This is a genomic window from Citrobacter sp. HN-141 (assembly GCF_033341895.1).
Lineage (GTDB): Bacteria > Pseudomonadota > Gammaproteobacteria > Enterobacterales > Enterobacteriaceae > Citrobacter.
On sequence record NZ_JAWPBF010000001.1, the window covers coordinates 1 to 57,022 of the forward strand.

At 51.9% G+C, this 57,022-nt stretch carries 57 protein-coding genes, 3 tRNA genes and 2 pseudogenes (1 of these 62 cut by a window edge); 33 read left to right on the forward strand and 29 right to left on the reverse strand.

Going from position 1 to position 57,022, the window contains the following annotated elements:
* A pseudogene (locus tag RYZ59_RS00005) lies at positions 1–380 on the reverse strand (flagellin FliC); the annotation flags it as partial.
* 254 nt (positions 381–634) lie between these two features.
* On the opposite strand from RYZ59_RS00005, the gene fliD reads away from it, so the two are divergent.
* The 4 genes from fliD to amyA all read left to right on the forward strand — a co-directional run bounded on the left by fliD (position 635) and on the right by amyA (position 4,388).
* Entirely contained in the window at positions 635–2,038 is a 1,404-nt protein-coding gene (gene fliD, locus RYZ59_RS00010; RefSeq protein ID WP_202038348.1) for a flagellar filament capping protein FliD, read from the forward strand.
* Positions 2,039–2,053: 15 nt separating this feature from the next.
* Positions 2,054–2,461: a flagellar export chaperone FliS gene (gene fliS / locus RYZ59_RS00015; protein WP_061068105.1), complete on the forward strand. Its 408-nt coding sequence runs from the start codon at positions 2,054–2,056 to the stop codon at positions 2,459–2,461.
* Positions 2,461–2,832, forward strand: coding sequence for a flagella biosynthesis regulatory protein FliT (gene fliT / locus RYZ59_RS00020; RefSeq protein WP_005127745.1), 372 nt, complete (start codon positions 2,461–2,463; stop codon positions 2,830–2,832). The genes fliS and fliT overlap by 1 nt, the downstream gene beginning before the upstream one ends.
* A 68-nt stretch (positions 2,833–2,900) precedes the next feature.
* Positions 2,901–4,388: an alpha-amylase gene (gene amyA / locus RYZ59_RS00025; protein ID WP_318048692.1), complete on the forward strand. Its 1,488-nt coding sequence runs from the start codon at positions 2,901–2,903 to the stop codon at positions 4,386–4,388.
* A gap of 40 nt (positions 4,389–4,428) precedes the next feature.
* On the opposite strand, the gene yedD is transcribed toward amyA, so the two are convergent.
* Positions 4,429–4,842 carry a lipoprotein YedD gene (gene yedD / locus RYZ59_RS00030; RefSeq protein ID WP_121584786.1) on the reverse strand — a complete coding sequence of 138 codons (414 nt, stop codon included), beginning with the start codon at positions 4,840–4,842 and terminating at the stop codon, positions 4,429–4,431.
* A 164-nt stretch (positions 4,843–5,006) separates the two neighbouring features.
* Between yedD and yedE the strand changes: the two genes are divergently transcribed.
* The 3 genes from yedE (at position 5,007) to RYZ59_RS00045 (ending at position 8,039) form a co-directional block, all read left to right on the forward strand.
* On the forward strand, positions 5,007–6,233 hold the full coding sequence (yedE, locus tag RYZ59_RS00035) for a selenium metabolism membrane protein YedE/FdhT (RefSeq protein WP_411961635.1): 1,227 nt from the start codon (positions 5,007–5,009) through the stop codon (positions 6,231–6,233).
* Positions 6,230–6,463 (forward strand): sulfurtransferase-like selenium metabolism protein YedF, encoded by a 234-nt coding sequence (gene yedF, locus RYZ59_RS00040; RefSeq protein ID WP_000790504.1) that lies wholly within the window; start codon positions 6,230–6,232, stop codon positions 6,461–6,463. The genes yedE and yedF overlap by 4 nt, the downstream gene beginning before the upstream one ends.
* A gap of 289 nt (positions 6,464–6,752) precedes the next feature.
* The gene (locus tag RYZ59_RS00045) at positions 6,753–8,039 is read left to right on the forward strand and encodes a hypothetical protein (RefSeq protein ID WP_318048696.1); all 1,287 of its coding nucleotides are present in this window, start codon (positions 6,753–6,755) and stop codon (positions 8,037–8,039) included.
* Between the two features lie 89 nt (positions 8,040–8,128).
* On the opposite strand, the gene fliE is transcribed toward RYZ59_RS00045, so the two are convergent.
* On the reverse strand, positions 8,129–8,443 hold the full coding sequence (fliE, locus tag RYZ59_RS00050; protein ID WP_005127749.1) for a flagellar hook-basal body complex protein FliE: 315 nt from the start codon (positions 8,441–8,443) through the stop codon (positions 8,129–8,131).
* A 216-nt stretch (positions 8,444–8,659) separates the two neighbouring features.
* Here fliE and fliF point away from each other — a divergent pair, with 216 nt between their 5' ends.
* The 14 genes and pseudogenes from fliF (at position 8,660) to rcsA (ending at position 20,165) form a co-directional block, all read left to right on the forward strand.
* On the forward strand, positions 8,660–10,339 hold the full coding sequence (fliF, locus tag RYZ59_RS00055) for a flagellar basal-body MS-ring/collar protein FliF (RefSeq protein WP_318048698.1): 1,680 nt from the start codon (positions 8,660–8,662) through the stop codon (positions 10,337–10,339).
* Positions 10,332–11,327, forward strand: a complete 996-nt coding sequence (fliG, locus tag RYZ59_RS00060) for a flagellar motor switch protein FliG (protein WP_048211311.1) — start codon at positions 10,332–10,334, stop codon at positions 11,325–11,327. Before fliF ends, fliG begins: the two co-directional genes overlap by 8 nt.
* Positions 11,320–12,027 (forward strand): flagellar assembly protein FliH, encoded by a 708-nt coding sequence (gene fliH / locus RYZ59_RS00065; RefSeq protein ID WP_202038343.1) that lies wholly within the window; start codon positions 11,320–11,322, stop codon positions 12,025–12,027. The genes fliG and fliH overlap by 8 nt, the downstream gene beginning before the upstream one ends.
* The gene (gene fliI, locus RYZ59_RS00070) at positions 12,027–13,397 is read left to right on the forward strand and encodes a flagellar protein export ATPase FliI (protein WP_005127755.1); all 1,371 of its coding nucleotides are present in this window, start codon (positions 12,027–12,029) and stop codon (positions 13,395–13,397) included. The genes fliH and fliI overlap by 1 nt, the downstream gene beginning before the upstream one ends.
* Before the next feature lie 21 nt (positions 13,398–13,418).
* On the forward strand, positions 13,419–13,862 hold the full coding sequence (fliJ, locus tag RYZ59_RS00075; protein WP_005127756.1) for a flagellar export protein FliJ: 444 nt from the start codon (positions 13,419–13,421) through the stop codon (positions 13,860–13,862).
* Positions 13,859–15,076, forward strand: a complete 1,218-nt coding sequence (gene fliK / locus RYZ59_RS00080) for a flagellar hook length control protein FliK (RefSeq protein ID WP_318048700.1) — start codon at positions 13,859–13,861, stop codon at positions 15,074–15,076. The genes fliJ and fliK overlap by 4 nt, the downstream gene beginning before the upstream one ends.
* A gap of 104 nt (positions 15,077–15,180) precedes the next feature.
* Positions 15,181–15,648 carry a flagellar basal body-associated protein FliL gene (gene fliL, locus RYZ59_RS00085; protein ID WP_048211308.1) on the forward strand — a complete coding sequence of 156 codons (468 nt, stop codon included), beginning with the start codon at positions 15,181–15,183 and terminating at the stop codon, positions 15,646–15,648.
* A gap of 4 nt (positions 15,649–15,652) precedes the next feature.
* Entirely contained in the window at positions 15,653–16,657 is a 1,005-nt protein-coding gene (fliM, locus tag RYZ59_RS00090; protein WP_003030434.1) for a flagellar motor switch protein FliM, read from the forward strand.
* Positions 16,654–17,067 carry a flagellar motor switch protein FliN gene (gene fliN, locus RYZ59_RS00095; RefSeq protein ID WP_005127761.1) on the forward strand — a complete coding sequence of 138 codons (414 nt, stop codon included), beginning with the start codon at positions 16,654–16,656 and terminating at the stop codon, positions 17,065–17,067. The genes fliM and fliN overlap by 4 nt, the downstream gene beginning before the upstream one ends.
* 2 nt (positions 17,068–17,069) lie before the next feature.
* A complete protein-coding gene (gene fliO / locus RYZ59_RS00100; RefSeq protein ID WP_318048704.1) occupies positions 17,070–17,444 on the forward strand; it encodes a flagellar biosynthetic protein FliO in 375 nt (124 codons plus the stop codon).
* Positions 17,444–18,181 carry a flagellar type III secretion system pore protein FliP gene (gene fliP / locus RYZ59_RS00105; RefSeq protein WP_005127763.1) on the forward strand — a complete coding sequence of 246 codons (738 nt, stop codon included), beginning with the start codon at positions 17,444–17,446 and terminating at the stop codon, positions 18,179–18,181. Before fliO ends, fliP begins: the two co-directional genes overlap by 1 nt.
* A gap of 9 nt (positions 18,182–18,190) precedes the next feature.
* Positions 18,191–18,460, forward strand: a complete 270-nt coding sequence (fliQ, locus tag RYZ59_RS00110) for a flagellar biosynthesis protein FliQ (RefSeq protein WP_003030425.1) — start codon at positions 18,191–18,193, stop codon at positions 18,458–18,460.
* An 8-nt stretch (positions 18,461–18,468) separates the two neighbouring features.
* Positions 18,469–19,261 (forward strand): annotated as a pseudogene (gene fliR, locus RYZ59_RS00115) (flagellar biosynthetic protein FliR); the annotation flags it as partial.
* A 280-nt stretch (positions 19,262–19,541) separates the two neighbouring features.
* The gene (rcsA, locus tag RYZ59_RS00120; RefSeq protein WP_048211304.1) at positions 19,542–20,165 is read left to right on the forward strand and encodes a transcriptional regulator RcsA; all 624 of its coding nucleotides are present in this window, start codon (positions 19,542–19,544) and stop codon (positions 20,163–20,165) included.
* Positions 20,166–20,213: 48 nt separating this feature from the next.
* On the opposite strand, the gene dsrB is transcribed toward rcsA, so the two are convergent.
* On the reverse strand, positions 20,214–20,402 hold the full coding sequence (dsrB, locus tag RYZ59_RS00125; RefSeq protein WP_005127768.1) for a protein DsrB: 189 nt from the start codon (positions 20,400–20,402) through the stop codon (positions 20,214–20,216).
* A gap of 162 nt (positions 20,403–20,564) precedes the next feature.
* Here dsrB and yodD point away from each other — a divergent pair, with 162 nt between their 5' ends.
* The gene (gene yodD / locus RYZ59_RS00130) at positions 20,565–20,792 is read left to right on the forward strand and encodes a YodD family peroxide/acid resistance protein (protein WP_137381521.1); all 228 of its coding nucleotides are present in this window, start codon (positions 20,565–20,567) and stop codon (positions 20,790–20,792) included.
* Between the two features lie 206 nt (positions 20,793–20,998).
* Here yodD and RYZ59_RS00135 read toward each other — a convergent pair whose 3' ends face one another.
* Both RYZ59_RS00135 and RYZ59_RS00140 read right to left on the reverse strand, forming a co-directional pair.
* The gene (locus tag RYZ59_RS00135) at positions 20,999–21,181 is read right to left on the reverse strand and encodes a YodC family protein (protein WP_061068109.1); all 183 of its coding nucleotides are present in this window, start codon (positions 21,179–21,181) and stop codon (positions 20,999–21,001) included.
* Between the two features lie 77 nt (positions 21,182–21,258).
* Complete coding sequence (locus RYZ59_RS00140; protein WP_170974345.1) at positions 21,259–22,173, reverse strand: DUF808 domain-containing protein; 915 nt, start codon at positions 22,171–22,173, stop codon at positions 21,259–21,261.
* 175 nt (positions 22,174–22,348) lie between these two features.
* On the opposite strand from RYZ59_RS00140, the gene yedA reads away from it, so the two are divergent.
* The gene (gene yedA, locus RYZ59_RS00145) at positions 22,349–23,269 is read left to right on the forward strand and encodes a drug/metabolite exporter YedA (RefSeq protein ID WP_318048710.1); all 921 of its coding nucleotides are present in this window, start codon (positions 22,349–22,351) and stop codon (positions 23,267–23,269) included.
* Here the strand turns inward: yedA and RYZ59_RS00150 are convergent.
* The 3 genes from RYZ59_RS00150 to RYZ59_RS00160 form a co-directional block, all read right to left on the reverse strand.
* Positions 23,261–23,728: a very short patch repair endonuclease gene (locus tag RYZ59_RS00150; protein ID WP_318048711.1), complete on the reverse strand. Its 468-nt coding sequence runs from the start codon at positions 23,726–23,728 to the stop codon at positions 23,261–23,263. The two genes, yedA and RYZ59_RS00150, sit on opposite strands and share 9 nt — an antisense overlap.
* Positions 23,709–25,139, reverse strand: a complete 1,431-nt coding sequence (locus RYZ59_RS00155) for a DNA cytosine methyltransferase (RefSeq protein ID WP_411961628.1) — start codon at positions 25,137–25,139, stop codon at positions 23,709–23,711. Before RYZ59_RS00155 ends, RYZ59_RS00150 begins: the two co-directional genes overlap by 20 nt.
* A gap of 73 nt (positions 25,140–25,212) precedes the next feature.
* Positions 25,213–25,908, reverse strand: coding sequence for a phosphohydrolase (locus RYZ59_RS00160; protein WP_318048714.1), 696 nt, complete (start codon positions 25,906–25,908; stop codon positions 25,213–25,215).
* 438 nt (positions 25,909–26,346) lie between these two features.
* On the opposite strand from RYZ59_RS00160, the gene ompC reads away from it, so the two are divergent.
* Positions 26,347–27,525: a porin OmpC gene (ompC, locus tag RYZ59_RS00165; RefSeq protein ID WP_318048716.1), complete on the forward strand. Its 1,179-nt coding sequence runs from the start codon at positions 26,347–26,349 to the stop codon at positions 27,523–27,525.
* A 170-nt stretch (positions 27,526–27,695) separates the two neighbouring features.
* On the opposite strand, the gene RYZ59_RS00170 is transcribed toward ompC, so the two are convergent.
* A tRNA-Ser gene (locus RYZ59_RS00170) sits at positions 27,696–27,785 on the reverse strand.
* A 93-nt stretch (positions 27,786–27,878) separates the two neighbouring features.
* On the opposite strand from RYZ59_RS00170, the gene mtfA reads away from it, so the two are divergent.
* Complete coding sequence (gene mtfA / locus RYZ59_RS00175; protein ID WP_137381513.1) at positions 27,879–28,676, forward strand: DgsA anti-repressor MtfA; 798 nt, start codon at positions 27,879–27,881, stop codon at positions 28,674–28,676.
* Between the two features lie 99 nt (positions 28,677–28,775).
* Positions 28,776–28,851, forward strand: a tRNA-Asn gene (locus RYZ59_RS00180).
* Between the two features lie 42 nt (positions 28,852–28,893).
* Here RYZ59_RS00180 and cbl read toward each other — a convergent pair.
* Together cbl and nac are read right to left on the reverse strand one after the other, a co-directional pair.
* A complete protein-coding gene (gene cbl / locus RYZ59_RS00185; protein ID WP_005127780.1) occupies positions 28,894–29,844 on the reverse strand; it encodes an HTH-type transcriptional regulator Cbl in 951 nt (316 codons plus the stop codon).
* A gap of 101 nt (positions 29,845–29,945) precedes the next feature.
* Entirely contained in the window at positions 29,946–30,863 is a 918-nt protein-coding gene (gene nac, locus RYZ59_RS00190; RefSeq protein WP_005127781.1) for a nitrogen assimilation transcriptional regulator NAC, read from the reverse strand.
* Positions 30,864–31,189: 326 nt separating this feature from the next.
* On the opposite strand from nac, the gene RYZ59_RS00195 reads away from it, so the two are divergent.
* From RYZ59_RS00195 to RYZ59_RS00210, 4 genes are all read left to right on the forward strand, one after another.
* A tRNA-Asn gene (locus tag RYZ59_RS00195) sits at positions 31,190–31,265 on the forward strand.
* Between the two features lie 214 nt (positions 31,266–31,479).
* Positions 31,480–32,796 carry a shikimate transporter gene (shiA, locus tag RYZ59_RS00200; RefSeq protein WP_318048720.1) on the forward strand — a complete coding sequence of 439 codons (1,317 nt, stop codon included), beginning with the start codon at positions 31,480–31,482 and terminating at the stop codon, positions 32,794–32,796.
* A 118-nt stretch (positions 32,797–32,914) separates the two neighbouring features.
* Positions 32,915–34,369 (forward strand): AMP nucleosidase, encoded by a 1,455-nt coding sequence (locus RYZ59_RS00205; RefSeq protein ID WP_005128994.1) that lies wholly within the window; start codon positions 32,915–32,917, stop codon positions 34,367–34,369.
* A gap of 15 nt (positions 34,370–34,384) precedes the next feature.
* Complete coding sequence (locus tag RYZ59_RS00210) at positions 34,385–36,163, forward strand: aminopeptidase P family protein (RefSeq protein WP_318048722.1); 1,779 nt, start codon at positions 34,385–34,387, stop codon at positions 36,161–36,163.
* Positions 36,164–36,217: 54 nt separating this feature from the next.
* Here the strand turns inward: RYZ59_RS00210 and ptsG are convergent, their stop codons facing one another.
* From ptsG to yceD, 14 genes are all read right to left on the reverse strand, one after another.
* Positions 36,218–37,651, reverse strand: coding sequence for a PTS glucose transporter subunit IIBC (gene ptsG, locus RYZ59_RS00215; RefSeq protein WP_137383018.1), 1,434 nt, complete (start codon positions 37,649–37,651; stop codon positions 36,218–36,220).
* A gap of 418 nt (positions 37,652–38,069) precedes the next feature.
* Entirely contained in the window at positions 38,070–38,858 is a 789-nt protein-coding gene (locus RYZ59_RS00220; RefSeq protein WP_318048724.1) for a metal-dependent hydrolase, read from the reverse strand.
* Positions 38,859–38,868: 10 nt separating this feature from the next.
* On the reverse strand, positions 38,869–39,873 hold the full coding sequence (gene holB / locus RYZ59_RS00225; RefSeq protein ID WP_318048726.1) for a DNA polymerase III subunit delta': 1,005 nt from the start codon (positions 39,871–39,873) through the stop codon (positions 38,869–38,871).
* Positions 39,870–40,511, reverse strand: a complete 642-nt coding sequence (tmk, locus tag RYZ59_RS00230) for a dTMP kinase (RefSeq protein ID WP_318048728.1) — start codon at positions 40,509–40,511, stop codon at positions 39,870–39,872. Before tmk ends, holB begins: the two co-directional genes overlap by 4 nt.
* Positions 40,501–41,523, reverse strand: a complete 1,023-nt coding sequence (yceG, locus tag RYZ59_RS00235) for a cell division protein YceG (RefSeq protein WP_271456772.1) — start codon at positions 41,521–41,523, stop codon at positions 40,501–40,503. Before yceG ends, tmk begins: the two co-directional genes overlap by 11 nt.
* A gap of 2 nt (positions 41,524–41,525) precedes the next feature.
* Complete coding sequence (pabC, locus tag RYZ59_RS00240) at positions 41,526–42,335, reverse strand: aminodeoxychorismate lyase (RefSeq protein WP_318048730.1); 810 nt, start codon at positions 42,333–42,335, stop codon at positions 41,526–41,528.
* 130 nt (positions 42,336–42,465) lie between these two features.
* The gene (gene fabF / locus RYZ59_RS00245; protein WP_005129014.1) at positions 42,466–43,707 is read right to left on the reverse strand and encodes a beta-ketoacyl-ACP synthase II; all 1,242 of its coding nucleotides are present in this window, start codon (positions 43,705–43,707) and stop codon (positions 42,466–42,468) included.
* Positions 43,708–43,792: 85 nt separating this feature from the next.
* Positions 43,793–44,029 (reverse strand): acyl carrier protein, encoded by a 237-nt coding sequence (gene acpP, locus RYZ59_RS00250; RefSeq protein ID WP_000103754.1) that lies wholly within the window; start codon positions 44,027–44,029, stop codon positions 43,793–43,795.
* A 155-nt stretch (positions 44,030–44,184) separates the two neighbouring features.
* The gene (fabG, locus tag RYZ59_RS00255; protein ID WP_003036255.1) at positions 44,185–44,919 is read right to left on the reverse strand and encodes a 3-oxoacyl-ACP reductase FabG; all 735 of its coding nucleotides are present in this window, start codon (positions 44,917–44,919) and stop codon (positions 44,185–44,187) included.
* Between the two features lie 12 nt (positions 44,920–44,931).
* On the reverse strand, positions 44,932–45,861 hold the full coding sequence (gene fabD, locus RYZ59_RS00260; protein ID WP_137383024.1) for an ACP S-malonyltransferase: 930 nt from the start codon (positions 45,859–45,861) through the stop codon (positions 44,932–44,934).
* Positions 45,862–45,876: 15 nt separating this feature from the next.
* Positions 45,877–46,830, reverse strand: coding sequence for a beta-ketoacyl-ACP synthase III (gene fabH, locus RYZ59_RS00265; RefSeq protein WP_318048731.1), 954 nt, complete (start codon positions 46,828–46,830; stop codon positions 45,877–45,879).
* A 77-nt stretch (positions 46,831–46,907) separates the two neighbouring features.
* Positions 46,908–47,987 (reverse strand): phosphate acyltransferase PlsX, encoded by a 1,080-nt coding sequence (plsX, locus tag RYZ59_RS00270; RefSeq protein WP_202038325.1) that lies wholly within the window; start codon positions 47,985–47,987, stop codon positions 46,908–46,910.
* Between the two features lie 122 nt (positions 47,988–48,109).
* Positions 48,110–48,283 carry a 50S ribosomal protein L32 gene (gene rpmF / locus RYZ59_RS00275; protein WP_003036242.1) on the reverse strand — a complete coding sequence of 58 codons (174 nt, stop codon included), beginning with the start codon at positions 48,281–48,283 and terminating at the stop codon, positions 48,110–48,112.
* Between the two features lie 16 nt (positions 48,284–48,299).
* Positions 48,300–48,821, reverse strand: coding sequence for a 23S rRNA accumulation protein YceD (gene yceD / locus RYZ59_RS00280; protein ID WP_137383026.1), 522 nt, complete (start codon positions 48,819–48,821; stop codon positions 48,300–48,302).
* Positions 48,822–49,018: 197 nt separating this feature from the next.
* Between yceD and RYZ59_RS00285 the strand changes: the two genes are divergently transcribed.
* Entirely contained in the window at positions 49,019–49,603 is a 585-nt protein-coding gene (locus RYZ59_RS00285; protein ID WP_202038323.1) for a Maf family protein, read from the forward strand.
* An 82-nt stretch (positions 49,604–49,685) separates the two neighbouring features.
* Here the strand turns inward: RYZ59_RS00285 and rluC are convergent, their stop codons facing one another.
* Complete coding sequence (rluC, locus tag RYZ59_RS00290) at positions 49,686–50,639, reverse strand: 23S rRNA pseudouridine(955/2504/2580) synthase RluC (protein WP_170974373.1); 954 nt, start codon at positions 50,637–50,639, stop codon at positions 49,686–49,688.
* Positions 50,640–51,338: 699 nt separating this feature from the next.
* Here rluC and rne point away from each other — a divergent pair.
* Positions 51,339–54,581: a ribonuclease E gene (gene rne, locus RYZ59_RS00295; RefSeq protein ID WP_318048735.1), complete on the forward strand. Its 3,243-nt coding sequence runs from the start codon at positions 51,339–51,341 to the stop codon at positions 54,579–54,581.
* Between the two features lie 41 nt (positions 54,582–54,622).
* Here rne and RYZ59_RS00300 read toward each other — a convergent pair whose 3' ends face one another.
* Complete coding sequence (locus tag RYZ59_RS00300; protein ID WP_318048737.1) at positions 54,623–55,558, reverse strand: LysR family transcriptional regulator; 936 nt, start codon at positions 55,556–55,558, stop codon at positions 54,623–54,625.
* Positions 55,559–55,669: 111 nt separating this feature from the next.
* Between RYZ59_RS00300 and RYZ59_RS00305 the strand changes: the two genes are divergently transcribed.
* Entirely contained in the window at positions 55,670–56,869 is a 1,200-nt protein-coding gene (locus RYZ59_RS00305) for an MFS transporter (RefSeq protein WP_318048738.1), read from the forward strand.
* Between the two features lie 78 nt (positions 56,870–56,947).
* Here the strand turns inward: RYZ59_RS00305 and flgL are convergent, their stop codons facing one another.
* Positions 56,948–57,022, reverse strand: the 3' portion of a protein-coding gene (gene flgL / locus RYZ59_RS00310) for a flagellar hook-associated protein FlgL (protein WP_137383032.1). The gene runs 879 nt beyond the window's last position; the window shows 75 of its 954 coding nt (coding positions 880–954); its start codon lies beyond the right edge, outside the window; it ends in the stop codon at positions 56,948–56,950.

The following is a 57,022-nucleotide window of genomic DNA, read 5'->3' on the forward strand; positions in this document are numbered from 1 at the left end:
GATACGCGGTCGATTTCGTTCAGACGCTGAGTGATTTCAGCCTGGATGGAGTCGAGGTCAGACTGGGAGTTGGTACCAGTAGAAGACTGAACCGCCAGCTCACGAACACGCTGCAGGTTGTTGTTGATTTCAGACAGAGAACCTTCAGTGGTCTGCGCGATGGAGATACCATCGTTGGCGTTACGGGACGCCTGAGTCAGACCTTTGATGTTAGAGGTGAAACGGTTTGCAATCGCCTGACCAGCAGCATCGTCTTTCGCGCTGTTGATACGCAGACCGGAAGACAGACGCTCAATAGCGGAGCTCAGAGAAGACTGAGATTTGTTCAGGTTATTCTGGGTCAACAGCGACAGGCTGTTTGTATTGATGACTTGTGCCATGATCTTTTCCTTATCAATTACAACTTGATGTTATTGGGCTGTTGCCCACGGTTTCTGACCGTAACCCATGTATCGGCACCTTAAATTCGAACTTTAGAAAATTTTCACTTTCCGCCCATTTTTTTTTAGCCCCGGAAATACCCGCTTTAATTACCACTATTCCGCGCTTTATTTTTGCAAAACTATTATTAAACTTTGCGCGCAGATTGCCGATATAGCGGTTAACTACTGTTTGCAATCACAAGGAATTAGGCATGCCTTCATTTACATCACTGGGCGTTGGCTCGAACTTACCACTGGACACATTGCTGACAAACTTAACCACTGCTGAGAAAAAGCGTTTAACGCCCATTACCCAGCAGCAAAGTGCTAACACCTCGCGTCTGACCGCGTACGGTACGCTGAAAAGTGCATTAGAAAAATTTCAAACGGCGAATACCGCACTGAACAATGCCGATCTGTTTAAAAGCACCACGGCAAGCAGCAGCACAGAAGACTTAAAGGTCAGTACGACCGCCGGTGCTGCTCCCGGTAAATATACCGTCAGCGTGTCCAAACTGGCGCAAGCACAGTCGCTATCAACCACGACCAAAATTGCCTCTACCAAAGAACAGTTGGGCGATACCAGTGTTGATGAACGCACCATAACGATTTCACAACCGGGTCGTAAAGAACCCCTGGAAATCAAGTTAGGCAAAGGCGAAACCTCTCTGGAGGATATTCGTGATGCCATTAACGATGCGGACAGCGGTATTTCGGCAAGTCTGGTGAAGGTTAAGGAAGACGATTATCAGTTGGTGTTAACCGCGGAAAGCGGCACTGAAAGCGAAATGACCATCTCCGTCTCGAATGATTCGAAACTGAGCGATTTACTGTCCTATGACAGCAAAGCGGGCAGCGGGAAAATGAAGCAACTGGTCGGTGCGCAAAATGCGCAGCTGACCGTTAACGGCATTGATATTGTACGTCAAAGCAATACCGTAACTGACGCACCGCAGGGCATCACGCTCGAACTGACCAAAGAAGTAAAAGATGCCTCTATCACGGTAACAAAAAGTGATGAAAAGGCCACAACGGCAATTAAAGCCTGGGTGGAAGCCTATAACTCACTGGTCGATACCTTTGGTACGCTGACTAAATATAAAGAAGTTGAACCGGGTGAAGCGGCAAGTACAGATAACGGCGCGTTACTGGGCGACAGTGTTCTCCGTACCATTCAAAACGGTATTCGTGCGCCATTTGCTAACAGCGGCAGCGAGTCCCCGTTTAAAACCATGTCTGAGATTGGCATTACTCAGGATGGCGGCACTGGCAAGTTAAAAATTGATGAAGAAAAACTGGCTAAGGCACTGAAAGATAACACGGCAGCGACCCGTGAACTGTTGGTGGGTGACGGCAAAGAAACCGGTATTACCACCAAGATTGCCACCGAAGTAAAAAGCTATCTGGCCGATGACGGTATTATCGACAATGCGCAAGACAATATTAACGCCAACCTGAAACTGCTGACTAAGCAGTATCTGACCGTGAGTAATAGCATTGATGAAGTCGTGGCTCGCTATAAAGCACAGTTTACCCAACTCGATTCCATGATGAGTAAGCTGAACAGCACCAGTACCTATCTGGGCCAACAATTTTCAGCGATGAATAATTCCTGATAACACGAGGTAAGCATGTATACCGCGAGCGGTACCAAAGCCTATGCACAGGTCAGCGTGGAAAGCGCCGTGATGAGCGCCAACCCGCATCAGTTGATCGAAATGTTGTTTGATGGCGCACATAGCGCCCTGGTGCGCGCTCGTCTGTTTATGCAGCAAGGCGATATCGTTGCCAAAGGTGAAGCATTAAGCAAGGCAATCAATATCATCGATAATGGTCTGAAGGCGGGCCTGGACCACGAAAAAGGAGGAGAGATCGCCACCCATCTTTCTTCGTTGTACGACTATATGGTTCGCCGTTTATTGCACGCCAATCTGAATAATGATTGTCAGGCGATTGAAGAAGTCGAAGGGTTGCTCGGAAACATCGCGGATGCCTGGAAACAGATCTCACCAACCGCGTCGTCCCAGGAGTCCCGTTAATGACCTCAGCCGTGGAGTTTATCAACCGTTGGCAGCGCATTGCGCTGCTCAGTCACTCGCTGCTGGAACTGGCGCAGCGAGGTGAATGGGACCTTTTACTGGAACAGGAAGTTACCTATCTGCAAAGTATTGAAGTGGTCATGGAAGAACAAACTCCATCTGGCATTACGCGAAGCGTTCAGGATTTGATTGCCGGGTATATTAAACAGACGCTGGATAACGAACAGTTGCTCAAAGCATTATTGCAGCAGCGTCTGGATGAACTCAGCACGCTGATCGGTCAGTCAACCCGCCAGAAGACGCTAAATAACGCCTACGGTCGGCTTTCCGGTATGTTGCTGGTTCCCGACGCCCCAACTGCCCCACAATAATTTCCCGTTACGTCTGAATAATCTTCCATACTCCAGAGGTCGGCCAAACGGCTTCTGGAGCACGGAAGATGAAAAATCCCACCTTATTGCAGTACTTCCACTGGTATTACCCTGATGGCGGCCAGCTCTGGCCGGAGCTCGCCGCACGCGCGGACGGACTTAACGATATCGGCATCAATATGGTATGGCTGCCTCCCGCCTATAAAGGTGCGTCCGGCGGGTACTCCGTTGGCTATGACTCCTACGATCTGTTTGATTTAGGCGAATTCGACCAGAAAGGCACTATTGCCACCAAATACGGCGATAAAAATCAGTTACTGGCAGCAATCGACGCGTTAAAGCACAACGATATCGCGGTACTGCTGGATGTGGTGGTCAACCATAAAATGGGCGCCGATGAGAAAGAACACATTCAGGTTCAGCGCGTCAACGCCGATGACCGCACGCAGATTGACGATGAGATCGTCGAATGCGAGGCCTGGACCCGCTACACCTTCCCCGCCCGTGCGGGTCAGTACTCTCAATTCATTTGGGACTACAAATGCTTCAGCGGCATCGATCATATTGAAAATCCCACCGAGGACGGCATTTTTAAAATCGTTAATGATTATACCGGCGAAGGCTGGAACGATCAGGTCGATGACGAACTGGGCAACTTTGACTACCTGATGGGCGAAAATATCGATTTTCGCAATCATGCCGTGACCGAAGAGCTCAAATACTGGGCGCGCTGGGTGATGGATCAAACCCATTGCGATGGTTTTCGCCTGGATGCCGTCAAACATATCCCGGCATGGTTCTATAAAGAGTGGATCGAGCACGTCCAGGAAGTCGCCCCGAAGCCGCTGTTTATCGTGGCGGAATACTGGTCCCATGAGGTCGATAAACTGCAAACCTATATTAACCAGGTCGAGGGGAAAACCATGCTGTTTGATGCCCCTTTGCAAATGAAGTTTCACGAAGCGTCCCGCCAGGGGCGCGATTATGACATGAGCCAGATTTTCACCGATACGCTGGTGGAGGCCGATCCCTTTCATGCGGTGACGCTGGTTGCGAACCATGATACCCAGCCGTTACAGGCGCTGGAAGCCCCGGTCGAGGCATGGTTTAAGCCGCTGGCCTACGCGCTGATCCTGCTGCGCGAAAACGGCGTGCCGTCAGTGTTCTACCCCGATCTCTACGGCGCACATTATGAAGATACTGGCGGTGATGGCGAAACCTACACCATCGACATGCCGATTATTGAACAACTTGATGAATTGATCCTGGCCCGCCAGCGCTTCGCCCACGGCGTACAAACGCTCTATTTTGATCATCCAAACTGTATCGCCTTCAGTCGCAGCGGTACGGATGATGATCCCGGGTGCGTCGTCGTGCTGTCCAATGGCGATGACGGTGAAAAGAGCATCGCGCTTGGCGCAAATTACGGCAATAAAACCTGGCGTGATTATCTGGGGAATCGCGCAGAAAGCGTAGTGACCGATGAAAACGGCGTGGCGACGTTTTTCTGTGATGGCGGCAGCGTCAGCGTGTGGGTGATTGAAGACGTGTTGTAGCACTTAACCCCGGTGGCGACAGGCTACCGGGGCGCAATACTTATGGCAGCGGTGTAGCTAACGGCGTTTTCTTTAACACCTCGGCACACTCCAGCGTCGGGCGTTCTACCCGTTGCAGCGTCATACCGTCATAATCCAGCGTATTGCCATCGCGATCGATTTCATACAGCTCGCGTTTCACCGTCACGTTGGTGAGGTCACCGGAGAGCATGGTCAATTTCCCGGGGACGGCAATCACTCGCTGCCACTGACGGCAATCCAGCGTATCCCCCTCTTTGGTGACAATCAGACTGGCGATAGCTTCCGGGCTCACCAGCGCGCGCTGCGGACCTTTCGACTGCCAGTAACCTGCCAGACCGGCAGGGGCTGGTGTTTTCACCACGTCATTATAATTTTGTACCTCGGCGCAGCCGGCAAGTACCAACAATGCACCAACGATTGCTAATTTTTTCATCATTCATCCTGCATGCGAAGAAAAGGGGATTGTGGCATTAAAGCCCTGATGTCGCCAGCCTTTCGGCAGCCCGGAGAAAGATTGATCCAGACGGTGTTACCTCTTATTACTCATAGTCAAAAATTCTGACAGGTGTAATATCCACGCTTCTTGTTACATACCTTCTGAGTTCAGAGGCACAACGCATGTCATGGCAACACTTCAAACAGGCCTGGTTAATTAAATTTTGGGCCCCTGCCCCTGCGGTTATCGCAGCGGGTATTCTCTCCACCTACTATTTCGGCATTACGGGAACCTTCTGGGCCGTTACCGGCGAATTTACCCGCTGGGGTGGGCAAATCCTGCAACTGTTTGGCGTGCACGCCGAAGAGTGGGGATACTATAAACTGATCCACCTCGAAGGCTCGCCCCTGACCCGTATCGACGGGATGATGATCCTCGGTATGTTCGGCGGCTGTTTCGCTGCCGCGCTGTGGGCCAACAACGTCAAATTACGCATGCCGCGCAGTCGGGTGCGCATTATGCAGGCGATAGTCGGCGGGGCGATCGCCGGATTCGGTGCCCGGCTGGCAATGGGCTGTAACCTGGCCGCATTCTTCACCGGCATTCCGCAGTTCTCACTACACGCCTGGTTTTTTGCGCTGGCCACAGCTATTGGCTCATGGTTTGGCGCCCGCTTTACCCTGCTGCCGATGTTCCGTATTCCGGTCAAAATGCAGAAAGTCTCCGCCGCTTCGCCGTTAACGCAAAAGCCGGATCAGGCCCGTCGCCGTTTCCGCCTGGGTATGCTGGTGTTTATCGGCATGATCGGCTGGGCGCTACTCACCGCGATGGATAAACCCAAACTCGGTCTGGCCATGTTGTTTGGCGTTGGGTTCGGCCTGCTGATTGAACGGGCGCAAATCTGCTTTACCTCGGCCTTCCGCGATTTGTGGATTTCCGGGCGCACCCATATGGCAAAAGCCATCATCTTCGGCATGGCGGTGAGCGCCATTGGTATCTTTAGCTATGTGCAACTGGGCGTTGAGCCGAAGATTATGTGGGCCGGTCCCAATGCGGTGATCGGCGGCTTACTGTTTGGTTTCGGGATCGTGCTGGCAGGCGGGTGTGAGACAGGCTGGATGTACCGTGCGGTTGAGGGCCAGGTACATTACTGGTGGGTGGGACTGGGTAACGTTATCGGTTCGACCATTCTGGCTTACTACTGGGATGACTTTGCCCCTGCCCTGGCCACTCGCTGGGATAAAGTGAATCTGCTCGACACCTTTGGGCCGCTCGGCGGGCTACTGGTGACTTATCTGCTGTTGTTTATCGCGTTGATGCTCATCATCGGTTGGGAAAAGCGTTTCTTCCGCCGTGCCGGGCTGACGCCTGCTAAGGAATCCGCATGAAAAATATCGTCCCTGATTATCGCCTCGACATGGTCGGTGAACCGTGTCCTTACCCGGCTGTTGCCACGCTGGAAGCCATGCCGCAGTTGAAGAAAGGTGAAATTCTGGAAGTGGTCAGCGATTGCCCGCAGTCAATCAACAATATTCCGCTGGATGCGCGTAACCATGGGTATACGGTGCTGGATATTCAGCAGGATGGGCCAACTATTCGCTATCTGATTCAAAAATAACCCAGCGCTCCCACAGCGATACGCTGCGGGAGCGTCAATATGAGTCGTTGTTGCCGCAACGCTTTTTCTCTCGCCTTTTATACAACAACAATGCACTGGCAGCCTAAAATCAATGACACTATAGTTACCATAATCTGTATAATGCCAGCCTCTACCCAATGTGCACCTTTGTTTACTCCAGCCCACACCATTCATGAATCATCCTGTAGACATATGGACACAACATTGACCTGCATTAATTTATAAATTTTTGTTAAATCACAAAGGTTCACTAAAATAAGGAAGCCTGATGCGTAAGTCTACCCTCATAGGGGCCGTAATCATTACTGCTCTATGGTTGGTCACAGCGATAAGCCTGTATAGTTATAATCATGGTTCACCGTCTGACAAAAGTCACTGGAATCAAAGATGGGAAAACGCCGAGGCATCAGCTCATTTTTTCAACACATTAAAACGCTATGATACCCTTCCATTCAACCAACATTATTTTGCTATATCCCGCCCATGTGTTGATTTAGTTAACCCATGCACAGTTACAGATAACCCATCAATACCAGGCTCAGCAGTTCTGCCCTCTCCGAGAATAAATAACGAAGCCATATATATATCCTTCCCACCCGGTTCAATGGTAGTTGCCTATGGTGTAATAAAAATGGCCTCACTGATATCGGGGATACCGATATCCTGGGAGATGTTGCAATGGGTCAATATGTTATTTTGGATTATTTCGATTATTCTTATTTACTTTGCCATCTCAACAATAACCAGAACATCAAAACATAGTGAGATAATTTCCTTCCTGTCCGTCATTCCGATGTTATTTGCCGTTGAACCGATGCACTCTCATCAACTATCAATGTGGGCACATCAAACATTCCAGATTTTTGCAGCCGCCGCATTTCTGATAGTGGCTATGGGCATAAACCGCAGGACGGTGATTGCACTTGGCATCATATCAGCCCTTGCATGCTGGATTGAGTGGACCGCATACCTGATGTGTATCGCATTATTCGTCGTTGTTCTTATTCATGACTTCAAGCTAAAATCCGGATATAAAAATACAATCATTTACACTCTGATAGCAATTTCAGGTGGTTTGACACTGCTTTGGTATTATTCGTTCATGGTTGGACTTGGGCCATACTTTAACGAATTATCCAGTCGGGCAAGCATCCGGGGAATGGAGAAAACATATATTGGCTGGAGTGAATGGTGGCTATCTGTATATCAGGCATATGGTCCATGGTTAGTTTCCTCGATTCTTTTGGCATTCGCCTCATTATTTGTCAAGAAAAGCAATAGTTTTAGCAAAGATCAATACATTAAAATTTCCATTTTAATCGCAATCATTTGCTTTATGCTGATAGAAAATATTGCTATGTTTGAACACGCGGCGACATACACATTTGACAGGATTAAAATTGGATTTCTTATTACTTTTCTTATTGCCTTGTCCGCAATGAGAATAGAAAAAATCGGAAAAGTCGCGTTTCTTCTTATTGCTATCATTTGTGTCATTACATCCGTGTACAGTATCAGTCAATATATTGATTTTTATCCCAGATACTGGAGATAAAAAATGCGGCCGATAATAAGGCCGCACTATCATAACATGAGCATTCACTATTCTGGCGCAAACTGGAATAGTGAAAAAACCAACAGAACCTACACCTGCATCGACATGACTTCCTGGTAGGCTGATACCAGTTTGTTACGCACCTGAATACCCATCTGCATCGAAACCGACGCTTTCTGCATATCGGTCATCACGTCATTTAGCGCAATGCCTGGTTCACCCAAGGTAAATTTTTCAGCCTGAACGCGAGAGGCGGTTTGCACATCGCTGATTCTGTCCAATGCCGCGTGCAGTTGTCCGGCAAAACTCACGGTCGATTGTGGCTGCACATCCTGCATTTTCGCTGACATAGCCGTGGCCTGTAGCTGGCTGATAACCCCTTCAATCCCCTGTATTGCCGACATTCTGATCCCCTGGATGATTTTTCACGTAGCAGAGATTACCAGCTCGTCAATAAGATAAAGGCGCTAAATAACGATAAAAAACCTCGGTTTTTAACGCATAGAAAAATTCGAAACCGCAAATAATGAGACCGTCAATTTTTCGAGTTTGCTGACCCGGGAGTGAGTCTTGTTCCACTTTGCAAAAAACGCCGTCCACGATAAGCCACGAGGTGCGAGATGAGTGCGACAGCATCGACTGCAACCCAACTGAAACCTCTCGAGTGGTTAAATCGCCTGCGCGCGAATCCCAAAATCCCTCTGATTGTGGCGGGTGCCGCTGCCGTCGCTATCATCGTTGCGATGGTCCTGTGGGCCAAAACACCTGACTACCGCACACTGTTCAGTAACTTATCCGATCAGGACGGTGGCGCGATTGTCACGCAGTTGACGCAGATGAACGTTCCTTATCGTTTCACTGAGGGAAGCGGCGCCATTGAAGTCCCTGCTGATAAAGTTCACGAACTGCGTTTACGTCTGGCACAGCAAGGGCTGCCGAAAGGCGGCGCGGTGGGCTTTGAGTTACTGGACCAGGAAAAGTTTGGTATCAGCCAGTTTAGCGAGCAGGTCAATTACCAGCGAGCGCTGGAAGGCGAATTAGCCCGTACCATTGAAACCCTGGGGCCGGTGAAACGCGCCCGTGTCCATCTTGCGATGCCCAAACCGTCACTGTTCGTACGTGAACAAAAGGCCCCTTCTGCCTCCGTGACGGTAAACCTGGAACCGGGGCGAGCACTGGACGAAGGTCAGATTAGCGCGGTAACGCATCTGGTCTCCAGCGCTGTCGCAGGCTTGCCGCCGGGCAACGTGACGCTGGTCGATCAGGCAGGACATCTGTTAACCCAGTCGAACACCAGCAGCCGCGACCTGAACGATGCGCAGCTGAAATATGCCAGCGATGTTGAAGGTCGCGTACAGCGTCGTATTGAATCAATCCTGTCGCCAATTGTCGGTAACGGCAACGTACACGCGCAGGTTACTGCACAGCTGGATTTCGCCAACAAAGAGCAAACCGAAGAAAAGTACAGCCCAAATGGCGACGACTCACAGGCTGTTCTGCGTTCACGCCAGCTTAACGTCAGCGAGCAGATAGGAAGCGGAGCGCCTGGCGGCGTACCGGGCGCACTGTCTAACCAACCCGCCCCGGCGAATACGGCCCCGATTAATACGCCACCAGCTAATCAGCAAAATGCGCCGAATGCGCAAACCACGCAAACGGCGAATAACGCCAATGCCGGCCCGCGAAGCACGCAGCGTAACGAAACCAGCAACTATGAAGTTGACCGTACCATTCGTCACACCAAGATGAATGTGGGTGATGTACAGCGCCTGTCGGTGGCGGTAGTGGTCAACTATAAAACGTTACCGGATGGCAAACCGCTGCCGCTAACCGCTGACCAAATGAAACAAATTGAGGACCTGACCCGCGAGGCCATGGGCTTCTCTGAAAAACGCGGCGATACCCTGAATGTCGTGAATTCCCCCTTCACCGCGAGTGATGACACGGGCGGAGAGCTTCCGTTCTGGCAGCAGCAGTCCTTTATTGAACAGCTGATGGTAGCTGGTCGTTGGTTACTGGTTCTGCTGGTGGCCTGGGTCCTGTGGCGTAAAGCGGTGCGTCCGCAGTTGATGCGTCGCAGCGAAGAGGTCAAAGCCGCACAAGAACAAACACGTATTCGCCAGGAAACGGAAGAAGCAGTTGAAGTTCGCCTCAGCAAAGACGAGCAGACCCAGCAGCGCCGTAACAACCAGCGTCTGGGTGCTGAAGTCATGAGCCAGCGTATCCGTGAAATGTCTGATAACGATCCGCGCGTCGTGGCGCTGGTCATTCGCCAGTGGATAAATAACGAACATGAGTAATCTTAGCGGCACCGATAAAAGCGTCATCTTATTGATGACCATTGGCGAAGATCGCGCGGCGGAGGTCTTTAAGCACCTTTCCACGCGCGAAGTGCAGGCCCTCAGTACGGCAATGGCCAACGTGCGTCAGATCTCCAACAAGCAGTTGACGGAGGTTCTGGCCGAATTTGAACAAGAAGCCGAGCAGTTTGCCGCCCTGAACATCAACGCCAACGAATACCTGCGCTCCGTGCTGGTAAAAGCGTTGGGCGAAGAACGAGCCTCCAGCCTGCTGGAAGACATTCTGGAAACGCGCGATACCACCAGCGGCATTGAAACGCTCAACTTTATGGAGCCACAAAGCGCCGCCGATCTTATTCGCGACGAGCACCCGCAGATTATCGCCACCATTCTGGTGCACCTCAAACGGGGCCAGGCCGCCGATATTCTGGCGCTGTTCGACGAGCGCTTACGCCACGATGTCATGCTGCGTATCGCTACTTTCGGCGGCGTACAGCCTGCCGCGCTGGCAGAACTGACCGAAGTGCTGAACGGATTGCTCGACGGCCAGAACCTCAAGCGCAGCAAAATGGGCGGCGTGAGGACAGCAGCAGAAATTATCAACCTGATGAAGACGCAACAGGAAGAAGCGGTTATTACCGCGGTGCGCGAATTCGACGGCGAGCTGGCGCAGAAAATTATCGACGAGATGTTCCTGTTCGAAAATCTGGTGGATGTCGACGATCGCAGCATCCAGCGTCTGTTGCAGGAAGTGGATTCCGAATCGCTGCTGATAGCCCTGAAAGGTGCCGAGCAACCATTGCGCGAGAAGTTCCTGCGCAACATGTCGCAGCGTGCCGCCGATATCCTGCGCGACGATCTTGCCAACCGCGGTCCGGTACGTTTGTCGCAGGTGGAAAACGAACAGAAAGCGATTCTGCTTATCGTACGTCGTCTGGCCGAGACCGGCGAGATGGTGATCGGCAGCGGCGAGGATACCTATGTCTAACGATCTGCCATGGAAAGTCTGGACGCCTGACGACCTCGCCCCGCCAATGGCGGAGTTTGTACTGGCCGATCATACCGACGATCGGCCGTCCGACGAGACAGAAGAGCCACAGCTATCTGCTGAACAACAGCTTGAGCAGCAGTTGGCGCAAATGCAGCTCCAGGCCCATGAGCAAGGATATAACGCCGGCCTGGCTGAAGGTCGGCAAAAAGGACACGAACAAGGTTATCAGGACGGACTGGCCCAGGGGCTGGAACAAGGTCAGAACCAGGCTCGCGCCCAACATGCGCCGATTCATGCCCGCATGCAGCAACTGGTCAGTGAGTTTCAGAATACACTGGATGCCCTGGACAGCGTCATTGCATCGCGCCTGATGCAAATGGCACTGGAAGCAGCGCGCCAGGTTATCGGTCAGACGCCCATCGTCGATAACGCCGCGCTGATTAAACAAATCCAACAGCTGTTGCAACAGGAGCCGCTGTTTAGCGGCAAACCGCAGTTGCGCGTCCATCCGGACGATCTGCAACGAGTGGAAGAGATGCTCGGGGCGACCCTCAGCCTGCACGGCTGGCGACTGCGTGGCGATCCAACACTGCATCACGGTGGCTGTAAAGTCTCTGCTGACGAAGGCGATCTGGACGCCAGTGTTGCCACCCGCTGGCAAGAGCTCTGCCGTCTGGCAGCGCCGGGAGTCGTGTAATGACCACTCGCCTGACTCGCTGGCTCAACACGCTGGACAACTTCGAAGAGAAAATGTCGCTGCTGCCTGCGGTGCGTCGTTACGGGCGTCTGACCCGCGCCACCGGGCTGGTACTGGAAGCTACGGGCCTGCAGTTACCGCTGGGCGCCACCTGCGTTATTGAGCGTCAGGATGGCAACGAAACCCAGGAAGTTGAAAGCGAAGTGGTTGGTTTTAATGGTCAACGCCTGTTTCTGATGCCGCTCGAAGAGGTCGAAGGCGTTCTGCCGGGCGCGCGCGTATACGCGAAAAACATCGCCGGCGAAGGGCTGCAAAGCGGGAAACAATTACCGCTGGGTCCTGCCCTGCTGGGGCGTGTGCTCGATGGCAGCGGGAAGCCGCTTGATGGGCTGCCAGCTCCCGACACCACGGAAACAGGGGCGCTAATCACTCCGCCGTTTAACCCCCTGCAACGTACCCCGATTGAACACGTACTGGATACTGGCGTACGGCCTATCAATGCGCTGTTAACCGTCGGTCGCGGTCAGCGAATGGGGCTTTTCGCCGGTTCCGGTGTGGGTAAAAGCGTCCTGCTCGGCATGATGGCACGCTATACCCAGGCTGATGTCATTGTTGTCGGTCTGATTGGCGAGCGTGGACGCGAAGTTAAAGATTTTATTGAAAATATTCTTGGCGCCGAGGGACGTGCGCGCTCGGTGGTGATTGCCGCTCCGGCGGACGTTTCACCACTATTGCGTATGCAGGGTGCAGCCTACGCCACGCGCATCGCCGAAGATTTTCGCGACCGTGGTCAGCACGTGCTGCTGATTATGGATTCCCTCACCCGTTATGCGATGGCGCAGCGTGAAATTGCGCTGGCGATTGGCGAACCTCCGGCAACGAAAGGTTATCCACCGTCGGTGTTTGCGAAATTACCCGCACTGGTTGAACGGGCCGGAAACGGTATTCATGGCGGCGGTTCCGTGACCGCATTTTATACCGTACTGACCGAGGGCGATGACCAACAGGACCCTATTGCTGACTCCGCCCGCGCGATTCTCGACGGCCACATTGTGTTGTCCCGTCATCTGGCAGAAGCGGGTCACTATCCGGCCATTGATATTGAAGCCTCAATCAGCCGCGCAATGACCGCCTTAATCAGCGAGAAACATTATGCGCGAGTACGCAACTTTAAACAGCTATTGTCCAGTTTCCAGCGTAACCGCGATCTGGTCAGCGTAGGCGCCTACGCCAAAGGCAGCGATCCCATGCTGGATAAAGCCATTGCCTTATGGCCACAGCTGGAAGCATTTTTACAGCAAGGCATCTTTGAACGAGCCGACTGGGAAGACTCCCTGCAGGCTTTGGATCTGATTTTCCCTGGTGTGTGAATAAGCAGGAGAGCATAGGTCATGGCACAACATGGTGCGCTGGCAACACTTAAAGACCTGGCTGAAAAAGAAGTCGATGACGCAGCTATCTTATTAGGCGAGATGCGCCGCGGATGTCAGCAGGCGGAAGAGCAGTTGAAGATGCTGATCGATTATCAGCATGAATATCGCAACAACCTTAATAGCGATATGGGTCAGGGCATTACCAGTAATCGCTGGATTAACTATCAACAATTTATTCAGACGCTGGAAAAAGCGATTGAGCAACATCGCCAACAACTCAACCAATGGACGCAGAAAGTAGACCAGGCGTTGAGCAGTTGGCGCGATAAAAAGCAGCGACTGCAGGCATGGCAGACTCTGCAGGACAGGCAAACCACAGCCGCATTACTGGCTGAAAACCGCCTGGATCAGAAAAAAATGGATGAATTTGCTCAGCGTGCAGCTATGAGGAAACCCGAATGATTACGTTACCCCAACTGATTACCACCGAGACCGACGTAGCCGCAGGTCTTCAGTCAGGCAAAGCGGTAGATTCCCCTGAGGATTTTTTAGCGTTGCTGGCAGGTGCATTAGGTGCAGGCGATGCACAGGGTAAAGACGCCCCGCTATCGCTGGCCGATTTACAGGCCGCAGGCAGCAAACTGCAAAAAGGGTTATTGCAAAAGAATGGTGATACCGCGCAGACGGTAAAATTAGCCGACCTGCTGGCGCAAGAAGAGGTCCAAACCGGGACGTCGCTGACCGACCTGACTGATGCACAACAGTTGCTGTCTGCGCTCACGCCGTCACTGAAGGTCAATGCTCTGACAACACTGGGCAAAACCGCACAGCAGGATGAAAAAACAGCCCGTCTGAGCGATGACGATCTCGCCAACCTGAGTGCGCTGTTCGCTATGCTGCCGGGGCAACAGGTAACCACTCCGGCTGTTGATGCTACTCCAGCACCGGCGGATGCGACGCTGTCGGTACTGTTACGTGGTAATACCCCCAACACGACTGCCGATAGCGCCAGTGAATTACTGACCGGCGAAGGGAAAAAAGGTAAAGCAGAGACAGCGATGCATGCCAGTGGCGCAGATCAGACCAACAATGCGGGTTTAACCCCATTAACGACAGCGGCAGCAACGCGCGCGGAGATTGAAAGTTCACCGTCACCAACCAGCGTTGGCGCAACAATAGCTCCGCTGGCTGGCACACAGACACATGCGCAGCCGTTACCAACAGCCGCGGCACCGGTATTGAGTGCCCCGCTGGGAAGCCATGAATGGCAGCAATCACTGAGTCAACACGTCACGCTGTTCACCCGCCAGGGCCAGCAAAGTGCGGAATTGCGCTTGCATCCGCAGGATCTGGGACAAGTACAGATTTCCCTCAAGCTCGATGACAACATGGCGCAACTGCAAATGGTCTCGCCTCATAGCCACGTTCGCGCGGCGCTGGAAGCGGCATTACCCATGCTGCGCACGCAGTTGGCTGAAAGCGGGATCCAACTGGGGCAAAGTAGTATCAGCAGCGAAAGTTTCGCCGGTCAGCAACAGTCGTCTTCACAGCAACAACAGGCTGGGCGTGCGCATGGACAAGATATTTTTGCTCCCGAAGATGATGCCGTTCTGGCCACACCTGCTGCACTGCAAGCCGCGGCTCGCGGTGATGGTGCAGTAGACATCTTCGCCTAACGCCAGAGGTAGCATGATTATCCGCGTCTTTTCCACGCTTTGTCGTGGTCAGGACACGGGATAATCAGCCTATAAGCTGTACCGAAACAGGAAGCCCGTATCTGATGACTGACTCCGCGATTAACAAAAAGAGTAAACGCGCTATTTGGATCCCTCTGCTGGTGTTAATTACGCTCGCCGCCCTCGCTACTGCTGGCTATAGCTACTGGCGTATGCAGCAGCAGCCGTCCGCCAGCGTAAAAGCGGAACCGGCTCCACCGCCTGCCCCAGTGTTCTTTGCACTGGATACGTTTACCGTCAATTTAGGTGATGCGGATCGCGTGCTGTATATCGGTATCACACTGCGCATGAAAGACGAGGCGACACGCTCGCGTCTTAACGAATATCTGCCAGAAGTGCGCAGCCGTCTGCTGTTATTGTTCTCTCGCCAGAACGCAGCCACGCTCGCAACAGAAGAAGGCAAACAGCAGCTGATTGCCGCTATCAAAGAGACGCTCGCGACTCCGCTCGTTGTCGGGCAGCCGAAACAGGTTGTCACCGACGTTCTTTATACAGCTTTTATTCTGCGGTAAAGACATGGGCGACAGTATTCTTTCTCAGGCTGAAATCGACGCATTGCTTAACGGCGATAGCGAAACTAAAGACGAACCCATTTCCGGTATCGCAAAAGAAAGCGATATTCGTCCTTATGATCCCAACACTCAGCGCCGCGTCGTTCGTGAGCGTTTGCAGGCGCTGGAGATCATTAACGAACGCTTTGCGCGCCAGTTCCGTATGGGGTTATTTAACCTGCTACGCCGCAGCCCGGATATTACCGTGGGTGCGATCCGTATCCAGCCATACCACGAGTTTGCGCGTAACTTACCGGTTCCGACCAACCTGAACTTAATCCACCTGAAACCGCTACGCGGGACAGGTCTGGTGGTGTTCTCACCGAGTCTGGTGTTTATCGCCGTAGATAACCTGTTCGGCGGTGATGGTCGTTTCCCGACGAAAGTCGAAGGCCGTGAATTTACGCACACTGAACAACGCGTAATCAACCGCATGCTGAAACTGGCGCTGGAAAGCTACAGCGACGCGTGGAAGGCTATCAACCCGCTGGAAGTGGAATATGTCCGTTCCGAGATGCAGGTGAAGTTTACCAATATCACCACCTCCCCGAACGACATCGTGGTGAACACCCCGTTCCACGTTGAAATCGGCAACCTGACCGGTGAATTTAACATCTGTCTGCCATTCAGCATGATTGAACCGTTGCGCGAACTGCTGGTAAACCCGCCGCTGGAAAACTCGCGTAATGAAGATCAGAACTGGCGCAATAATCTGGTGCGTCAGGTTCAGCATTCTGAGCTGGAACTGGTTGCAAACTTTGCTGACATTCCGCTGCGGCTGTCCCAGATTTTGAAGCTGAAACCCGGCGATGTACTGCCGATTGAAAAACCCGACCGCATTATTGCTCATGTGGACGGCGTACCTGTGCTGACCAGCCAATATGGCACCGTAAATGGTCAGTACGCGTTACGCGTAGAACATTTGATAAACCCGATTTTGAATTCGCTGAATGAGGAACAGCCCAAATGAGTGACATGAATAATCCGTCCGATGAGAACACTGGTGCATTGGACGATCTGTGGGCTGACGCGTTAAACGAGCAAAAAACAACGACCACCAAAAGTGCGGCCGATGCGGTATTCCAGCAGTTAGGTGGCGGCGACGTCAGCGGTGCGCTGCAGGATATCGACCTGATCATGGATATTCCGGTCAAGCTGACCGTCGAATTGGGCCGCACCCGCATGACCATCAAAGAACTGCTGCGCCTGACGCAGGGCTCGGTTGTCGCGCTAGACGGTCTGGCGGGCGAGCCGCTGGATATTCTGATCAACGGTTATTTGATTGCTCAGGGTGAAGTTGTGGTAGTTGCAGATAAATACGGTGTCCGTATTACTGACATTATTACCCCATCTGAACGTATGCGTCGTCTGAGCCGTTAACGATGAATACCCAGACCACCGTCACTCAGCCCGCTGCTGTACCCGGTTCACCGTTAGTGCAGGTCAGCGGCGCGCTGCTGGGGATCATTGTATTGATCCTGGGCGCCGCCTGGCTGATTAAGCGCCTGGGATTTGCCCCCAAAAGCGTCAGTACGCGTGGCCTGAAAGTTTCGGCCAGTACCTCATTGGGCCCACGTGAGCGGGTGGTGATTGTTGAGGTCGAAGACGCGCGTCTGGTGCTGGGCGTTACAGCGTCGCAGATCAACGTTTTGCATACCCTCCCCCCGGCACCTGCCGGTGCAGAAGAAAAAGCGGCCTCCCCTGCGGATTTCCAGGCCATGATGAAGAGTTTGCTGAAGCGTCCTGGGAGATCCTGATGCGCCGTTTGTTATCCCTCACGCTGACAGGTTTGTGGCTTTTCAGCCCTGCGGCCCTGGCCCAACTACCGGGTCTGGTTAGCCAACCGCTGCCCGGTGGCGGACAAAGCTGGACGTTGCCCGTCCAAACGCTGGTGTTTATCACCTCGCTGACGTTCCTGCCGGCTATTTTGCTGATGATGACCAGCTTCACCCGTATCATCATCGTTTTTGGTCTGTTACGTAATGCGCTGGGAACACCGTCAGCACCGCCGAACCAGGTTTTACTTGGACTGGCGCTGTTTTTGACTTTCTTCATCATGTCGCCGGTGATCGACAAAATCTACGTTGATGCGTATCAACCCTTCAGCGAAGAGAAGATCTCCATGCAGGAAGCCATGGAGAAAGGCGCACAGCCGTTGCGTGAATTTATGCTGCGTCAGACCCGCGAAGCCGATCTGGCCCTGTTCGCCCGTCTGGCAAACAGCGGCCCGTTACAGGGACCTGAAGCAGTGCCGATGCGCATTTTGCTGCCGGCTTATGTCACCAGTGAGTTGAAAACGGCATTCCAGATAGGTTTTACCATTTTCATTCCATTTCTGATAATCGATCTGGTCATCGCCAGCGTCCTGATGGCGCTCGGGATGATGATGGTGCCACCAGCTACCATTGCACTCCCATTCAAGCTGATGCTGTTTGTGCTGGTTGACGGTTGGCAGTTGCTTGTCGGCTCACTTGCACAAAGCTTTTACAGTTAGAGGCGCGAAATGACTCCTGAATCGGTCATGATGATGGGCACTGAGGCGATGAAAGTTGCCCTTGCCCTTGCCGCGCCTTTGTTGCTGGTTGCCCTCGTCACGGGTCTTATCATCAGTATCCTGCAGGCGGCAACCCAGATTAACGAAATGACGCTGTCCTTCATTCCGAAAATTGTCGCGGTCTTTATTGCCATCATCGTTGCCGGTCCGTGGATGCTTAACTTGCTGCTCGACTACGTGCGTACGCTGTTCAGCAATATCCCCTACATCATCGGGTAAACGACGCTATGTTGCAGGTGACCAGCGTTGATTGGCTCCACTGGCTGAATCTTTACTTCTGGCCCCTACTGCGCATACTGGCGCTCATTTCAACGGCGCCGATACTCAGCGAACGCGCCATCCCCAAGCGAGTAAAACTGGGGCTGGGGTTGATGATTACCATGGTTATCGCGCCGCTGCTTCCCCCGGTAAACGTGCCTATCTTTTCTGTCGGCGCGATATGGCAGGCGATGCAGCAAATCCTGATCGGCATCGCGTTAGGGTTCACCATGCAATTTGCGTTTGCCGCAGTGCGTACCGCCGGGGAAATCATCGGGCTGCAAATGGGTCTCTCCTTTGCAACCTTCTTCGACCCGGGCAGCCGCCTGAATATGCCCGTTCTGGCACGTCTGATAGATTTGCTGGCGATGCTGTTGTTCCTCACCTTTAATGGTCACTTGTGGCTTATCTCACTGTTGGTGGATACCTTCCATACTCTGCCTATCGGCGGCCATCCGGTGAATAGCAATGCCTTTCTCGCGCTGGCGCGGGCGGGGGGACTCATCTTCCTCAATGGCCTGATGCTGGCTCTGCCGGTGATGACGCTGCTGCTCACACTCAACCTCGCACTCGGTTTGTTAAACCGTATGGCGCCACAGCTATCGATATTTGTCATTGGTTTCCCACTCACCCTGACCGTGGGTATTTCATTAATGGCCGCGCTAATGCCATTAATTTCCCCCTTCTGTGAGCGCTTATTCAGTGAGATTTTTAATTTGCTGGCTGACATCATCAGTGAAATGCCTTCAAAATAATAACCCTTATTTTTTATCCTGTTTTACTAAGGATTGTCCTAAATTTAAATACGGGCAACATCCACCAGGATAACGCTGTCGCGGTTTATTTGTTTTTGCCTCACTCACATAACGCAACATTTACTTTACTTTAAGATGTTTCCTAGCAAATTATACGCAACTTTACGGGATAGTAAATTCGCCTGAAAACAGCGAAAGCGTCATATTGGGTCGTTATTATTCCGTTTAGTTGTGATGAAATAATCAGGTAAGGGGAATTATCGTTACGCATTGAGTGAGGGTATGCCATGTCAACGATTATTATGGATTTATGCAGTTACACCCGGCTAGGGTTGACCGGATATCTGGTAAGTCGGGGGGTGAAGAAAAGGGAAATCAACGATATTTCAAGCGTTGATGAACTCAGCGTCGCCTGTGTCTCACTGCAGCCGTCTGTGGTGTTTATTAATGAAGACTGCTTTATTCACGATCCGGATAACAGCCAGCGAATTAAGCAAATCATTAATCAACATCCCAGCACTTTATTTATTGTATTTATGGCGATTGCCAATGTCCATTTTGATGAGTATCTCTTAGTAAGAAAAAATTTATTAATCAGCTCTAAGTCGATTAAACCAGATTCACTGGATGAACTTCTTGGCGATATTCTGAAAAAGGAAGTGGATATTGTCATTGATGTGAACCTGCCAACGCTATCATTAAGCCGCACCGAATCCAGCATGCTACGTATGTGGATGGCCGGTCAGGGAACAATACAGATATCCGATCAAATGAATATCAAGGCGAAGACAGTCTCATCCCATAAGGGGAATATAAAACGAAAGATCAAGACACATAATAAGCAAGTTATCTATCACGTTGTACGACTCACGGATAACGTCACCAATGGTATCTTTGTGAATATGCGTTAGGACGTTCTGACTGGTGGGGTTCGCCACCAGTCAGAATCAGCGCCTGGATTACTCCACTTTTTCCACAAAGATCCCATCCTGATGGCCTGACTCATTAAAGAACCAGATACCGAGCGGGTAGTCTTCCAGAGAAACCAGGTACATGGTGCCTTCACTAAACTCTTCAATCGCCAGTACCCGGCCTGGCCGACGCGGCCCACCGTCCGTTTTGACTGTAACCCGATCATTCACCTTCATCGTTTTCCTCCTGTGGCTTTGTGCAAGTGTAGAACAAATTCCTTTTCCTGGCAGCGCCCTGCTCGCGTGATTGCGGGTTTTCTCGACGGTCTATACTTAACTTGTACGCATCAGAGATTCTGATACGTGCCCCGGTATCCTTAACGGTTGAGAGGTATGAGGATGAAAACCGCGAAAGAGTACAGCGATACGGCCAAACGTGAAGTCAGCGTCGATGTAGACGCGCTATTGAAAGCTATCAACGAAATCTGCGAGAGCGAAATTCACCGCAGCCATGATGACCCCGATCGCGTCAGCGTTGATGGCCGGGATTATCATACATGGCATGAGCTGGCCGACGCGTTCGAGCTTGATATCCATGATTTTAGCGTGACGGAGATCAATCGCTGACTTTGGGCGAAAAAAATCCCGGCCCTTATCGGGTCGGGATCAAGCTTGCTTATGCAAGAAGCACTTGAAAATTCGTTACACCAGGAAATCTGATGCGAAACCAACCTTATCTGCAATTTTTTTGCCTGACAAGTAAATAATTCTCACCAAAATGATAAATATAACTAATGGTTGAGAGATCACCTGGTTACGCCAGCCTGCAGTATTCAGGCATCCTGGCGTAGCGGACTGCGTTCACCAGGAACCAGTTCATCTTCACGAAATGCCTCCCGTTTGACGCCAAAACCGTCATACCAGCGGCACTCCACCATTCCGCTGGCATACCCGGTAACGATCATGCGTGGGCCACCCTCTTTCGCGGTGACTTCCTCACTGACAGAAAAGACCATACCCGCCTCCTGTATCAAGAGAAACCTTTTCACCTTAGACGACAAAGAGACGTTTTGCGTAATCTGGCACGCGACAATTAGTGCGAAACTCCGCGTAACCTGGCAACCAGGTTTACCAGCATCACCACGATCCCACCAATAATAAAGCCGAGCACCAGGTTAAGCAGGGTCGGAAGCATCAGAGCAATGAATGAACTCTGCTGTTGGGCAAAGTGCTCAATCGCATGATGCAGCGGTGCTATGCCGTGTACCACAATGCCGCCGCCGACTAAAAACATCGCCAGCGTGCCAACCACGGAAAGTGATTTCATGAGCCAGGGAGCCACCACCAGTAATCCCTTACCCAGCGCCTGAGCAAGTGCGCTGCGCTTTTCTGCCAGCCAATAGCCAATATCATCGAGCTTCACAATAATGCCGACCAGACCATACACGCCAACGGTCACCACCAAAGCAATACCCGACAAAACCAGTACCTGATTCAACAACGGCGCATCCGCCACAATACCCAACGTAATGGCCACAATCTCCGCAGATAAAATAAAGTCGGTACGTACCGCCCCTTTGATTTTATCTTTCTCAAACGTCAGCGGGTCCTGTGCGGCAAGAGAGGTCAGACGTTGCTGTCGTTCTTCCGCCGTTTCCTGGTGTTTTCGCGCTTCCAGGGTGTGAAGCACTTTTTCTACCCCCTCAAAACAGAGGAACGCCCCACCAATCATCAATAAGGGCGTGATCGCCCATGGAATAAAAGCGCTGATCAATAGCGCCAGCGGCACCAGGATAACTTTGTTGACGAAAGATCCTTTGGCCACACTCCAGACCACCGGAAGCTCGCGGTTCGCCCGCACGCCCGATACCTGTTGCGCGTTAAGCGACAAATCGTCTCCCAGCACACCCGCCGTTTTTTTCGCGGCCAGTTTTCCCATCACAGAGATATCGTCCAGAAGCGTGGCGATGTCATCAAGCAAGGTGAGTAAGCTACTTCCTGCCAAAATTTTAACCCTCAATATTATTTTTTTGCCGTCATAAGTATGAAGTAAAACACGCCATGCTGAAACAGACCTTTCTGGTCAACAAATATTTAACAACGGCAGGCAATTATAAATCTCGCCAGCATGATAGTTTTGACGTTTACTATGTTGCACCTTTTTATTTCCACCGTGAGGGATTATGCGTTTCAGGCAATTGTTACCACTTTTCAGTGCGCTCTTCGCGCTGTATATCATTTGGGGTTCCACGTACTTCGTTATTCGCATTGGTGTTGAAAGTTGGCCACCATTGATGATGGCTGGCGTGCGCTTTCTCTCTGCGGGCATTTTATTAACCGCATTTTTACTTATTCGCGGGCATAAGCTGCCACCACTGCGCCCGCTCCTGAATGCTGCACTGATTGGTATCCTGCTATTGGCGGTAGGCAATGGCCTCGTTACCGTCGCAGAACATCAAAACGTCCCTTCCGGCATTGCCGCTGTGGTGGTTGCTACCGTCCCGCTGTTTACCCTGTGCTTTAGTCACTTTTTTGGCATCAAAACACGCAAACTGGAATGGATGGGGATCGCAATTGGACTCGCCGGGATCATCATGCTTAACAGCGGCGGTAACTTAAGTGGTAATCCCTGGGGGGCGGTACTAATCCTGATTGGTTCAATGAGCTGGGCGTTTGGCTCCGTGTACGGCTCACGCATTACCTTGCCCGTTGGCATGATGGCCGGTGCTATTGAAATGTTAGCCGCGGGTATTGTGCTGATGTGCGCATCGCTGCTCAGTGGAGAAAAGCTGACCGCGATGCCAACCTTCTCCGGTTTTATGGCGGTGGCATACCTCGCCCTGTTCGGCTCAATAATTGCGATTAACGCTTATATGTTCCTTATCCGTAATGTAAGCCCGGCGTTAGCCACCAGCTATGCCTACGTCAACCCGTTAGTGGCGGTTCTGTTAGGTACGGGTCTGGGAGGTGAAAGCCTGGCGTTGATCGAGTGGCTGGCGCTCGGGGTCATTGTTTTTGCCGTAGTATTGGTGACGCTGGGGAAATACTTATTCCCTGTCAAAGCGGACGCGGTTGCAGCCCCATCGGAAAAGTCGTTACAGTAAATGAATGCCCTGAGTGTCGATCTGCGCGGTGGCACCGCCGCCGCAGATCCACTCGATAACCCGTTCAGACAGCGCCTCGTTACCCAGTTTCTCACGCCCACGCAGGGCGCATTCCCAGACAATCAAGACCCGCCATCCCAACGCCTGTAATTTTTCGCAGTCCCGCTTATCACGTACCACGTTTTTTCCTATCTTCTCCAGCCAGAACGCCGTGCGGGTTGCCGGGACTTTAAAGAGATAGCAGTTGTGCTGATGCCAGAAACAGCCGTGGGTAAAGAGAACGCAGCGATAGTCATCCACTACAAAATCGGGGCGACCGGGCAACGTGGCATCCTGCGCGCGAAACGTTACCCCCTGCTCCGTCAGGATGTCGGCCAGACGTTTTTCGATCGCCGTATCGCGGGTCCCTATCGCCCGCATATTTTTACTGCGTGTCGCCTTATCGTGAACGTCTGCCATGTTGCTGTTCTTTCTCACGGAGCACAACAGCCTGTTTGATCTTCGGCTCCAGCAGTTTGGCTACCGCTGCAAACGCCGGGACGACCACCGAATTACCGAACTGGCGGTAAGCCTGGGTATCGGATACCGGAATACGAAACTGGTAACCCTGAGGAGACTCAAACCCCATCAGGCGAGCGCACTCTCTTGGCGTTAATCGACGAGGACGGTGTCGCTGATTGGCGGGATCATCGAAATCCTGTTCCCCCAGCGCCATATCCCAGCCACGGTCAATCAAAATTTCTGCCCCATCCTTATAGTAACGTGCAGATAATGTACGCGTTACGCTATTGGGGTTGCCGGGATAGACCATACCGTAGCCAAACCCATTGCCCCGTGCCTGATGTTTTTTCGCATAGCGATACAAGTATTTCCACAAGACCGGTGTCAGCACATATTTCGCATCAACGGTCGGTTCAAGCAGCTCTGCGAGCGTCGTTCGACGCTGAGGGTAGCGGCTGACAATATCGCGCAACGTAAAGTCTGACTTCAGGTTCAGGTCCCGCCGAAAACCGACGAGCACGATACGTTCGCGATGCTGGGGTAAAAAATGTTGCCCATCGATAATCTTCGGATCATCCGGGCCATTATCTGCTGCATCCGCCACGTCATAGCCCAGTGCATCCAGCGTTTGCATGATGATGCGAAAGGTTTTTCCCTGGTCATGACTTTTTAGATTTTTGACGTTTTCGAGCACAAATATAGCCGGTCGCCGTGCGTCGATAATTCGCACCACGTCAAAAAAAAGCGTGCCTTGCGTATCACAGGCAAAACCGTGGGCGCGCCCTAACGCGTTTTTCTTTGATACACCCGCCAGCGAAAATGGCTGGCAAGGGAAGCCGGCCAGCAGGACATCATGCTCGGGAACGTGTTGACGAATATGCTCCGCAGCCTGCTCGTCACTCACCCCCTCATGATGGCTAAGGGTGATATCGCGAATATCTTCATTAAAATGGTGCTGCTCAGGAGAGCAATAGTTGTTCGCTTTATAGGTGCGAACAGCATGTTTATTCCATTCACTGGTAAACACACATTGCCCGCCTATCGCGTCAAAACCGCGGCGAATCCCACCTATCCCGGCAAAAAGGTCGATAAACCGAAAGGCATAATGCGGATGATGTGCAGGGGGCGTCGGGAGTAAAGAATACAGGTGAGCAAACTCACGATCGCTAAGGCGATGCCATGTTTGATTGGCGACCACACGCTTAAAGATGGCCGGACTCCAGTGGTTTTCGCCGACGCCATTAAGATGAGCAACCAGCGTTTTCACATCGTATATTTCAAGCAACTTAGCCAAAATCACCTGAACGGTAACCCCGGTATCATCTGTCATCGGTTTCATGGAGCCTGCTACTGAAAAATTATCCTGCATACGTTTAACCGGCCGAAATGGATAGTCGACAGGTTAACATAAATTGGTGCAATTGACGTTTCAGCAATGACGACTACTGATATGCTTTAAGGGGTTGAATCGCCGCAAGATCCAACATTTCATATTCTCCTTTTAATTCTGCGCTGAGTTTCGCCATATACGTCAATAAGAAGTCAGCATTATGCTGCGCCAGATGCCGCCCTTGTTCAGTTTGCATTGTCAGTGGCAACGTCAGCAGTTTGGTCTGGAAATGATCAAGCGCGTACTGTTTATCATCCAGGTTGCGCTGCCGGGCAAACGGATCTTCCGCATCAAACAATGCCACACCCAGCGAGCCAGAAACGGCGAACACGCGCGCCAGACCGATAGCACCGAGCGCCTCAAGTCGATCGGCATCCTGAACGATTTTGGCTTCAAGGGTAGTGGGCGTAATTTTTGCGCTAAAACTGTGCGCGGCAATAGCGTGACTCACCGCATGCAGCCGAACCTGAGGAAACTCAGGGAAGTCCTGTGACAGTACACGACAGGTTTCCTGTGCAGCCAGTACCGATGAACGATGACGTTCCGGATGATTTTTCGGTAAGCTAACAAGATCGTGGAAATAGCACGCGGTCAGTACGACCAGCCAGTCAATATCAGCATCAGTACTCAGCTTTTGCGATGTCATCCACACGCGGCGAAAATGAAAGATGTCATGGGCGGCATCTTGCCCTGCAAGATTCTCACGCAGCCATGATTCAAATTGTGACTGCCAGTGTTGTAGTTCCACGCTAACTCTCTGTGCAGAAAGAAAACCACCTTAGCAACAATTTTCATCACAGGCCACTGCCAGTCTCAGATTCATCATCATTAAAAATGTTTGAATCTCTTTTCATATAATAACCCTTCAGTTTTTAGTGCGGAAAATCAAACCATCCATTAATTAAACACTCCACCAAAACACATAAACCACACTAATTTAATACGTTCAATAAATATATAAACATAATGCATAAGATCATGATAAATATACATTTGTTTTTCAAATATAATTTTATAAATTATACATCTATATTATATTAAATCACCATTGAAACATTTAGAAATTCTTTATATACAATTATTACATGTTATGTTTTAAATTAAATGAACTTCATAGATAGTATCAAAATGTAGTTTTTGGATGTACTACATATTCATATGAATTATTATCAAAAGGGAATACATAATGAAAAGAAAAGTATTGGCGATTATTGTCCCCGCGTTATTAGCGGCCAGCGCGGCAAATGCAGCTGAAATCTATAATAAGAACGGCAATAAATTAGATCTGTACGGTAAAGTAGACGGCTTGCATTATTTCTCTGATGATGCGGGCAGTGATGGCGACCAGACTTACGTTCGTGTTGGCTTCAAAGGCGAAACGCAGATTAATAGCACGCTGACGGGTTACGGCCAGTGGGAATATAACGTTCAGGCCAACAGCACCGAAGGTGAAGGCGCAAACGCGTGGACCCGTCTGGGCTTCGCCGGTTTAGGCTTTGGCGAATATGGCACCTTCGATTACGGTCGTAACTATGGCGTGGTATACGACGTAGAAGCGTGGACCGATATGCTGCCAGAATTCGGTGGCGATACCTACACCCAGACCGACGTTTATATGACAGGCCGTACCAACGGTGTTGCCACTTATCGTAACCACGGCTTCTTTGGTCTGGTTGACGGTCTGAACTTCGCTCTGCAGTATCAGGGTAATAATGAAAACCCAGGTTCAGGCGAAGGTACTGGCAACGGTGGTGACCGTAAACTGGCTCGCGAAAATGGCGACGGGTTTGGTATGTCTACCTCCTATGACTTCGACTTTGGTTTAAGCCTCGGCGCGGCGTATTCTTCATCTGACCGTACCGATAATCAGGTCGCTCGCGGTTACAACGATGGCATTAATAGCCGTAACAACTATGCTGGCGGTGATAAAGCTGAAGCCTGGACCATTGGTGCGAAATATGATGCCAATGATATTTATCTGGCAGCGATGTATGCAGAAACCCGCAACATGACCTATTACGGCGGCGGTAATGGCGAAGACAATGGCGGTATCGCAAACAAAACGCAAAACTTTGAAGTTGTGGCTCAGTACCAGTTCGATTACGGTCTGCGTCCGTCCGTATCTTACCTGCAGTCCAAAGGCAGTGATTTAGGCGGTCAGAGAGTCAGTCATGGTAATTGGCGTTACGTCGACAAAGACCTGGTAAAATATGTTGATGTCGGTGTGACTTATTACTTCAACAAAAACATGTCCACCTATGCTGACTACAAAATCAACCTGCTGGATAAAGATGACAGCTTCTATGAAAGCAATGGCATCGCAACTGACGATATTGTTGCCGTTGGTTTAGTCTACCAGTTCTAATTTTGCACAAGACGTATCAGGCCTGCTTCATATGAAGCGGGCTTTTTGTTTATTTGAAGCGGATTTTTATGTCGCGAAGGCAATAGAACGACAAACTTGTGAGGATACTCAAAGAAAAAAACATCCGTGACTGCTGTCGTTGAAAGCAAGGCGTGCAAGTGTTTGAATAGTGGCGGAGAGAGGGGGATTTGAACCCCCGGTAGAGTTGCCCCTACTCCGGTTTTCGAGACCGGTCCATTCAGCCGCTCTGGCATCTCTCCGTTCTGGTGGTTGCCATGATGCCAGGTAATTTGGCATTTTAACAGACCCAGTTCCGTCAATTTCGTTCAAGTGACGAGTTTGCGAGCAAAACGATGATTAAGTGGCCCTGGAAAGAGCAAGAAACAGCCCGGAATGATGACTGGCCCTGGGATGATGCCCTGGCAATTCCTCTTCTGGTGAATCTTACTGAACAAGAACAAGCCAGGCTTATTGCCCTGGCCGAGCGTTTTTTACAGCAAAAAAGATTGGTTGCACTACAAGGATTTGAACTGGACGCACTGAAAAGTGCACGAATTGCTCTACTTTTCTGTTTGCCTGTTCTGGAGTTAGGCATCGAGTGGCTCGATGGTTTTCATGAAGTCCTCATTTACCCTGCCCCGTTTGTCGTGGATGACGAATGGGAAGATGATATTGGGCTGGTGCACAATCAACGGATTGTTCAGTCAGGCCAAAGCTGGCAACAGGGTCCAGTGATCCTGAACTGGCTTGATATCCAGGATTCCTTCGATGCTTCCGGTTTTAATCTGATTATTCATGAAGTGGCGCATAAACTTGATATGCGTAATGGCGATCGCGCCAGCGGCGTTCCGGCTATCCCGCTAAGGGAAATTGCGAACTGGGAGCACGATCTCCATGCCGCGATGAACAACATCCAGGATGAAATCGATCTGGTGGGTGAAACGGCCTGCAGTATAGACGCCTATGCAGCAACCGATCCTGCAGAATGCTTTGCGGTATTATCCGAGTATTTCTTCAGCGCCCCTGAGTTGTTTGCACCGCGTTTTCCGGCATTGTGGCAACGTTTTTTCCAGTTCTATCGCCAGAACCCAATGCTTCGGTTGCGCGATAGCCAGGAAGAAGACCATTTTCGCTCATCAAATGTGCATTAATACTGAATTTGAAGATTAATTAACCAATTGATATGACGTATTAATTTTACTGTTGACACGTCATGGTGAGGTCAGTAATATGCGCCTCGTTCACACGATTCCTCTGTAGTTCAGTCGGTAGAACGGCGGACTGTTAATCCGTATGTCACTGGTTCGAGTCCAGTCAGAGGAGCCAAATTTAAGAAGCCTGCTTAGGAAACTAAGCAGGATTTTTGCTTTATATCTGATAATCAATCATCACTTCATCAGGCTCCATTGCCTGGCGTTTAATCTCTTCCACAGATAAACCTGCGTTGCATAGCTCGATAAATCGCCAGACGTAATTGCGCTGCAACTGACCGCGTTTGAGCCCCAGCCAAACGGTGTTCGCATCAAATAAATGCCGGGTATCAAGGCGGGTTAACGTCCCCTCCTCCTGCTCGCCACTGGATTGCTCCGCCACCAGCCCGATTCCCAGCCCCAGCGCTACATACGTTTTAATCACATCCGAGTCCTGTGCACTGAGGATAATATCCGGCACCAACCCTTTACGCGCAAATGCCTCATCAATACGTGAGCGCCCCGTAATACCCTGCCGATAGGTAATGAGCGGCCAGTGAGCAATAGACTCAAGCGTAAGCGGGGAAGCCTTAACTAATGGATGATCGTGTGGAACGAGCAGGCTGTGCTGCCAACGAAACCAGGGAAACGCCACCAACAGCGGATCGCTGCTGAGTCGTTCACTGGCAATACCAATGTCAGCGCCACCATTTTGCAGAAGAACGTCAATTTCTTGCGGTGTCCCCTGGATAAGCTCCAGGCGAACCTCCGGGAAGAGTTCACGAAATGCCTTGATCACCGCAGGCAGACTATAGCGTGCCTGCGTGTGTGTGGTCGCAATGGTCAGCACACCAGACGTGTCATTGGTAAACAGGTCCGCCAGTCGGCGAACATTGCTGGCTTCATTAAGAATACGCTCAGCGATCACCAGCAACGCCTTCCCCGGTTCGGTCATGCCAAGTAAACGCTTACCACGGCGAATAAAAATTTCGATGCCAAGTTCATCTTCAAGTTCACGAATATGCCGACTTACCCCCGACTGCGAGGTATAAAGAATATTCGCGACTTCCGTCAGGTTGTAATCCTGACGGGCCGCCTCGCGGATTATTTTAAGTTGCTGGAAATTCACTTTTCGCTCCGGGTACATCAGACATTACGCTATTGTTAAAGTCTGATGCCCGGCATAACAAATAATAAAAACCGGCATCTTATTCCTGGCTGGAATAAGGTCTAACTCACCAGCTGTAGCTCCCGATTTTCCAGAGCCGGGCGGCTAACCAGCGACAACAGGATCTCTTTCACCGCCTGAGCCTGTGGTGTCAAACTGCCTCTGGCTGACATGTTAAGGGAGAGGGGCAGATTCATGGAGGGCGTTGTAATCCGCGCCATCCAGCCATTCGCGGCATGGCATAATGCCCGGGCCGCCGATTCAGGTAAGACTGTCACCCCCATACCGCTGGCAATCGCGGCCGTTAGGGTGGAGATAGAATCAATTTCACCTATTACTTTCGCCGTTAAGCGGCGCAGTGAGAAGGCTTCGTCAACACGGAGGCGAACCGCACTGTAATCCCGTGGCAGAAACAAATTCATCTGCGCGACCGCCGTTAAATCGACACTCGGCCCAGGACATTCGCGCGTCCCCACCAGGAAAAGGTCCTCTTTGAGTAACGGTTGGCTGGAAATACCCGCGATCGGCGAGCGCTCGTAGAGCACCGCCATATCTAATTGACCACTGAGCAGTTTATCGTTCAGCACCGCCCCGCTGTTTTCATGCAAATAGACCAGTACATCGGGCAGCTCGGCGCGAACGGTCTGTAATAACGGCATGGTAATTGATGATGCCGCCGTGCCAGGCGCCAGGCCAATAGAGACGTGTCCACTCAGGGTCTGCCCTACATTATTGACCGCAAGCTGCGCCTGCTCACACTGACGTAATATCGTCCGGGCGTGCGTATACAGCACTTTCCCCGCTTCCGTCGGCGTCACCCCGCGTTTGGTGCGGATCAACAACTGTTGATCCAGTTCCCCCTCCAGCGTAGCAACCTGCTGGCTCAGCGCGGGTTGAGCGATATGCAATACTTCCGCTGCCTGGGTCAGGCTACCAATATCGACGATTTTTACGAAGTATTTCAGTCGTCTGAAGTTCATTTTGCCTCCTGTCGGAATACCAGAACCCATGCTGGCAGTCATGAAACTCAGGATTGCAAGATGCTTGCCAGTTTCATCTGTAGACGAGTATTTAATGTTAAGCTCCCGTTAAGTAAGGGATGGCGCAGGAAAATGATAGCGTCTACTGATTCCGCCTTTTTCCAGGCTGCCCCACAAGAGGTAGACACGCACCAGAATGGGGCAAATGTCTAAAAAGCATGAAAGATCGCCGCTTTGTTGAATTTGTCAGCAAACGAACACACAATTTCGTTTACCCCTTTGACAACCCCCATCACCCTCGCTAATATGCGCCTCGTTCACACGATTCCTCTGTAGTTCAGTCGGTAGAACGGCGGACTGTTAATCCGTATGTCACTGGTTCGAGTCCAGTCAGAGGAGCCAAATTTAAGAAGCCTGCTTAGGAAACTAAGCAGGCTTTTTGCTTATTAATTTCTTCAATCGTCTTATTTTTCATCTTGCCCTCCCGTAAGGGATAAAATCGTTTTATCTTCGCGTCTGTCGCGGTAGTCTCATTACAGTCGTTTATATCTCGACTGCAATGTGCGTAACCTAACTCCAATACTAATAATTAAAAAACAGTACAGACAGGATAACTATGGATTCCACCCTCACCTCCACGGGTCCCCAGCAGGACACCTCATCGCTTAACCGTGCCCGACGCGCCGCACTCGGCAGCTTCGCGGGGGCCGTGGTCGACTGGTATGATTTTCTGCTTTATGGCATCACCGCCGCGCTGGTATTCAACCGCGAGTTTTTTCCCCAGGTTAGCCCGGCGATGGGTACACTTGCCGCATTTGCCACCTTTGGCGTCGGATTTTTGTTCCGTCCGTTAGGCGGAGTAATCTTCGGCCACTTCGGCGATCGCCTGGGCCGCAAACGTATGTTGATGCTTACCGTCTGGATGATGGGGATTGCCACTGCACTGATTGGTATCATTCCCTCTTTCGACACCATCGGCTGGTGGGCACCTGTCCTGCTGGTGACGCTACGTGCCATCCAGGGTTTCGCCGTTGGCGGCGAGTGGGGTGGCGCGGCATTACTCTCTGTTGAAAGTGCCCCGAAAAATAAAAAAGCCTTCTACAGTAGCGGCGTTCAGGTCGGTTACGGCGTCGGGCTACTGCTCTCTACGGGGCTGGTGTCGTTGATTAGCTCGCAAACAACCGATGAGCAGTTCCTGAGCTGGGGCTGGCGTATTCCGTTCCTGTTCAGCATTGTGCTGGTTCTGGGCGCGCTGTGGATGCGCAACAGAATGGATGAATCGGCTGAATTCGAACAGCAAAAACAGGAACCCCAACCGGTGAAAAAGCGACTGCCGGTTATCGAGGCGCTCACCCGTCACCCCGGGGCATTTCTAAAAATTATCGCCCTGCGTCTGTGCGAGCTCCTGACGATGTACATCGTCACCGCGTTTGCTCTCAACTACTCCACACAAAACCTGGGGCTGCCGCGCGAACTGTTTCTGAATATCGGGTTACTGGTGGGTGGGCTGAGTTGTTTGACCATCCCCTGTTTTGCCTGGCTTGCCGATCGCTTTGGCCGTCGGCGCGTCTATATTACCGGTGCGCTGGTCGGTACACTCAGCGCCTTCCCGTTCTTCATGGCCCTGGAAGCGCAGTCCATCTTCTGGATAGTGTTCTTCGCGATTATGCTGGCTAACATTGCGCACGATATGGTGGTCTGCGTACAGCAGCCTATGTTTACCGGCCTGTTTGGCGCAAGCTATCGCTACAGTGGCGCGGGGGTGGGTTATCAGGTTGCCAGCGTTGTCGGCGGTGGTTTTACGCCTTTTATTGCCGCTGCATTGGTGACTTTCTCCGGTGGCGACTGGCACAGCGTTGCCATTTACCTGATGGCCGGATGCCTTATTTCGGCCGTCACCGCAATGCTGATGAGAGATAAGCAACACGCGTAAACCTTTATGCGAAGGCCATCGGGTCTTCGCATAATCTTCCTCAACGTCTGACTTTTGTTTCACATTCCTGTGACATACTATCGGGAGAGCAGTACATCTGTGGAACAAGGAGACAGACATGAACAATAAGGGCTCCAGCCTGACACCCGCTCAGGCGCTGGATAAACTGGACGCGCTGTACGAGCAGTCGGTAAAGGCTCTGCGTAGCGCCATTGGTAAGTATATTGAAACAGGGACGCTCCCTGACGACATCGCCCGCCAAAACGGTCTTTTTGTTTACCCATCGCTTTGTGTCACCTGGGATGGCAGCGCCACAAACCCACCGAAAACGCGCGCATACGGACGTTTTACCCATGCAGGCTGCTATACCACAACCATCACCCGCCCGTCGCTTTTTCGCCCTTATCTTGAAGAACAACTGACGCTGCTGTATCAGGATTATGATGCGCATATTTCTGTCGAGCCATCACAGCATGAAATTCCCTATCCGTATGTGATTGACGGTTCTGAGTTAACGCTTGATCGTTCGATGAGTGCCGGGCTAACGCGCCATTTCCCGACTACCGAACTCTCACAAATTGGTGACGAAACGGCAGATGGAACCTACCATCCGGCAGAGTTTTCTCCGCTGTCGCACTTCGACGCCCGTCGGGTTGATTTCTCGCTGGCGCGACTGCGTCACTACACGGGAACGCCGGTTGAACACTTTCAACCCTTTGTGCTGTTCACCAACTACACCCGCTACGTTGATGAGTTCGTGCGCTGGGGCTGCAGCCAAATCCTCGACCCGGACAGCCCGTATATCGCGCTGTCATGCGCGGGCGGGATCTGGATCACCGCGGAAACCGAAGCACCGGAAGAGGCCATCTCCGATCTGGCGTGGAAAAAACACCAGATGCCCGCCTGGCATTTAATTACCGCCGACGGTCAGGGGATCACGCTGGTTAATATCGGCGTCGGCCCCTCTAACGCCAAAACCATTTGCGATCATCTGGCCGTGCTGCGTCCTGACGTCTGGTTGATGATTGGCCACTGTGGTGGGCTGCGCGAAAGTCAGGCAATTGGTGATTATGTTCTGGCTCATGCCTATCTGCGCGACGACCATGTACTGGATGCCGTACTGCCGCCGGATATTCCGATTCCCAGCATCGCCGAAGTTCAGCGCGCACTGTATGACGCCACCAAAGAAGTCAGCGGCATGCCAGGTGAAGAGGTTAAACAGCGGCTGCGTACCGGCACCGTCGTCACCACCGACGACCGTAACTGGGAATTGCGCTATTCCGCTTCTGCGCTGCGTTTTAACCTCAGTCGTGCCGTCGCTATTGATATGGAGAGTGCCACCATTGCAGCCCAGGGCTACCGCTTCCGCGTCCCTTATGGCACGTTGCTGTGTGTTTCCGACAAACCACTGCATGGCGAGATCAAACTGCCAGGTCAGGCCAACCGTTTTTATGAAGGGGCCATTTCTGAGCACCTGCAAATTGGCATCCGGGCTATCGACCGACTGCGTGCCGAAGGCGATCGGCTGCACTCCCGCAAATTACGTACATTCAACGAACCGCCGTTCCGTTAAGGCCTGAAGGTAACTATGCACAACTCAACTCCCCTTTCCGCCCTGCGCAGTCTGCTGTTAGCGCAGGGACTGGATGGCATGATTGTCCCCCGCGCCGATGCGCATCAGAGCGAAGATTGCACACCGCACGACAATAAACTGGCCTGGCTCACCGGCTTTAGCGGTTCCGCAGGCCTTGCATTGGTACTTCGCGATCGCGCGCTGATGTTTGTCGATGGGCGCTATCAGGTCCAGGTGCGTAACGAAGTCTCACTCGATGATTTTGAAATCCATCATTTGCACGATGAACCTCTGGCCGACTACTTGCAGGCTTACGCCACCTCTGGTGCGCGTATCGGCTTTGAACCTCTGCTGATGGTCAACAGCCAATTTGAAGCACTGTCGGCCACTCACTGCAAACTGGTTCCGATGGAACGCGATCCCTTCGACCAGATCTGGCTCGACCGTCCAGCCGCCCCCTGTGGTGTTATTCGTGAAATGCCCGTTGAGATAAGCGGCGAAAGCAGCACACATAAGCGCGAACGAATAGTAGAGCAACTGACTCAGCGTCAAGCCGACGTGCTGGCGATCACGCTGCCGGATAACATCGCCTGGTTACTCAATGTCCGTGGAGCCGATCTTGCGATGGTTCCGGTTCCTTTTTCGTTTGCCCTGCTCCACCGCAGCGGCGAACTGGAGTGGTTTGTTGATAATAATAAGACGCAGCAGCTGCCTGCCTCATTGCTGGAGACGGTCACGCTGGCCCCGCAAGAAAACTTTCTCCCTCGCTGCCAGCAACTTGCCCAAGGAAAGCGTTTCCTGGTTGATAAAGACTATGCGCCAGTCGCGCTGCGGTTCGCTATTGAACAAAACGGGGGAGAGGTTCTCTGGGCCCCCGATCCCATCACATTGATTAAAGCTCATAAAAATGATGTTGAACTGGCAGGGTATCGGGAATGCCATGAACAGGATGGCGCCGCATGGGTAAACTTTCTGGCCTGGCTGGCGCATGAGGTCCCGCTGCGTGAGGCAGCAGGTAACCCCGTCACTGAACTGGAAGCACAAGCCAAACAGCTGGCGTTTCGCCAGCAGCAGCCAGGATTTATAGAGCAAAGTTTCAGTACTATTTCCGCCTCTGCCAGCAATGCGGCGATGTGCCATTACCATTCCAGCGAGAAAACAAACACGCCCATCACCACACAGGCAATGTACCTGAATGATTCCGGCGGCCAGTATCAAAATGGTACTACGGATACAACAAGAACACTCGCCTTTGGCCCACAGGATCCGCAGCGACGACTGCATTACACCGCCGTGCTGAAAGGGTTTTTATCGCTGATCACACTGCAATTTCCGAGTGGTACTCAGGGGCATCAACTGGATGCATTTAGCCGTCGGGCACTTTGGGAACTGGGCCTGGATTACGATCATGGCACCGGCCACGGTGTCGGACATCAGTTGTTGATCCACGAGCAGCCGCACCGCATTGCGAAGAAAGTAAATCCCTGGCCTCTGGTGGCAGGTAACATTATCACCATCGAACCGGGCTATTATCTGGCTGGGCAATATGGGGTCCGTATTGAAAATCAGGTGGAGATTATCAATAGCCGACCCGGTTTTTGCCGCTTCTCTAGCCTGACGCTGGTCCCCATCGATCTGAACCTTGTTGAATTGCATTTGCTGAGTGATGCAGAGAAACAGTGGATTGATGATTATCATCAACAAGTAAGAGAAACGCTATCACCACGCGTGGGCAGCGACGCACGCCCGTGGCTGTTCGCTGCGACGGCGCCGATTCGCGTTCAGGCTAATTAAGGCATAAAAAAGGCAGCCCGCAGGCTGCCTTAGTTCTCCCCAACATCTTACTGCTTAGCTGTTACGGATGTACTCATCCATTTCAGTTTTCAGGTTATCGGACTTGGTACCGAAGATCGCCTGAACACCAGAACCCGCGACCACAACGCCCGCCGCACCCAGTTTCTTCAGGCCAGCCTGATCCACTTTGGCAACATCAGCAACGCTGACGCGCAGACGCGTGATGCACGCATCGAGGTTAGTGATGTTTTCTTTACCGCCGAACGCGGCAACCAGGGCCGGAGCCATTTCGCCAGTCGCGCCCGCTTTGTTGTCTTCAGTCGCATCTTCACGACCCGGCGTTTTCAGGTCCAGCGCTTTGATCAACACACGGAAAATGGTGTAGTACACGATCGCATAACCGATGCCGACAATCGGGAACAACCACAACTTGCTGCTGTTACCGGACAGAACGATAAAATCGATCAGACCGTGGGAGAACGATGTACCGTCACGCATACCCAGCAGAATACAGATTGGGAATGCCAGGCCAGCCAGGATCGCGTGGATGATGTACAGGATCGGTGCCACGAACATGAAGGAGAACTCGATCGGCTCAGTGATACCGGTCAGGAACGAGGTCAACGCAGCGGAGATCATGATACCGCCCACTTTCGCGCGGTTTTCCGGTTTAGCAGAGTGCCAGATTGCAATAGCAGCAGCAGGCAGACCGTACATTTTAAACAGGAAGCCACCGGACAGTTTGCCCGCAGTCGGGTCACCTGCCATATAGCGAGGGATGTCGCCGTGGAATACCTGACCCGCAGCGTTGGTGTATTCACCGATCTGCATCTGGAATGGAACGTTCCAGATATGGTGCAGACCAAACGGCACCAGGCAGCGTTCGATGAAACCATAGATACCGAATGCAACGACTGGGTTCTGGTACGCCGCCCACTGGGAGAACGTCTGAATAGCAGTACCGATCGGCGGCCAAATGAAGGACAGGACCACACCCGTGAAGATGGCAGCCAGACCAGAAATAATAGGAACAAAGCGCTTACCGGCAAAGAAGCCGAGGTACTCAGGCAATTTGATTCGGTAGAAGCGGTTGAACATATACGCTGCGATCGCACCGGAGATAATCCCCCCGAGAACACCCGTATCTGCCAGGTGTTTCGCTGTGATCTCTTCAGCAGGTAAATGCAGAACCAGCGGCGCAACAACAGCCATGGTCTTGACCATGATGCCGTAGGCAACAACTGATGCCAGAGCAGATACACCGTCGTTGTTGGTGAAGCCTAACGCAACACCGATAGCGAAAATCAGCGGCATGTTCGCAAAAACAGAACCGCCTGCTTCTGCCATTACGTGCGATACAACGGCTGGCAGCCAGCTGAAGTTAGCGGAACCGACACCCAGCAGGATACCTGCAATCGGGAGTACGGATACCGGCAGCATCAGCGATTTACCGACCTTTTGCAGGTTAGCAAATGCATTCTTAAACATAATTAGGAGTGCTCCTGAGTATTTGTGCTTTTATACACTTCATCCTGCAAACCGCCTCGGCGTTGGCTGCGTTCATTCACCCCAGTGACTTACCCTGGCGATTCACTCACTTGCCATCGTGACGCAGCTTGCATGATATTGTGTATTTCTACGTTCTCACGCATTGGCGAGGGGGGAGAACCTCGCCGTGGACAGGGTATCTAAGTACCCTTTATTTATTACACAGAGTAAAATAATTCAGTTCATTTTTGTTTGACGGCTATCACAATTCAGCTGTGGATGACCGAAAAACTCGCACATTTCGATAAAATGAGTATCTGAATGTTTCCAACTGGTTATTCACCGCCCATTTAATGGCGGTGAACTTTACTCGCTTTATTTATTAATTACGAGCTTTAAAAAAACTCAGTTAGCGGACTTATTGCAGGCGAGAAGCGTTGATGTGAAACAGGCGGGCAAAGTTATCTGTGGTGATTTGCGCCAGTTCTTCAACGGCAACACCTTTCAATACGGCCATGTACTCTGCGACATCACGAACCATGGCTGGCTGATTCTCTTTTCCGCGATGCGGCACGGGCGCAAGGTATGGGGAATCAGTCTCAACTAACAAACGATCCAGCGGAACATAACGCGCAGCATCACGAAGCTGTTCGGCATTACGGAACGTGACGATGCCAGAAAACGAAATATAAAATCCGAGATCCAGCAATTTACCCGCAGTTTCCCTGTCCTCTGTAAAACAGTGTAGTACGCCGCCACAATCCGTCACTTTTTCTTCGCGCAGAATCGACAGCGTATCGGCACGCGCATCGCGGGTATGAACAATAACCGGCTTGTGTAACTCACGGCCAATCTGGATGTGGTGGATGAATGATTCCTGTTGGCGAACTTTCGTTTCCGGGGTGTAAAAATAGTCTAACCCCGTTTCACCCATCGCAACTACGCCCTCTTCGGCGGCAAAACGACGTAAATCCTCGACATCATAGGTTTCATCCTGGTTTAGCGGATGAACGCCACATGAGAAAACAACATTGTCACGCTCACCGACCAGTTCGCGCATACTGCGGTATCCTGGCAGAGTGGTCGCGACGGCAAGACAGAATTTCACATCGCGTGCGGCCGCTTTCGCCAGCACGTCGTCCACGTCCTTATGCAGAGATTGATAATCCAGGCCATCAAGATGGCAGTGTGAGTCGACTAAAAACATAATGTCTCTCTCAAAGATGGGGAACAGGCAGTACAGTGCCTGGTTGCAGGTAATGCTCAATACGAAGAATAAGATCGGTTAATACCAGCTCACGGTTTACGCCGGTCACGTTAAGCAATTGCTGACGGCAATGGCAAACGTCACCGAGTATCGCCTGTATCTGGGCAACGGATAACCGCTCAGCGATTGACGATATCAACGCCAGAGCATCAGGATTGGTTAAATGGGCCACACCATACGGGCGTTTGAGGGCATCTGTAAGCAGCGTTGCCAGCCAGTGTAAACGGGTCGCAGCTTGCTCATGATTGAGTGCCGCCAACAGAATATACCAATCGCCGGATTGCAATGTGTTCGCCAGTGCCGCACAGAAGTCGGTCCGGTGCGCCCAGCTTTCGGCTTGTAGCAACGTTAATGCCGCACCGGGCGAGCCGGCACTCAGCCGTAATGCGCTCAGTAGCGCCTCCTGAGATGCTGTCACTTCGCGGGCAAGCCAGGAAATGGCATACGATTCAGGCGGGGGAGCAAGATGATGTAACCGACAGCGGCTGCGTAGCGTCGCCAATAATCTTGCCGGCTCTGTGCTGGCGAGGAAAAACCAGGTCTGTGCCGGTGGCTCTTCCAGCGTTTTCAGTAAGGCATTGGCAGCGGCATCGGTTAACTGAGCGGCATCCGGGATCCACACCACTTTCGCACCGCCAAGGCGTGAATGCTCGTACAGCTTCTCGCTGACTTCACGTACCGCATCAATACCCAGCGTGCTTTTGCCTTTTTCCGGCAGCAACGAATAGTAGTCCGGGTGTGTACCTGCCTGCATCAACTGACAGCCACGGCAGTGCCCGCAACTTTTATGTCCTTCCGGCTGCTGGCACATTAAATAGCGGCTAAGCGCATAAATCAGCGCGTCGTCACCCATTCCGGGTAACGCCTGAATCAGTAGCGCATGGTGACCACGACCCAACTGGTAGCTGGCTACCAGTTTTTCAAAATCCGGTCGTAACCATGGATACCATTTCATGCGCCCTGCTCCTTCACCCACTCGGTGATGGTATTGCGGATATTCGCCATCACGACATCAAGCGGCTGTGTTGCATCAATTGTACGAATGCTGGCGTCTTTGGCTGCCAGTTCAAGGTAGCGTGCGCGGGTGCGATTGAAGAAATCGAAAGACTCCTGTTCAATACGATCCAGTTCGCCACGTGCTCGAGCGCGTTTTAACCCGACCTCAGGCGTCACATCCAGATACAGCGTCAGGTCAGGGCGAAAATCACCGAGCACGGCATCACGCAGTGTTGCCAGCATGTTTTGATCGATGCCACGGCCGCCGCCCTGGTAGGCCTGGGTTGACAGATCGTGACGATCGCCAATAACCCAGCGGCCTTTTGCCAGCGCCGGCTTAATCACGGTTTCAACCAGTTGTACGCGCGCGGCATAAAACATCAGGACTTCGGCTTTATCGGTAATCACTTCATCGCCGACCGATTTGATGTCCAGCACCAGACTTCTTAATTTCTCCGCAAGCTGGGTCCCACCGGGTTCGCGGGTAAATACCATGTCGCGAATCCCGAGTTGCTCAAGTGTCTCGACCACTACGTCACGCGCGGTGGTTTTTCCGGCGCCTTCCAGGCCCTCGATGACGATGTAATTACTGCCCATTTTTTTCCTTAAGCACTTTCAGATAATCCTGCACGGAGCGGTTGTGGCTGACAAGATTAGTGTTAAACGTGTGACCGCCTTTACCGTCAGCCACGAAATAGAGATACGGGGTCTTTGCCGGATGTGCGGCCGCCTGCAGCGAAGCCTCACCAGGCATGGCAATCGGACCCGGTGGCAAACCTGTGATGGTATAAGTGTTATAGGCGGTCGGCATTTCCAGATCTGCACGCGACAATTTACCATTATACCGTGCCCCCATACCGTAAATCACGGTCGGATCGGTCTGTAAGCGCATACCGATACGTAAGCGGTTAATAAAGACCGAGGCCACCTGATCACGCTCGCTGGCAACGGCGGTCTCTTTCTCAATAATTGAGGCCATCGTCACCAGTTGATTTTTGTCTTTATACGGCAGGCCGTCAGCTCGCCCTTCCCAGACCGTATCTACGGCTTTAACCATCTTTTGATTCGCACGCTTCAGCAACGCCACATCGGTAGTATTCGCGGTATACATCCAGGTGTCCGGCCAGAACCAGCCTTCCACCCATTCCGGGTTTTCCAGCTTCAGTGCCCTGGCAACGGTTTCGTAGCTATCATCGCTCAGCGTATGCTTGATATACGGCGCATCGCGCAATTGTTTCAGGTAATCGCTCAGGCGCATCCCCTCGACCAGACGTAACGGAAACTGTGCTTCTTTGCCGCTTTCCAGCAATTGCAGCATCTCGCGTACGGTCATATCAGGCGTTAAACGGTAGGTTCCGGCTTTGAAATGCGAAAGATCGGGTTCAACACGTAACAACCACTGGAATACCCGCGGACGATTAATAACCTTGTCCGTATACAGCTGTTCCCCCAGCGCCAGACGGCCCGTCCCCGCTTTCAGCGTAAAAATCGTCTCTTCTTTGATCAACAACTTACTGTCCGCCAGATGGCGAACTTTCCACATTCCCACTCCCGCGGCAATGCCCAGCACAACCAGCAATAACAGGACAACGAGTAACAATTTTTTCATGACTAATTTGGGTGCTCACAAAGTGGGGCTAAAAAATTGAATAACAAACGTGAAGACAACGGCCTGTCGTCACAGGTACGCACGGGGAGAACAGGCATTAATGCATTGCAGACGACGATTTCCTCAGCCTGCATAACCTCCTCCAACCCGGCATACACTTCGACAACCCGGAAAGGCGATTGTGCCAGCATACGTATACAGAATTGTCGCATAATGCCATTCACACCAGCCTGATCCAGCCGCGGCGTATAAACCACGTCGTCTTTTCGCCAGAACAAATTAGCCGCACAGCATTCCGTAACCCATCCCTCGCTGTCAAGCACCAGCGCCTCATCGGCATCCGTCTGTTCAAGATGAGAGCGGATCAGCACCTGCTCCAGCCGATTCAAATGTTTAAGCCCGGCAAGCAGCGGATTGCGCCCCAGACGAACAGGACTTAACGCCAGCACGATGCCTTGCTTTCGCCAGCTATCATAATGTGCAGGGTAAACAGAGACGGAGAGGATACGAGTCGGCTCATGACAGCTTGCCCCACTGTAACCACGACCGCCACTGCCACGACTGATAATCACTTTCAGTACGCCACGTGCATGCCCTGCAGCCAGTTTTTCCATTTCAGCTTGCAGTTCTGACCACTTATCGAAGGGGATAAACAATGTTTGGCATGCGTCCTGTAAACGCTGGAGATGCGCTGCAAAAAAGCAAATTTTGCCATCAGTTATACGCGCAGTGGTAAAGCAGCCATCACCAAACTGCGTCGCCCGATCGCTTGCAGCCAGCATATCCTGCTCACGGCCATTAATTAAGAACATCGTGGCTCCTTATTCGTGGTCCGCTAGTTTGGCAGGATGAGTCACCCAGGACAAGGACTGAAAACTGAATAAAAAAAGACCCGACAAGCGGGCCTTTTCTCTTAGAGCCTGGTAAGTCACCTGCTGGTGCTTAGATCTTTTTGAAGATCACCGAACCGTTGGTGCCACCGAAGCCGAAGGAGTTGCACAGTGCGTATTCCATACCGCTAACCTGACGCGCCTCGTGCGGAACGAAGTCCAGGTCACAACCTTCATCCGGGTTATCCAGGTTGATGGTTGGCGGAACAGCCTGATCGCGCAGCGCCAGAATAGAGAAAATAGACTCTACCGCGCCCGCAGCACCCAACAGGTGTCCGGTCATGGATTTGGTCGAACTGACCATCACGCTACGTGCAGCATCACCAAACACCGATTTCACGGCCTGGGTTTCGGCTTTATCACCTGCTGGAGTGGACGTACCATGCGCATTGACATAGCCAATACGACCAGGTTCAATCGCCGCATCACGCAGAGCATTGACCATCGCCAGTGCAGCACCTGCACCATTTTCCGGAGGTGATGTCATATGGTAAGCATCGCTGCTCATACCAAAGCCAACCACTTCAGCATAGATTTTTGCGCCACGTGCTTTCGCATGCTCGTACTCTTCCAGTACCACCATACCTGCGCCGTCGCCCAGCACAAACCCGTCACGCTCTTTATCCCACGGACGGCTTGCCGCTTGCGGGTTATCGTTACGCGTAGACAGCGCACGTGCTGCGCCAAAACCACCTACACCCAGCGGTGTACTGGCTTTTTCTGCTCCACCCGCAACCATCGCGTCTGCATCGCCGTATGCAATGATACGCGCGGCATGACCGATGTTGTGCACGCCTGAAGTACAGGCCGTGGCGATGGAGATGCTTGGCCCTTGCAGGCCGTACATGATGGTCAGATGACCAGCCACCATGTTAACAATCGTCGACGGAACGAAGAACGGGCTGATCTTACGCGGTCCACCATTTACCAGCGAGGTATGGTTTTCTTCGATAAGACCGAGACCGCCAATACCGGAGCCGATAGCGGCGCCAACACGGTGAGCGTTCTCTTCCGTAATTTCGAGGCCAGAATCCTGCATGGCCTGAACGCCAGCGACAATTCCATATTGAATGAAGGCATCCATCTTGCGCTGTTCTTTGCGCGAGATAATGTCGTCACAGTTAAAATCCTTTACTAAGCCAGCAAATTTCGTTGCATAGGCGCTAGTATCGAAATGGTCGATCAGGCTGATGCCACTCTGACCGGCAAGGAGAGCTTTCCAGGTAGACTCTACGGTATTGCCGACAGGAGACAACATGCCCAGTCCGGTCACAACTACACGACGCTTAGACACGGTTGTCCTCCAGGGAGGGAAAAATAATTCAAGTGGGAAAAAAGATAAAACTCAGGCGGTCGAATGACCGCCTGGAGATGTTCACTTACGCCTGGTGGCCGTTGATGTAATCAATGGCAGCCTGAACGGTAGTGATTTTCTCAGCTTCTTCGTCCGGAATCTCAGTATCAAACTCTTCTTCCAGAGCCATTACCAGCTCAACGGTGTCAAGAGAATCCGCGCCCAGGTCTTCAACGAAGGAAGCATTGTTGGTAACTTCTTCCTGCTTAACGCCAAGCTGTTCGCCGATAATTTTCTTAACGCGTTCTTCGATAGTGCTCATACTCTTAAATTTCCTATCAAAACTCGCTTTCGCGATGGTTTTCGTAGTGTATAAAATGTTGAAAAATTTGCAACTAAATCCCGGCAGGTCTTACCACGATTTTACGTTATTTTGAGGCCATTCGCCCTAATAACGCAAATATTTTTCAATCGTGGTTAAACCATGTACATCCCGCCGTTGACGTGCAAAGTCTCACCAGTGATGTAACTTGCTTCGTCGGAAGCTAAAAATGCAACCGCGCTGGCGATTTCCTGAGCGCCACCAAGGCGACCCGCAGGAACCTGCGCCAGAATACCCGCACGCTGATCATCAGACAGCGCACGCGTCATGTCCGTTTCAATAAAGCCCGGAGCAACAACGTTTACAGTAATACCACGAGACGCGACTTCACGCGCCAGTGATTTACTGAAGCCGATCAGACCCGCTTTCGCCGCAGCGTAGTTAGCCTGACCCGCATTTCCCATGGTACCAACCACAGAACCGATAGTGATAATACGACCATGACGCTTTTTCATCATAGCTCGCATTACCGCTTTTGACAGACGGAAAACAGATGACAGGTTGGTTTCGATGATATCGTTCCACTCGTCATCTTTCATGCGCATTAACAGGTTATCACGAGTAATCCCGGCATTATTGACCAGGATATCGACTTCACCAAATTCTGCACGAATATTTTCCAGAACAGATTCGATAGATGCAGGATCGGTCACATTCAACATCAGACCTTTGCCATTTGCACCTAAGTAATCGCTAATGGCCTGCGCGCCGCTTTCGCTGGTTGCAGTACCGATAACTTTCGCGCCACGGGCAACGAGTGTCTCAGCAATTGCGCGGCCAATGCCACGGCTTGCACCGGTAACCAGCGCGATTTTTCCTTCAAAACTCATGGTTTTCCTCTTTTATTGCTCTAGCGCCGCAGACAACGCCGCCGGCTCATTCAGTGCCGAAGCAGTCAGGGTGTCAACAATACGTTTCGTCAAACCGGTGAGGACTTTACCCGGACCGACTTCATACAGGTGCTCTACGCCCTGAGATGCCATAAATTCAACGGTCTTAGTCCACTGAACCGGGCTGTAAAGCTGACGAACCAGCGCGTCGCGGATAGCATCGGCGGTGGTTTCGCACTTCACGTCAACGTTGTTCACAACGGAAACAGTCGGCGTGTTAAAGGTAATTTTCTGCAGTTCAACAGCCAGCTTCTCGGCTGCAGGCTTCATTAGCGCACAGTGAGATGGAACGCTAACCGGTAACGGCAACGCACGCTTAGCGCCAGCAGCTTTACAGGCCGCGCCTGCACGCTCTACCGCTTCTTTGTGCCCGGCGATAACGACCTGACCCGGAGAGTTAAAGTTTACCGGTGAAACTACCTGACCTTCAGCAGACTCTTCGCACGCTTTCGCGATAGCGGCATCATCCAGACCGATGATAGCAGACATGCCACCAGTGCCTTCCGGAACGGCTTCCTGCATAAATTTGCCGCGCAGTTCAACCAGGCGCACGGCATCAGCAAAATTGATAACACCTGCACACACCAGCGCAGAGTATTCACCCAGGCTGTGACCTGCCATCAGCGCAGGTGTTTTACCACCCTGCTGTTGCCATACGCGATACAGTGCGACAGATGCCGTTAACAGCGCTGGCTGCGTCTGCCAGGTTTTATTCAGTTCTTCTGCCGGACCCTGCTGAGTCAGAGCCCAAAGATCATAGCCCAGCGCCGCTGAAGCTTCAGCAAAAGTTTCTTCAACAATTGGGTAGCTTGCTGCCATATCAGACAACATTCCAACGGTTTGAGAACCCTGACCAGGGAACACAAATGCAAATTGCGTCATGTTAAAATCCTTATACTAGAAACGAACCAGCGCGGAGCCCCAGGTGAATCCACCGCCGAAGGCTTCAAGCAATACTAACTGCCCTGCTTTAATTCGTCCGTCGCGGACGGCTTCGTCCAACGCACACGGTACGGAAGCAGCGGACGTATTGCCGTGTCTGTCCAGCGTGACGACGACATTATCCATCGACATACCCAGCTTTTTCGCTGTTGCGCTGATAATGCGAAGGTTTGCCTGATGTGGCACCAGCCAGTCCAGCGCAGAACGGTCGAGATTATTTGCTTCCAGCGTTTCATCAACGATATGAGCAAGTTCGGTAACCGCAACTTTAAAGACTTCGTTACCCGCCATCGTCAGGTGAATCGGGTTTTCCGGATTCACGCGATCGGCATTAGGCAGCGTCAGCAGTTCGCCATAGCTACCGTCAGCGTGCAAATGGGTGGAGATAATACCCGGCTCTTCTGATGCACTCAGTACAACCGCACCCGCGCCATCACCAAAAATAATGATCGTCCCGCGATCGGTGGGATCACACGTGCGCGCCAGCACATCCGATCCAACAACCAGCGCATGTTTGACTGCGCCAGATTTTACATACTGATCGGCAACGCTAAGTGCATAGGTAAAGCCAGCACAGGCTGCTGCAACATCAAACGCCGGACAGCCTTTAATCCCCAGCATACTTTGGATCTGGCATGCCGCGCTTGGAAATGCGTGGGTTGATGACGTGGTAGCAACCACAATCAGACCAATTTGTTCTTTGTCGATGCCGGCCATTTCAAGTGCACGGTTAGCGGCGGCAAAGCCTATCGTCGCAACGGTTTCATTTGGCCCAGCAATATGGCGTTCGCGGATACCTGTACGAGAGACGATCCACTCATCAGACGTCTCGACCATTTTTTCCAAATCGGCGTTAGTACGCACTTGTTCAGGCAGATAGCTGCCAGTACCAATAATCTTCGTATACATGTACGCTCAGTCACTTTTTGGTTATATACCGCCACGAGCAAATCACTGGTACGTTGACAGCACCCTCAGTCGCACTGTTACCTGTGCACTCGTGAGTTGATACTTTCGTCACCGTCCAGCAGTTCGAATCCAGCTGGGTATACAGATTCCAGGCGAGCGGCAATTCGCTGAGGAACTTGTCGCTGCACCGCCTGCACTGCCTGTTCAATCGCGACTTCAAATGCTCGCTGATTGGCAGCACCATGACTCTTAATCACCGTGCCGCGCAATCCTAACAGACAGGCGCCATTATACTGGTCGGGGTTGAGGTGACTAAATCGCCTTGTCAGGCTTTTTTGTAACCAACGTTTTAATAACAGCAGCCACCACGACCGTTTTTTGCCCTCACCCTGAGATTTCAGCAGTGAAAGGAACATTCTGACAACACCTTCCATCGTCTTTAATGTGACATTACCTGTAAAGCCGTCACAGACCAACACATCCGTTTTGCCAGTCAGCAACTCATTGGCTTCAAGATAGCCGATATAATTGATAGAAGGGATTGTTTTTAGCACAGCAGAAGCATCCCGAATACTGTCGAGACCCTTAGTTTCTTCTTCGCCGATATTGAGTAACGCAACGCGAGGATTGGCAATCCCAACCACCTCTTCTGCCAACACGGAACCCATGACGGCAAATTGCACCAACATCGTACTGTCGCAATCCACGTTGGCACCCAAGTCCAGCACCACCGTTTTGCCCTTTTGCTGATGCGGTAAAACCGTGACCAGCGCAGGACGCTCAATACCCTCAAGGGGTTTGAGCAAGAGTTTCGCAAGACCCATTAGTGCGCCCGTATTACCAGCGCTGACACAGGCTTGCGCTCGACCTTCTTTCACGAGCTCCAGGGCGACACGCATTGAGCTTCCACGACTGGCGCGAATTGCTTGCGAGGGCCGGGCATCACTGGCAATAACTGACTGAGCAGGGATAATCTGCAGACGTGAACGTTGTTCGAAGTCAGCTTTGGCAAGTAATGGCGTGATTGTATCGGGATCCCCGACTAAAAGAAGAGTGAGTTGCGAATTAGAATTCAGTGCCTGCAATGCTGCAGGCACTGTCACGGTAGGGCCAAAATCTCCCCCCATGACATCTAACGCCAGGGTTAGACGTGTCAAGGTATCGTCGCTGCCCGGTTAGGTATTTCCCCAGTTACCCGGGGAAAGCCTCACTAAGCTTCATCACGCTTGTACTCTCTGTTTTTCTCACCGAAGTGGGAAATCCATTGAGTCATGCGTGATTACTTAGCGATTACCTTACGGCCACGGTAGAAACCGTCGGCAGTGATGTGGTGACGCAGGTGTTGTTCACCAGAAGTTTTGTCTACAGACAGGCTGGTGACTGCGGTCAGAGCGTCATGAGAACGACGCATGCCACGTTTGGAACGGGTTGGTTTATTCTGTTGTACGGCCATGGACCTTACTCCTCAATTACTTACGCTTTAAGCTGGCTAATACGGCAAATGGGTTTGGTTTTTGCGCTTCATCAGGCAATTCGCCAAAGACCATGTCCGCCTCGGACACTTCACAGTGTTCAGAATCATGCACCGGAACTACCGGCAAGGAGAGGATAATCTCATCTTCAACCATTGCAAGCAGATCGATTTCACCGAATTCGTTAACCTCAATCGGCTCATACGCTTCCGGGAGTGCTTCAGCCTGCTCGTCAGAACGGACAGGACTAAAACAATATGTTGTGTGAACATGAAGTGGGAACGGTTTCCCGCAACGCTGACACGCGAGCGTAACCGAAACCTTCGCATCACCGGTTATAACGGCAAGGCGCTGGTTATCGATAGCGAACGACATGGAGCATTCCACATCACTGTCCACACTGACTACAGAATCGGCGACGCGCTCAACCAGATCAGAAGTATAGATACCTTCATAATCGAGGCGTTTTTGAGCCGTACGAACCGGATCAAGAGTCAGGGGTAATTTTACCTTTTGCATAGGGCGCGCATATTAACTTTGTAACGTCATAGAGTCAAAGAAAAAGGCAGCCTGTGGTTGCCTTTTGCCAATAATTCGCACACATTGCGGGTCATCGACTTAAAATCGATCACAACAAGCCATCGCAGCCAGCTTGAAGGACGAAGTCCATAGTTTAAAATGGCTCTCATCATTACGCTATATGCGGGGGAAAAAATATGCCTCAACTTATTCTTGCGTCCACCTCTCCCTGGCGTCGCGCTTTGCTCGAAAAATTGGCCATCCCGTTTGAATGCGCAGCCCCAGAGGTTGATGAAACCCCCTTACCCGGCGAAACACCCCGGCATTTAGTGTTACGCCTGGCACAGGAAAAAGCGCAATCTCTTGCCCATCGGTTTCCAGCACATTTAATAATTGGGTCTGATCAAATTTGTGTTCTTGATGGTGAAATAACCGGCAAACCGTTAACGGAAGAAAACGCCAGACAACAATTAACCAAAGCCAGTGGAAATATTGTCACTTTTTACACCGGACTGGCGCTTTATAATTCAGCGAACGGTCACCTACAAACCGAAGTTGAACCGTTCGATGTCCATTTCCGCCATTTAAGTGAAATGGAAATTGAAGATTACGTGCGTAAAGAACGCCCGTTACATTGCGCAGGTAGTTTTAAAAGTGAAGGATTAGGTATCGCGCTCTTTGAGCGTCTGGAGGGCCGCGACCCTAACACCCTGATTGGCTTGCCGCTGATCGCGTTGTGTCAGATGCTGCGCCGGGAAGACATGAACCCGTTAAAAGCCTAGTTAATTTGCCTGATGGCGATGCGGTGCGTCTTACCAGGCCTACGGCGCATTGCGCGATTGTAGGCCTGATAAGCAACGCGTATCAGGCTTTGCTGCGCAATACCTCAAGGCAGCGTTTCAGCTGATTATCCATCGGCGCTTCAATACGCATAACCTCACCCGTACCGGGATGAGTAAACTTCAACGCTGCAGCGTGCAGAAACAGACGGTTCAACCCCGTACCCGCCAGTTGCTTATCGAACTCACGGTCGCCATAGCGGTCATCAAAAGCAATCGGATGCCCGGCAAATTGCGTATGCACACGGATCTGGTGAGTACGACCGGTTACCGGGCTACAACGTACCAGCGTGGCAAACGCATAGCGTTCTTCCACTTTAAAACGGGTTTCCGACGGTTTCCCTTCCTGATTCACCCGCACGATACGCTCACCGCTTTGCAGAATATTCTTTAACAAAGGTGCCTGCACAGTTTTGACATGCGATTGCCACTGACCCCTTACCAGCGCCAGATAGTCTTTTTGCATCCCTTTTTCACGCAATTGTTCATGCAGTGAACGCAGCGCTGAGCGTTTTTTGGCGACCAGCAGCACACCGGAGGTATCACGGTCCAGACGATGCACCAGTTCAAGGAAACGCGCTTCCGGACGTAAGGCACGTAAACCTTCGATCACACCAAAGCTTAATCCGCTGCCACCATGAACGGCGGTGCCAGAAGGTTTGTTAAGCACCAGAATATGGTCATCTTCATACAAAATGACATCAGTCAGCGCAGCGACCTTCTGCAAATTCGGAGAAATCGCTTCTTCTTCACGCTCAGCGACACGCACAGGCGGAATACGCACAATATCCCCGTCTTCAAGTTTGTACTCGGGTTTGATGCGTTTTTTATTCACCCGCACTTCGCCTTTACGCAAAATGCGATAAATCATACTTTTCGGCACACCTTTCAGCTGGGTGCGCAAAAAGTTGTCGATGCGTTGCCCTGCTTCATCGGCAGTAATGGCAACTATTTTTACGGCTGGAGTCTCTGTTTTCATGGGGGCCGATTTTAAATAGCCATCAAGATTCGCGCCACACATTTTTCTATGCTTATATTAACTGCTATACCCGATGACTTAAGTTTGACATAACCGATTTGGTGGTTATTAAAGCAATCACCAGGCGGAAGTGTAAAAACTGTGAGTAACCGGGTGATAAATGGCAAAAGTCATCTTGCTATAACAAGGTTAGCAGTGGAATAATGAGCTTGTTTCCGTGTTGAATCTTGTTAAAACAAGAACTTTTCCGGAATGACCCAATTTTGCCCGACCGATCATCAACGCAGCAATGGCGTAAGACGTATTGATCTTTCAGGCAGTTAGCGGGCTGCGGGTTGCAGTCCTTACCGGTAAGTGCTCTATGGATTTCGCGTTGTAGGAAGGCGGCAAGTCTGGGAACCCCCAGAAGCTTACTCCTGTAAGTGTCTGGGGTGAGAAGATGAAGCCAACGCACCAACAGCGTGAAAGACGACAAGCACAATGGAAGCTTCTCTGGAGAGTAATACCCAGACTGTTCCCCTGATAATTGCGCTGTGTTTCCGTATGAAATACAGGCAACCGACACTCTGCGCCTCTTTGAGCTGACGATAACCGTGAGGTTGGCGACGCGAATAGACACGAGGCCATCGGTTCACACCCGGAAAGGCATTTCTCTGCCCGCAGCTTAGTCGTCAATGTAAGAATAATGAGTAAGTTACGATGAAAAGAATGTTAATTAACGCGACTCAGCAGGAAGAGTTGCGTGTCGCCCTTGTAGATGGGCAGCGTCTGTACGATCTGGATATCGAAAGTCCTGGACACGAGCAGAAAAAAGCCAACATCTATAAAGGTAAAATTACCCGTATTGAACCGAGTCTGGAAGCTGCTTTTGTTGATTACGGCGCTGAACGTCACGGTTTCCTCCCGTTAAAAGAAATTGCCCGCGAATATTTCCCCGCAAACTACAGTTCCCACGGCCGCCCCAACATTAAAGATGTGTTGCGTGAAGGTCAGGAAGTTATCGTTCAGATAGATAAAGAAGAGCGCGGAAATAAAGGCGCAGCACTGACAACCTTTATCAGTCTGGCTGGCAGCTATCTGGTTTTGATGCCAAACAACCCGCGTGCGGGCGGCATCTCTCGTCGCATTGAAGGCGACGACCGTACCGAATTAAAAGAAGCGCTGGCAAGCCTCGAACTGCCTGATGGCATGGGGCTTATCGTGCGTACCGCGGGTGTCGGCAAATCCGCCGAAGCGCTGCAGTGGGACCTGAGCTTCCGTCTGAAACACTGGGAAGCCATTCAAAAAGCAGCTGAAAGCCGCCCTGCCCCGTTCCTGATCCACCAGGAAAGCAACGTCATCGTTCGTGCTTTCCGTGACTATTTACGTCAGGATATTGGTGAAATCCTTATCGATAACCCGAAAGTGATGGAGATGGCGCGTCAGCACATCGCTGCGCTGGGTCGTCCGGATTTCAGCAGCAAAATCAAACTGTACACCGGTGAAATCCCGCTGTTCAGCCACTACCAGATTGAATCGCAGATTGAATCCGCCTTCCAACGTGAAGTGCGTCTGCCTTCCGGCGGCTCAATCGTTATCGACAGCACTGAAGCGCTGACGGCTATCGATATCAACTCCGCACGCGCAACCCGCGGCGGCGATATTGAAGAAACGGCGTTTAACACCAACCTTGAAGCTGCCGATGAAATTGCGCGTCAGCTGCGTCTGCGTGACCTTGGTGGCCTGATCGTCATCGACTTTATCGATATGACCCCGGTTCGCCACCAGCGTGCGGTAGAAAACCGTCTGCGTGAAGCCGTTCGCCAGGACAGAGCGCGTATTCAGATCAGCCATATTTCTCGCTTCGGTCTGCTGGAAATGTCCCGTCAGCGTCTGAGCCCGTCGCTGGGTGAGTCCAGTCACCACGTCTGCCCGCGTTGCTCCGGCACCGGTACCGTGCGTGACAACGAATCGCTGTCGCTCTCCATTCTGCGCCTGATCGAAGAAGAAGCGCTGAAAGAGAATACCCAGGAAGTTCACGCGATCGTCCCGGTACCCATTGCGTCTTATCTGCTCAACGAAAAACGTACTGCGGTCAATGCCATTGAAACGCGTCAGAACGGTGTGCGCTGTGTGATCGTGCCAAACGATCAGATGGAAACGCCGCACTATTCCGTACTGCGTGTACGCAAAGGGGAGGAAACGCCAACCCTGAGCTATCTGCTGCCGAAACTGCACGAAGAAGCGATGGCGTTGCCGACGGAAGAAGAATACGTCGAGCGTAAACAACCTGAACAACCAGCACTCGCCACCTTCGCGATGCCTGATGTTCCGCCTGCCCCGTCGCTACAAGAACCCGTTGCTAAACCTGTCGCTGCGCCAAAAGTTGCCGCAAAAGCTGCCGCAACAGCCGCACAGCCTGGTTTGATTAGCCGTTTCTTCGGCGCGCTGAAGTCTATCTTTAGCGGAAACGAAGAAGTGAAACCGGTGGAGCAACCTGCACCGAAAGCCGAAGAAAAAACGGAACGTCAGCAGGATCGTCGTAAGCCGCGCCAGAACAATCGCCGCGACCGCAACGAACGCCGTGATAATCGCGACAACCGTGGCGATCGTGACAACCGCAACGAACGTTCAGAAAACGGCGAAAACCGCGATGAAAATCGTCGTAATCGTCGTCAGGCGCAGCAGCAGAATGCTGAAACGCGTGACAACCGCCAGCAGTCCAGCGATGTAGCCGATAAAGCGAAATCCGGTGACGAGCAGCAGGCTCCACGTCGTGAGCGCAACCGCCGTCGTAACGATGATAAGCGTCAGGCGCAGCAGGAAGTTAAAGAGCTGAACCTGGCTGAACAGCCTGCGCAGGATTCCGAGCAGGAAGAACGCGTGCGTCAGCCGCAAACGCGTCGTAAACAGCGTCAGTTGAATCAGAAAGTTCGATTCACCGACAGCGCGCCGGTTGAAGCCGAAGTGGCCACTGCAGCTATTGTTGCTGAAACCGCCGTTGCTCAACCTGTTGAACAGTCCGCACCGGCACAACGTACCGAACTGGCTAAAGTCGATTTACCTGCAGTTGTTGCACCAGAGCAAGAAGACAACAACGAAGCACGTGATAACAACGGTATGCCTCGTCGCTCGCGTCGTTCTCCTCGCCATCTGCGCGTAAGCGGGCAGCGTCGTCGTCGCTATCGTGACGAACGTTATCCGGTTCAGTCGCCGATGCCGTTAACGGTTGCCTGTGCTTCTCCTGAATTAGCATCCGGCAAAGTCTGGATTAGCTACCCTGTTGCCCGAACTCAGGACATGCAGGTTGAAGAACAGCGCGAACAGAAACTGGAGCTGGAACAAAACGCATCTGTGGCAGTAGAGCCTCAAGTCGCTGCTGCTGTCGTTGAGCACATTGCGGATGTCCCTGCACAGGCAGACGTCGTGCAACCCGATGTTAGCGTAGCGGAAACGCAGACTATTGTGGCTGAAACGGCACATCCGGAAGTAATTGCCGCTCCGGTTGCTGAACAGCCGCAGATTATCGCCGTCGCTGATGCACCTGTTGCTGAACAGATTGCCGCTCAAGCTGAGCCTGTTGCTGAAGTTGCACCAACAGCAGTAGCCGAAGAGCCTGTTGAAACCGTGGCTTCCCAGCCAGAAGTGGTTGAAGAGGTTATTGAGGTTGCGCCAGTGGTTGAGACAGCCCCCATTGTTGAAGCGCCGAAGGATGTAATGAGTGCCGTAGCGCCAGCCGCAGTGACCGACGTTGCAACAGTCAGCGCAGGCGCTGAACTGATTCACAGCCATGCGACCGCACCGATGACTCGTGCACCAGCACCGGAATATGTACCAGAAGCGCCGCGTCATAGTGACTGGCAGCGCCCTGCTTTTGCCTTTGAGGGTAAAGGTGCAGCAGGCGGACACAGTGCCAGCCATCAGGCAACCGCGCCAGCAACGCGACCGCAGCCTGTTGAGTAAGTCATAGGCAATGAAAAAGCCGACCTCAGGGTCGGCTTTTTTTATACGTCGTGAACGCCCCGCATCCCCGTTACCTGTGGCATAACATCTTTCATCAGCGCCAGAAATTTGCGTAAGCGGGTTGGATAATAACGAGCCCAGGGATAAACCAAATGCACGGGCAATGACGACGCATGCCAGTCAGGTAATAGCGTAATCAATCTTCCGCAGGCGATATCGTCTTCAACCATCCAGCTTGAGACAAGCGTAACGCCCAGCCCCGCAAGTGCAGCATTTCTGGCGACATAAATACTGTCGGTACTTAATCTGGGAGAAATATTCAACGTGATAGCGTCGTTACGCCGGTGGTGACGTAACGACACGCTGTGCTGATAAAATGTATTTACCGCGATCCAGGGCAGCGCTGATAGCTGTTCAGGGTGAGTCAAAATTCCACATTGTGCGAGAAGCTCAGGGCTTGCCACCATACTTCGCGGGACTTCAGCCAACAATACCGAAACCGTTGCCGGATCGACCTCAGCCCCAACCCGAATTGCGCAGTCGATATTGTCGCTGAGAAAATCAACGGTCTTATCATTCAGCATCCACTCAACGGATAACTGTGGATAGCGGGAAAGGAACTGCAGAAGCGGTTCAAGGAGTTGCTGTTGGCCGAACGCATGCGGTGCCCGAACCCGCAACGTCCCCACCGGTTCATCCTCCGTGATGTTCAGTCCGTCCTCCAGCGCCAGCCAGGCATCAATAATGTGTTTGGCATGCTGATACCCGCGTTCACCATCATCAGTCAGCTTCATTGCATGGGTGGTACGCATAATCAGCTTAACGCCCAACAGCGTCTCAAGGGATTGTAACCGCCGACTGACGGTTGCCTGTGTGGTACCCATTTGCTTTGCCGCCGCGGAAAGCGAACCAGCCTCGACGATACGCACAAACGTGCGCATCAATTCCACCCTATCTATACGTTCAGTTTTTATCATTTAGTCATTGTTCATACGTGTAACGTATAACTGTTTTACCACTGCGCTCGCTACCGTGCTACCGGTTGAAGGATAAAAATAGCCGCACATCCCGTGATTGAGGAATCATTTGTGAACACACACACCGCACTTTCCCGTTGGGTTATTTTTGTTCTGGCACTGGGCGCTGGATTCAGCGTTGCCGCAATCTATTATGCCCAGCCTCTTTTACCTTTAATGGGCCAGGACCTGGCCTTAAGCATCACCGGTATGGGGCTGGTGCCAACGCTCACCCAGGCAGGATACGCGCTGGGCATTTTGTTTTTGTTGCCGCTGGGCGACCGTTATGACCGCCGGACATTAATCCTGCTAAAAAGCGTCTCTCTTGCCGCACTGCTGTTGGCCTGCAGCTTTACCGGGCAGTTGCATTCACTACTGCTGGTAAGCTTATTGATGGGGATGGCAGCGACCATGGCTCAGGATATCGTGCCAGCCGCAGCCATCCTTGCGCCTGAAGGCAAACAGGGAAAAACAGTGGGCACCGTCATGACCGGTCTTCTGCTAGGGATCTTACTCTCACGGACCATCAGCGGGCTGGTAGGTGAAGCCTATGGCTGGCGGGAAATGTATCAACTTGCCGCCGTCAGTATTGCCGTGATTGCCGTACTGATGTGGAAAATGCTGCCCCGCTTTACGGTCCATTCCACGCTGAGTTATCCGGCATTAATGTTCTCCATGGCGCAACTGTGGCAGCGTTATCCTGCACTGCGCCGGGCGGCGTTGGCGCAGGGCTTTCTGTCCATTGCCTTTAGCGCCTTCTGGTCAACACTGGCGGTTATGCTCTCTGAGCATTACCACATGGGCAGCGCGATGGCGGGGGCATTTGGTATTGCAGGGGCAGCCGGGGCGCTGGCAGCCCCTATGGCAGGCCATCTGGCAGATAAAGTAGGTGCCGGGCGGGTAACACAGTTGGGCGCGCTGTTAGTCACGCTTTCATTTGCACTGATGTTCTTGCTTCCGGCCCTGCCAGTACAGGGGCAGTGGCTGCTGATTGCCTTGTCGGCGATAGGCTTTGATCTCGGACTGCAATCCAGCCTGGTCGCCCATCAGAACCTGGTTTATAGCCTGGAGCCTCAGGCAAGAGGTCGTCTGAACGCGTTGCTATTCACCATGGTGTTTATCGGCATGGCGCTGGGTTCTCTACTCGGAAGCCAGGTCTATGCGCTGGCAAACTGGGAAGGCGTGGTGACACTGGCTACTTTCAGCGGCGTTGTTGCGCTGGTAATTAGACTGACCGGTAAATTACCTGTTAGCCAGACAACTGCAGCCTAAAAAAATGCCCGCTCCGGGGTGTATGTGGAGCGGGCAGACAAACATATCCAGTTTCATGATATGTTTCAAAAAGGGTCGTTACCGGTTGAGCTGGAACAGTGACATTCCCTGCATATCGGTAAACGTTTTATACGATGCCTGTAGCGCAGCCTG

Coding starts and splice junctions, on each gene's coding strand:
- acpP (WP_000103754.1), bottom strand. CDS start 44,029: ATGAGCACTATCGAAGAACGCGTTAAGAAAATTATCGGCGAACAGCTT.
- yedF (WP_000790504.1), top strand. CDS start 6,230: ATGAAAAATATCGTCCCTGATTATCGCCTCGACATGGTCGGTGAACCG.
- fliS (WP_061068105.1), top strand. CDS start 2,054: ATGTATACCGCGAGCGGTACCAAAGCCTATGCACAGGTCAGCGTGGAA.
- fliO (WP_318048704.1), top strand. CDS start 17,070: ATGAATACCCAGACCACCGTCACTCAGCCCGCTGCTGTACCCGGTTCA.
- fliF (WP_318048698.1), top strand. CDS start 8,660: ATGAGTGCGACAGCATCGACTGCAACCCAACTGAAACCTCTCGAGTGG.
- fliE (WP_005127749.1), bottom strand. CDS start 8,443: ATGTCGGCAATACAGGGGATTGAAGGGGTTATCAGCCAGCTACAGGCC.
- tmk (WP_318048728.1), bottom strand. CDS start 40,511: ATGGGCAGTAATTACATCGTCATCGAGGGCCTGGAAGGCGCCGGAAAA.
- fliD (WP_202038348.1), top strand. CDS start 635: ATGCCTTCATTTACATCACTGGGCGTTGGCTCGAACTTACCACTGGAC.
- holB (WP_318048726.1), bottom strand. CDS start 39,873: ATGAAATGGTATCCATGGTTACGACCGGATTTTGAAAAACTGGTAGCC.
- fliQ (WP_003030425.1), top strand. CDS start 18,191: ATGACTCCTGAATCGGTCATGATGATGGGCACTGAGGCGATGAAAGTT.
- ompC (WP_318048716.1), top strand. CDS start 26,347: ATGAAAAGAAAAGTATTGGCGATTATTGTCCCCGCGTTATTAGCGGCC.
- rluC (WP_170974373.1), bottom strand. CDS start 50,639: ATGAAAACAGAGACTCCAGCCGTAAAAATAGTTGCCATTACTGCCGAT.
- fliI (WP_005127755.1), top strand. CDS start 12,027: ATGACCACTCGCCTGACTCGCTGGCTCAACACGCTGGACAACTTCGAA.
- rcsA (WP_048211304.1), top strand. CDS start 19,542: ATGTCAACGATTATTATGGATTTATGCAGTTACACCCGGCTAGGGTTG.
- fliG (WP_048211311.1), top strand. CDS start 10,332: ATGAGTAATCTTAGCGGCACCGATAAAAGCGTCATCTTATTGATGACC.
- fliM (WP_003030434.1), top strand. CDS start 15,653: ATGGGCGACAGTATTCTTTCTCAGGCTGAAATCGACGCATTGCTTAAC.
- dsrB (WP_005127768.1), bottom strand. CDS start 20,402: ATGAAGGTGAATGATCGGGTTACAGTCAAAACGGACGGTGGGCCGCGT.
- yedD (WP_121584786.1), bottom strand. CDS start 4,842: ATGAAAAAATTAGCAATCGTTGGTGCATTGTTGGTACTTGCCGGCTGC.
- nac (WP_005127781.1), bottom strand. CDS start 30,863: ATGAACTTCAGACGACTGAAATACTTCGTAAAAATCGTCGATATTGGT.
- yceD (WP_137383026.1), bottom strand. CDS start 48,821: ATGCAAAAGGTAAAATTACCCCTGACTCTTGATCCGGTTCGTACGGCT.
- RYZ59_RS00220 (WP_318048724.1), bottom strand. CDS start 38,858: ATGTTTTTAGTCGACTCACACTGCCATCTTGATGGCCTGGATTATCAA.
- mtfA (WP_137381513.1), top strand. CDS start 27,879: ATGATTAAGTGGCCCTGGAAAGAGCAAGAAACAGCCCGGAATGATGAC.
- fliK (WP_318048700.1), top strand. CDS start 13,859: ATGATTACGTTACCCCAACTGATTACCACCGAGACCGACGTAGCCGCA.
- fabH (WP_318048731.1), bottom strand. CDS start 46,830: ATGTATACGAAGATTATTGGTACTGGCAGCTATCTGCCTGAACAAGTG.
- yodD (WP_137381521.1), top strand. CDS start 20,565: ATGAAAACCGCGAAAGAGTACAGCGATACGGCCAAACGTGAAGTCAGC.
- RYZ59_RS00210 (WP_318048722.1), top strand. CDS start 34,385: ATGCACAACTCAACTCCCCTTTCCGCCCTGCGCAGTCTGCTGTTAGCG.
- fabG (WP_003036255.1), bottom strand. CDS start 44,919: ATGAGTTTTGAAGGAAAAATCGCGCTGGTTACCGGTGCAAGCCGTGGC.
- fabD (WP_137383024.1), bottom strand. CDS start 45,861: ATGACGCAATTTGCATTTGTGTTCCCTGGTCAGGGTTCTCAAACCGTT.
- ptsG (WP_137383018.1), bottom strand. CDS start 37,651: ATGTTTAAGAATGCATTTGCTAACCTGCAAAAGGTCGGTAAATCGCTG.
- RYZ59_RS00205 (WP_005128994.1), top strand. CDS start 32,915: ATGAACAATAAGGGCTCCAGCCTGACACCCGCTCAGGCGCTGGATAAA.
- pabC (WP_318048730.1), bottom strand. CDS start 42,335: ATGTTCTTAATTAATGGCCGTGAGCAGGATATGCTGGCTGCAAGCGAT.
- rpmF (WP_003036242.1), bottom strand. CDS start 48,283: ATGGCCGTACAACAGAATAAACCAACCCGTTCCAAACGTGGCATGCGT.
- fliP (WP_005127763.1), top strand. CDS start 17,444: ATGCGCCGTTTGTTATCCCTCACGCTGACAGGTTTGTGGCTTTTCAGC.
- RYZ59_RS00300 (WP_318048737.1), bottom strand. CDS start 55,558: ATGATAAAAACTGAACGTATAGATAGGGTGGAATTGATGCGCACGTTT.
- RYZ59_RS00285 (WP_202038323.1), top strand. CDS start 49,019: ATGCCTCAACTTATTCTTGCGTCCACCTCTCCCTGGCGTCGCGCTTTG.
- RYZ59_RS00150 (WP_318048711.1), bottom strand. CDS start 23,728: ATGGCAGACGTTCACGATAAGGCGACACGCAGTAAAAATATGCGGGCG.
- fliH (WP_202038343.1), top strand. CDS start 11,320: ATGTCTAACGATCTGCCATGGAAAGTCTGGACGCCTGACGACCTCGCC.
- fliN (WP_005127761.1), top strand. CDS start 16,654: ATGAGTGACATGAATAATCCGTCCGATGAGAACACTGGTGCATTGGAC.
- fliJ (WP_005127756.1), top strand. CDS start 13,419: ATGGCACAACATGGTGCGCTGGCAACACTTAAAGACCTGGCTGAAAAA.
- yceG (WP_271456772.1), bottom strand. CDS start 41,523: ATGAAAAAATTGTTACTCGTTGTCCTGTTATTGCTGGTTGTGCTGGGC.
- fliL (WP_048211308.1), top strand. CDS start 15,181: ATGACTGACTCCGCGATTAACAAAAAGAGTAAACGCGCTATTTGGATC.
- RYZ59_RS00135 (WP_061068109.1), bottom strand. CDS start 21,181: ATGGTCTTTTCTGTCAGTGAGGAAGTCACCGCGAAAGAGGGTGGCCCA.
- yedA (WP_318048710.1), top strand. CDS start 22,349: ATGCGTTTCAGGCAATTGTTACCACTTTTCAGTGCGCTCTTCGCGCTG.
- amyA (WP_318048692.1), top strand. CDS start 2,901: ATGAAAAATCCCACCTTATTGCAGTACTTCCACTGGTATTACCCTGAT.
- fliT (WP_005127745.1), top strand. CDS start 2,461: ATGACCTCAGCCGTGGAGTTTATCAACCGTTGGCAGCGCATTGCGCTG.
- RYZ59_RS00155 (WP_411961628.1), bottom strand. CDS start 25,139: ATGCAGGATAATTTTTCAGTAGCAGGCTCCATGAAACCGATGACAGAT.
- rne (WP_318048735.1), top strand. CDS start 51,339: ATGAAAAGAATGTTAATTAACGCGACTCAGCAGGAAGAGTTGCGTGTC.
- shiA (WP_318048720.1), top strand. CDS start 31,480: ATGGATTCCACCCTCACCTCCACGGGTCCCCAGCAGGACACCTCATCG.
- RYZ59_RS00045 (WP_318048696.1), top strand. CDS start 6,753: ATGCGTAAGTCTACCCTCATAGGGGCCGTAATCATTACTGCTCTATGG.